The sequence below is a fragment of the Modestobacter lacusdianchii genome, assembly GCF_054177765.1.
In genome coordinates this window covers 111393-167981 of sequence record NZ_JBJJTJ010000007.1, presented here as the reverse complement: position 1 = coordinate 167981, position 56589 = coordinate 111393, and the positions used below count along the sequence as shown (strand labels likewise).

The 56589-nt window shown below is 73.5% G+C and carries 52 protein-coding genes and 1 pseudogene (2 of these 53 running past the window's edge); 37 read left to right on the top strand and 16 right to left on the bottom strand.

The window, feature by feature from the left end; all coding sequences use genetic code 11:
* The 3 genes from ACJTNH_RS07450 to ACJTNH_RS07440 form a co-directional block, all read left to right on the top strand.
* Nucleotides 1-619, top strand: the 3' end of a protein-coding gene (locus ACJTNH_RS07450; RefSeq protein ID WP_458174150.1) for an ABC transporter substrate-binding protein. 1085 nt of this gene lie to the left of the window's left edge; only the last 619 of its 1704 coding nucleotides appear in the window; its start codon lies beyond the left edge, outside the window; its stop codon occupies nucleotides 617-619.
* 113 nt (nucleotides 620-732) lie between these two features.
* Nucleotides 733-963 (top strand): preprotein translocase subunit SecG, encoded by a 231-nt coding sequence (gene secG / locus ACJTNH_RS07445; RefSeq protein WP_458174148.1) that lies wholly within the window; start codon nucleotides 733-735, stop codon nucleotides 961-963.
* A 285-nt stretch (nucleotides 964-1248) separates the two neighbouring features.
* Entirely contained in the window at nucleotides 1249-1638 is a 390-nt protein-coding gene (locus ACJTNH_RS07440) for an RNA polymerase-binding protein RbpA (RefSeq protein WP_458174146.1), read from the top strand.
* Nucleotides 1639-1732: 94 nt separating this feature from the next.
* Here ACJTNH_RS07440 and pgl read toward each other — a convergent pair whose 3' ends face one another.
* The 5 genes from pgl to tkt form a co-directional block, all read right to left on the bottom strand.
* Entirely contained in the window at nucleotides 1733-2545 is an 813-nt protein-coding gene (pgl, locus tag ACJTNH_RS07435) for a 6-phosphogluconolactonase (RefSeq protein WP_458174144.1), read from the bottom strand.
* Complete coding sequence (locus ACJTNH_RS07430; RefSeq protein WP_458174142.1) at nucleotides 2542-3762, bottom strand: glucose-6-phosphate dehydrogenase assembly protein OpcA; 1221 nt, start codon at nucleotides 3760-3762, stop codon at nucleotides 2542-2544. Before ACJTNH_RS07430 ends, pgl begins: the two co-directional genes overlap by 4 nt.
* 49 nt (nucleotides 3763-3811) lie before the next feature.
* Entirely contained in the window at nucleotides 3812-5335 is a 1524-nt protein-coding gene (gene zwf / locus ACJTNH_RS07425) for a glucose-6-phosphate dehydrogenase (RefSeq protein ID WP_458174140.1), read from the bottom strand.
* Nucleotides 5336-5496: 161 nt separating this feature from the next.
* Nucleotides 5497-6603 carry a transaldolase gene (gene tal / locus ACJTNH_RS07420; RefSeq protein ID WP_458174138.1) on the bottom strand — a complete coding sequence of 369 codons (1107 nt, stop codon included), beginning with the start codon at nucleotides 6601-6603 and terminating at the stop codon, nucleotides 5497-5499.
* A 94-nt stretch (nucleotides 6604-6697) separates the two neighbouring features.
* A complete protein-coding gene (tkt, locus tag ACJTNH_RS07415) occupies nucleotides 6698-8929 on the bottom strand; it encodes a transketolase (protein WP_458174136.1) in 2232 nt (743 codons plus the stop codon).
* A 320-nt stretch (nucleotides 8930-9249) separates the two neighbouring features.
* Here tkt and ACJTNH_RS07410 point away from each other — a divergent pair, with 320 nt between their 5' ends.
* Together ACJTNH_RS07410 and ACJTNH_RS07405 are read left to right on the top strand one after the other, a co-directional pair.
* Nucleotides 9250-10173: a heme o synthase gene (locus ACJTNH_RS07410; protein ID WP_458174134.1), complete on the top strand. Its 924-nt coding sequence runs from the start codon at nucleotides 9250-9252 to the stop codon at nucleotides 10171-10173.
* Between the two features lie 36 nt (nucleotides 10174-10209).
* Nucleotides 10210-10602, top strand: coding sequence for a DUF6188 family protein (locus tag ACJTNH_RS07405; protein WP_458174132.1), 393 nt, complete (start codon nucleotides 10210-10212; stop codon nucleotides 10600-10602).
* Nucleotides 10603-10789: 187 nt separating this feature from the next.
* On the opposite strand, the gene ACJTNH_RS07400 is transcribed toward ACJTNH_RS07405, so the two are convergent.
* Entirely contained in the window at nucleotides 10790-11725 is a 936-nt protein-coding gene (locus tag ACJTNH_RS07400) for a COX15/CtaA family protein (protein WP_458174130.1), read from the bottom strand.
* A 183-nt stretch (nucleotides 11726-11908) separates the two neighbouring features.
* Here ACJTNH_RS07400 and ACJTNH_RS07395 point away from each other — a divergent pair, with 183 nt between their 5' ends.
* The 10 genes from ACJTNH_RS07395 to ACJTNH_RS07350 all read left to right on the top strand — a co-directional run bounded on the left by ACJTNH_RS07395 (nucleotide 11909) and on the right by ACJTNH_RS07350 (nucleotide 22294).
* Complete coding sequence (locus ACJTNH_RS07395; RefSeq protein ID WP_458174128.1) at nucleotides 11909-14464, top strand: ATP-dependent Clp protease ATP-binding subunit; 2556 nt, start codon at nucleotides 11909-11911, stop codon at nucleotides 14462-14464.
* Nucleotides 14465-14547: 83 nt separating this feature from the next.
* The gene (locus ACJTNH_RS07390; RefSeq protein ID WP_458174126.1) at nucleotides 14548-15477 is read left to right on the top strand and encodes a helix-turn-helix transcriptional regulator; all 930 of its coding nucleotides are present in this window, start codon (nucleotides 14548-14550) and stop codon (nucleotides 15475-15477) included.
* Complete coding sequence (gene sufB, locus ACJTNH_RS07385) at nucleotides 15474-16916, top strand: Fe-S cluster assembly protein SufB (RefSeq protein ID WP_458174124.1); 1443 nt, start codon at nucleotides 15474-15476, stop codon at nucleotides 16914-16916. Before ACJTNH_RS07390 ends, sufB begins: the two co-directional genes overlap by 4 nt.
* Nucleotides 16916-18244, top strand: a complete 1329-nt coding sequence (gene sufD, locus ACJTNH_RS07380) for a Fe-S cluster assembly protein SufD (protein ID WP_458174122.1) — start codon at nucleotides 16916-16918, stop codon at nucleotides 18242-18244. Before sufB ends, sufD begins: the two co-directional genes overlap by 1 nt.
* Complete coding sequence (locus ACJTNH_RS07375; RefSeq protein WP_299951993.1) at nucleotides 18244-18588, top strand: non-heme iron oxygenase ferredoxin subunit; 345 nt, start codon at nucleotides 18244-18246, stop codon at nucleotides 18586-18588. The genes sufD and ACJTNH_RS07375 overlap by 1 nt, the downstream gene beginning before the upstream one ends.
* A gap of 11 nt (nucleotides 18589-18599) precedes the next feature.
* On the top strand, nucleotides 18600-19433 hold the full coding sequence (gene sufC, locus ACJTNH_RS07370) for a Fe-S cluster assembly ATPase SufC (protein ID WP_458174120.1): 834 nt from the start codon (nucleotides 18600-18602) through the stop codon (nucleotides 19431-19433).
* Complete coding sequence (locus ACJTNH_RS07365) at nucleotides 19430-20761, top strand: cysteine desulfurase (RefSeq protein ID WP_458174118.1); 1332 nt, start codon at nucleotides 19430-19432, stop codon at nucleotides 20759-20761. Before sufC ends, ACJTNH_RS07365 begins: the two co-directional genes overlap by 4 nt.
* Nucleotides 20761-21228, top strand: coding sequence for a Fe-S cluster assembly sulfur transfer protein SufU (gene sufU / locus ACJTNH_RS07360; RefSeq protein ID WP_458174116.1), 468 nt, complete (start codon nucleotides 20761-20763; stop codon nucleotides 21226-21228). Before ACJTNH_RS07365 ends, sufU begins: the two co-directional genes overlap by 1 nt.
* Entirely contained in the window at nucleotides 21225-21605 is a 381-nt protein-coding gene (locus ACJTNH_RS07355; protein WP_458174114.1) for a metal-sulfur cluster assembly factor, read from the top strand. Before sufU ends, ACJTNH_RS07355 begins: the two co-directional genes overlap by 4 nt.
* 119 nt (nucleotides 21606-21724) lie before the next feature.
* Nucleotides 21725-22294 (top strand): hypothetical protein, encoded by a 570-nt coding sequence (locus ACJTNH_RS07350; RefSeq protein ID WP_458174112.1) that lies wholly within the window; start codon nucleotides 21725-21727, stop codon nucleotides 22292-22294.
* Between the two features lie 7 nt (nucleotides 22295-22301).
* On the opposite strand, the gene ACJTNH_RS07345 is transcribed toward ACJTNH_RS07350, so the two are convergent.
* The gene (locus ACJTNH_RS07345) at nucleotides 22302-23015 is read right to left on the bottom strand and encodes a FadR/GntR family transcriptional regulator (RefSeq protein ID WP_458174110.1); all 714 of its coding nucleotides are present in this window, start codon (nucleotides 23013-23015) and stop codon (nucleotides 22302-22304) included.
* 99 nt (nucleotides 23016-23114) lie between these two features.
* Between ACJTNH_RS07345 and ACJTNH_RS07340 the strand changes: the two genes are divergently transcribed.
* From ACJTNH_RS07340 to ACJTNH_RS07315, 6 genes and pseudogenes are all read left to right on the top strand, one after another.
* Nucleotides 23115-23897, top strand: coding sequence for a (Fe-S)-binding protein (locus ACJTNH_RS07340; protein ID WP_458174108.1), 783 nt, complete (start codon nucleotides 23115-23117; stop codon nucleotides 23895-23897).
* The gene (locus tag ACJTNH_RS07335; RefSeq protein WP_458174105.1) at nucleotides 23894-25366 is read left to right on the top strand and encodes a lactate utilization protein B; all 1473 of its coding nucleotides are present in this window, start codon (nucleotides 23894-23896) and stop codon (nucleotides 25364-25366) included. The genes ACJTNH_RS07340 and ACJTNH_RS07335 overlap by 4 nt, the downstream gene beginning before the upstream one ends.
* Nucleotides 25363-25983, top strand: a complete 621-nt coding sequence (locus ACJTNH_RS07330) for a LutC/YkgG family protein (protein WP_458174103.1) — start codon at nucleotides 25363-25365, stop codon at nucleotides 25981-25983. The genes ACJTNH_RS07335 and ACJTNH_RS07330 overlap by 4 nt, the downstream gene beginning before the upstream one ends.
* A gap of 234 nt (nucleotides 25984-26217) precedes the next feature.
* Entirely contained in the window at nucleotides 26218-27570 is a 1353-nt protein-coding gene (locus ACJTNH_RS07325) for a GntP family permease (RefSeq protein WP_458174186.1), read from the top strand.
* A gap of 122 nt (nucleotides 27571-27692) precedes the next feature.
* Nucleotides 27693-28868: a CaiB/BaiF CoA transferase family protein gene (locus tag ACJTNH_RS07320; RefSeq protein ID WP_458174101.1), complete on the top strand. Its 1176-nt coding sequence runs from the start codon at nucleotides 27693-27695 to the stop codon at nucleotides 28866-28868.
* Nucleotides 28865-29614, top strand: a pseudogene (locus ACJTNH_RS07315) (enoyl-CoA hydratase); the annotation flags it as partial. The gene ACJTNH_RS07320 and the pseudogene ACJTNH_RS07315, both read left to right, overlap by 4 nt.
* Nucleotides 29615-29653: 39 nt before the next feature.
* Here the strand turns inward: ACJTNH_RS07315 and ACJTNH_RS07310 are convergent.
* A complete protein-coding gene (locus ACJTNH_RS07310) occupies nucleotides 29654-31483 on the bottom strand; it encodes an SCO7613 C-terminal domain-containing membrane protein (RefSeq protein WP_458174099.1) in 1830 nt (609 codons plus the stop codon).
* A 169-nt stretch (nucleotides 31484-31652) separates the two neighbouring features.
* On the opposite strand from ACJTNH_RS07310, the gene ACJTNH_RS07305 reads away from it, so the two are divergent.
* From ACJTNH_RS07305 to ACJTNH_RS07280, 6 genes are all read left to right on the top strand, one after another.
* Complete coding sequence (locus tag ACJTNH_RS07305) at nucleotides 31653-33254, top strand: ABC-F family ATP-binding cassette domain-containing protein (RefSeq protein ID WP_458174097.1); 1602 nt, start codon at nucleotides 31653-31655, stop codon at nucleotides 33252-33254.
* Between the two features lie 171 nt (nucleotides 33255-33425).
* Entirely contained in the window at nucleotides 33426-33656 is a 231-nt protein-coding gene (locus ACJTNH_RS07300; protein WP_222196066.1) for a helix-turn-helix domain-containing protein, read from the top strand.
* Nucleotides 33653-34423 carry an enoyl-CoA hydratase/isomerase family protein gene (locus ACJTNH_RS07295; RefSeq protein ID WP_458174095.1) on the top strand — a complete coding sequence of 257 codons (771 nt, stop codon included), beginning with the start codon at nucleotides 33653-33655 and terminating at the stop codon, nucleotides 34421-34423. Before ACJTNH_RS07300 ends, ACJTNH_RS07295 begins: the two co-directional genes overlap by 4 nt.
* Before the next feature lie 69 nt (nucleotides 34424-34492).
* A complete protein-coding gene (locus ACJTNH_RS07290) occupies nucleotides 34493-36388 on the top strand; it encodes an ABC transporter ATP-binding protein (protein ID WP_458174093.1) in 1896 nt (631 codons plus the stop codon).
* An 84-nt stretch (nucleotides 36389-36472) separates the two neighbouring features.
* Complete coding sequence (locus tag ACJTNH_RS07285; protein ID WP_458174091.1) at nucleotides 36473-36925, top strand: SgcJ/EcaC family oxidoreductase; 453 nt, start codon at nucleotides 36473-36475, stop codon at nucleotides 36923-36925.
* The gene (locus ACJTNH_RS07280; protein ID WP_458174089.1) at nucleotides 36922-37728 is read left to right on the top strand and encodes a sulfurtransferase; all 807 of its coding nucleotides are present in this window, start codon (nucleotides 36922-36924) and stop codon (nucleotides 37726-37728) included. The genes ACJTNH_RS07285 and ACJTNH_RS07280 overlap by 4 nt, the downstream gene beginning before the upstream one ends.
* Nucleotides 37729-37814: 86 nt before the next feature.
* Here the strand turns inward: ACJTNH_RS07280 and ACJTNH_RS07275 are convergent, their stop codons facing one another.
* The 5 genes from ACJTNH_RS07275 to ACJTNH_RS07255 form a co-directional block, all read right to left on the bottom strand.
* Nucleotides 37815-38321 carry an FBP domain-containing protein gene (locus ACJTNH_RS07275; protein ID WP_458174087.1) on the bottom strand — a complete coding sequence of 169 codons (507 nt, stop codon included), beginning with the start codon at nucleotides 38319-38321 and terminating at the stop codon, nucleotides 37815-37817.
* 407 nt (nucleotides 38322-38728) lie between these two features.
* Complete coding sequence (locus ACJTNH_RS07270; RefSeq protein WP_458174085.1) at nucleotides 38729-38893, bottom strand: hypothetical protein; 165 nt, start codon at nucleotides 38891-38893, stop codon at nucleotides 38729-38731.
* Nucleotides 38894-38904: 11 nt separating this feature from the next.
* Nucleotides 38905-39630, bottom strand: coding sequence for a sirohydrochlorin chelatase (locus ACJTNH_RS07265; protein WP_458174083.1), 726 nt, complete (start codon nucleotides 39628-39630; stop codon nucleotides 38905-38907).
* Between the two features lie 52 nt (nucleotides 39631-39682).
* Nucleotides 39683-40444 (bottom strand): SDR family oxidoreductase, encoded by a 762-nt coding sequence (locus ACJTNH_RS07260; RefSeq protein WP_458174081.1) that lies wholly within the window; start codon nucleotides 40442-40444, stop codon nucleotides 39683-39685.
* Nucleotides 40444-43272, bottom strand: coding sequence for an aconitate hydratase (locus ACJTNH_RS07255; RefSeq protein ID WP_458174079.1), 2829 nt, complete (start codon nucleotides 43270-43272; stop codon nucleotides 40444-40446). The genes ACJTNH_RS07260 and ACJTNH_RS07255 overlap by 1 nt, the downstream gene beginning before the upstream one ends.
* 366 nt (nucleotides 43273-43638) lie before the next feature.
* Between ACJTNH_RS07255 and ACJTNH_RS07250 the strand changes: the two genes are divergently transcribed.
* The 6 genes from ACJTNH_RS07250 to ACJTNH_RS07225 all read left to right on the top strand — a co-directional run bounded on the left by ACJTNH_RS07250 (nucleotide 43639) and on the right by ACJTNH_RS07225 (nucleotide 50996).
* A complete protein-coding gene (locus tag ACJTNH_RS07250; RefSeq protein ID WP_458174077.1) occupies nucleotides 43639-44376 on the top strand; it encodes an SIR2 family NAD-dependent protein deacylase in 738 nt (245 codons plus the stop codon).
* Nucleotides 44377-44442: 66 nt separating this feature from the next.
* Entirely contained in the window at nucleotides 44443-45975 is a 1533-nt protein-coding gene (locus ACJTNH_RS07245; protein WP_458174075.1) for an AMP-binding protein, read from the top strand.
* A 305-nt stretch (nucleotides 45976-46280) separates the two neighbouring features.
* Entirely contained in the window at nucleotides 46281-47651 is a 1371-nt protein-coding gene (locus ACJTNH_RS07240) for a C40 family peptidase (RefSeq protein WP_458174073.1), read from the top strand.
* A gap of 248 nt (nucleotides 47652-47899) precedes the next feature.
* Complete coding sequence (locus ACJTNH_RS07235) at nucleotides 47900-49087, top strand: AAA family ATPase (RefSeq protein WP_458174071.1); 1188 nt, start codon at nucleotides 47900-47902, stop codon at nucleotides 49085-49087.
* Nucleotides 49084-50043, top strand: coding sequence for a DUF58 domain-containing protein (locus tag ACJTNH_RS07230; RefSeq protein WP_458174069.1), 960 nt, complete (start codon nucleotides 49084-49086; stop codon nucleotides 50041-50043). The genes ACJTNH_RS07235 and ACJTNH_RS07230 overlap by 4 nt, the downstream gene beginning before the upstream one ends.
* Nucleotides 50040-50996, top strand: a complete 957-nt coding sequence (locus ACJTNH_RS07225) for a VWA domain-containing protein (RefSeq protein ID WP_458174067.1) — start codon at nucleotides 50040-50042, stop codon at nucleotides 50994-50996. The genes ACJTNH_RS07230 and ACJTNH_RS07225 overlap by 4 nt, the downstream gene beginning before the upstream one ends.
* Before the next feature lie 37 nt (nucleotides 50997-51033).
* On the opposite strand, the gene ACJTNH_RS07220 is transcribed toward ACJTNH_RS07225, so the two are convergent.
* The gene (locus tag ACJTNH_RS07220; protein ID WP_458174065.1) at nucleotides 51034-52005 is read right to left on the bottom strand and encodes a quinone oxidoreductase family protein; all 972 of its coding nucleotides are present in this window, start codon (nucleotides 52003-52005) and stop codon (nucleotides 51034-51036) included.
* 228 nt (nucleotides 52006-52233) lie between these two features.
* Between ACJTNH_RS07220 and ACJTNH_RS07215 the strand changes: the two genes are divergently transcribed.
* Entirely contained in the window at nucleotides 52234-53256 is a 1023-nt protein-coding gene (locus ACJTNH_RS07215; protein WP_458174063.1) for a competence protein CoiA family protein, read from the top strand.
* Nucleotides 53257-53359: 103 nt separating this feature from the next.
* On the opposite strand, the gene ACJTNH_RS07210 is transcribed toward ACJTNH_RS07215, so the two are convergent.
* Complete coding sequence (locus ACJTNH_RS07210; protein WP_458174061.1) at nucleotides 53360-53509, bottom strand: Zn-dependent oxidoreductase; 150 nt, start codon at nucleotides 53507-53509, stop codon at nucleotides 53360-53362.
* A gap of 238 nt (nucleotides 53510-53747) precedes the next feature.
* On the opposite strand from ACJTNH_RS07210, the gene ACJTNH_RS07205 reads away from it, so the two are divergent.
* Nucleotides 53748-54746, top strand: a complete 999-nt coding sequence (locus tag ACJTNH_RS07205; protein WP_458174059.1) for an IS481 family transposase — start codon at nucleotides 53748-53750, stop codon at nucleotides 54744-54746.
* Nucleotides 54747-55026: 280 nt separating this feature from the next.
* Here ACJTNH_RS07205 and ACJTNH_RS07200 read toward each other — a convergent pair whose 3' ends face one another.
* The gene (locus tag ACJTNH_RS07200; RefSeq protein ID WP_458174057.1) at nucleotides 55027-55188 is read right to left on the bottom strand and encodes a hypothetical protein; all 162 of its coding nucleotides are present in this window, start codon (nucleotides 55186-55188) and stop codon (nucleotides 55027-55029) included.
* A gap of 330 nt (nucleotides 55189-55518) precedes the next feature.
* Here ACJTNH_RS07200 and ACJTNH_RS07195 point away from each other — a divergent pair, with 330 nt between their 5' ends.
* Together ACJTNH_RS07195 and ACJTNH_RS07190 are read left to right on the top strand one after the other, a co-directional pair.
* On the top strand, nucleotides 55519-56553 hold the full coding sequence (locus ACJTNH_RS07195; protein WP_458174055.1) for a hypothetical protein: 1035 nt from the start codon (nucleotides 55519-55521) through the stop codon (nucleotides 56551-56553).
* A protein-coding gene (locus ACJTNH_RS07190) for a hypothetical protein (RefSeq protein WP_458174053.1) crosses the window boundary here: on the top strand, nucleotides 56550-56589 show its 5' portion. Its footprint extends 473 nt past the window's final position; 40 of the gene's 513 nt are visible here — the first part of the coding sequence; it begins with the start codon at nucleotides 56550-56552; its stop codon lies off the right edge, out of view. The genes ACJTNH_RS07195 and ACJTNH_RS07190 overlap by 4 nt, the downstream gene beginning before the upstream one ends.

The following is a 56589-nucleotide window of genomic DNA, read 5'->3' as shown; positions in this document are numbered from 1 at the left end:
CTCGGTGCTGTGGCCGCGCGCCGTCGCCGGTGCGCCGGAGGAGGCCGACCCGGACCCGGACCAGGCGGCGGCGACGGCGGCGCTGGCGGCCTGCGGACGGCCCGAGGGCTTCAGCACCACGCTGGCCGTCGCGAACGTGCCCGGCAGCGTCGACGTCGCGGAGGCACTCGCCGCGACGCTGGCCGAGGTGGGCATCCAGGTGGAGGTGCGGCCGCTGGACCCCACCACGTTCTACGCGTCCGACGTCGGCAACCCCGATGCGGTGACCGCGGCCGGCTACGGCATGGTGCTGGCCACCTGGACCGCGGACTTCCCGACGTCCGCGTCGTTCCTGGTGCCGCTGGTGGACGGCCGGTCGATCCGGCAGGTGGGCAACACCAACTACGCCCGCCTGGACGACGCGCAGGTCAACGCGGCGGTGGACGCCGCCCGGGCAGCCACCGACCCGGCGGTCGCCGCGGACGCCTGGCGCCAGGTCGTCTACGCGGTGCAGGAGACGGCGGCCTACGTGCCGCTGGTGGAGAACCGGGTGCAGCTGCTGGCCGGCCAGCGGTTGCGCAACGCCGTGGTGATGCAGCCCTACGGCAGCTACGACGTGGCGACCGCCGGGGTGCGCTGAACCGGCGAGGTGACCGGGGAGCCTCGCGGCGTCGGTTAGGCTGGACCGTCGAGAGCCCCCGGACCACGTGGGTGCACCCACCCCGTGGGCAGGCGGACAGGAGACTGACGAAGATGGAACTGGCGCTCAACGTGCTGCTGGTGCTCACCAGCCTGCTGCTGATCGTGCTCATCCTGCTGCACCGCGGCAAGGGCGGCGGCCTGTCGTCGATGTTCGGCGGCGCGGTCTCCTCGCAGCTGTCGGGCAGCTCGGTGGTGGAGAAGAACCTCAACCGGCTGACCGTCTTCGCCGGCGCCGTGTGGACCGTCTGCATCGTGGCCCTGGGCATCCTGATCAAGGCCTGACGAAGCCGAAGGGCCCCCACCACCGCGCTCAGCTCGCCAGCGGGCCCCTGCTGAAGGACCCGCTCTCCCTCCCACCCCGCGCTCTGCTCGGCGGCAGGTCCCTGCCGAAGGACCCCCTCTCCCCCCACCACCCCGCTCTGCTCGGCGGCGGGCCCCTGAGAGGGGGCCGGCATCGCGGCCCGGACACGTGGGCGGCAGCGGTTCCCCGGACGGTCGCGTGCCGGTACTGAGGGTGTCCGCATCGTGACCTGAGACCGGGGCCACAGGCCCTAGACTGCCCGAGCGGTGATCAACTCAGTCATCGCGACGTGGCGACGATCAGGGGGGCCGCTCGTGGCTGGTGGGAACGCGATCCGGGGGAGCCGGGTCGGTGCAGGTCCGATGGGTGAGGCCGAGCGGGGTGAGGCGGCGCCGCGGCGCCGGGTGGGCTTCTGGTGCGCGAACGGGCACGAGTCGAGGATCGCCTTCGCGACCGAGGCCGAGGTGCCCGAGACCTGGGACTGCCCGCGGTGCGGGCTCCCGGCCGGGATCGACCAGCGGAACCCGCCGCCGGCCCCGCGCACCGAGCCGTACAAGACGCACCTCGCCTACGTCCGGGAGCGCCGCTCCGACGCCGACGGCGACGCCCTCCTCGAGGAGGCGCTGGCCAAGCTCCGCGCCCGCCGCGGGGCCTGAGGGCACCGCCCGGCTGACGGCCGGGGCGAGACGACACCGGCCCGGTCACCCCAAGAGCAGCTGGGGTGACCGGGCCGGTGCCGTCCGCGCAGCCTCAGTCGCGAGGCAGCTTGCTCGCCGCGGCGGCGTCGAGCAGCCAGCGGGTGGCCCGCCGGCCCCGTGCGCCGGCCGCCGGCACCTCCAGCCGGGACGCGCCGCCCAGTGCCTGGGCCACCGCCTCGGCCTTGCCCTCGCCACTGACCAGCAGCCAGACCTCCTCCGCTGCGGTGAGCGCGGAGAAGCCCAGGCTCACCCGGGTCGGCGGCGGCTTCGGGCAGTCCCGGACGGCGACGACAGGCCGCTCGTCCCGGGCAGCGGGGGAGTCGGGGAAGATCGAGGCCACGTGCCCCTCCGGACCCATGCCGAGCAGCAGCACGTCGATCCGGGGCAGCGTCCCGCCCTCGCCGGCGGCCGCGGCCAGCTGCTCCGCGTACCAGGCCGCTGCCTCCTCGGGCTCGTCGAAGCCGGCGTCGGAGGAGGGCATCGGGTGCACCCGCTCCGGGTCCAGTGCCACCTTGCCCAGCAGCGCCTCCCGGGCGCCGAGCTCGTTGCGGTCGGGGTGGTCGACCGGCACGAACCGCTCGTCGCCCCACCAGACGTCCACCGACGCCCAGTCGACCACGGCGTGCTCGGGCTCGGCGGCCAGCTCGGCCACCCGCTCCAGCACCGCGGTCCCGATGCCGCCGCCGGTGACGACGACCGACGCCGTCCCGTGCACGGCCTGGGCGGCGGACAGCCGGGCGACCAGCGCCGAGGCGACCGACCGGGCGAGCCGGTCGGCGTCGGGCTCGATCACCACGTCGGGGGTCGGCAGTCCGGCGTCGGCCAACGCCTCGTCGACCCGGTCGCCGGGCGAGGTCTGGCTCATCGGGTGCCTGCCTTCCTGGTCGCGCCGCCCCGCTTGGCCGGGGCGGCTGCGGCCGGCTGCACGGCCGCCTGCTCGTCGGAGTCGTCGGCCGGGGAGTCGTGCTCACCGCTGAGGGCCACCTCGTCGGTGTCCCCCGGGACGTCGGGCACCGTTGGTGCCGAGTGCGCGGTCGCCGAGCCGCCGTCGGTCTCGCCGGCGACGTTCTGCGGCTCCACGGTCTGCTCCGGCCGCATCGGGTCGAACCAGACGTGGTCGCGGCAGGCCGGCCGGTCGGACAGACCCCGCGCGCCGGTGACGGCCTCCAGCGCCTCGCTGTAGGGCTCGTCCGGGTCCAGCCGCCGCAGCTCCTCACCGATCAGCTCGCCGAGGCTGCGGTCGGGGAGGGCGACGACCGACTCCGGCCGGAACGGCTGGTCGATGACCGCGCCGCCCTTGCGGTCGTCCTGCAGCCGCACCTCCTCGTCCTGGTCCAGCCGGAGGGTGACCGAGTCGATGCCACGGGGGCCGTTCTTCCGCGGGCTGCGCACGACCTCGATCGGGCACCCGCACCGGGAGGAGAGCCAGCCGGCGACCAGATGGGCGGTGGCGTTGTCCGGGTCGCCCTCCACCTGACCGCCCAGCACCCGCACCGGCTCACCCCGGCGACCGGACACCGAGTCCAGCGTCGAGGCCAGCGTGGCCCGCCACGGGGTGCTGCGGGTCCAGGTGATGTCGGTGTCACCCGGGTAGTAGTCGTGCGCCCGGTTGCGCAGCGCGGCCACCGGGTCGGGCGCCATCGACGAGTCGGTGATCCGCCGGTCGGCGATCACGCCGAGGGCGTCGCGGGCGATCTGCTCCGGGGGCGTCTCGTGCCACCAGGTGACCACCGGGGCGTCGGCGGCCAGCAGCGGCAGGACGACGGACTCGGCGTGCAGCCCCAGCCGGCCGTACATCCGCATGACCACGGACTCGCCGGGGCCCAGCCGGCCGCCGATCTGCACCTCGGCGTCCAGCCGGGGCACCGGGGCCTCGATCTGCCGCCGGACCACGATCAGCAACCGGCAGGGGTGCACCTCGGCGGCGGCGGTCGCGGCCTGCTCGGCCTCGGCGACCCGGCCCTCGTCGGCCACGACCACCAGGGTCAGCGCGACGCCGCTCATCACGGCGCCGCCGGTGCGGCGCTGGGCGGCCAGTTCCTTGACCACCGCGGAGCCGGTGGTGTCCCAGAGTGTCGTCATGACAGTCCCTCCTCGAGGGTGGGCAGAGCCGGTCGGGGGAGCGGTGCGGTCACGGTCGGCGCCACGCCCGACCCTCGGCCTCGAGCATCGCGTCGGCGGCGCGGGGCCCCCACTCACCGGACCGGTAGGGGTGCGGGGTGGTGTTCGCCCAGAACTCCTCGAGCGGGTCGATGACCGCCCAGGACGCCTCGACCTCCGCGTTGCGGGGGAACAGTGTGGCGTCGCCGAGCAGCACGTCGAGCAGTAGCCGCTCGTAGGCCTCGGGGCTGGCCTCGGTGAACTGCTCGCCGTAGAGGAAGTCCATCGCGACGTCGCGGACCTCCATGACGCTGCCGGGCACCTTCGAGCCGAACTTCAGCGTGACGCCCTCGTCGGGCTGCACCCGGATCACGAGCTGGTTGTGGCCCAGCTCCTCGGTGTCGGTGGGGGCGAAGGGCAGGTGGGGGGCGCGCTTGAACACCAGGGCGATCTCGGTGACCCGGCGGGGCAGCCGCTTGCCGGTGCGCAGGTAGAACGGGACGCCGGCCCAGCGGCGGGTCTCCACGCCCAGCCGGACGGCGGCGTAGGTCTCGGTGGTGGAGTCGGGGGAGACGCCCTCCTCCTGCCGGTAGCCGGTGGCGCGCTGCCCGGCCAGCCAGCCCTGCTCGTACTGGCCGCGGATGGCGAACCGGTGCATGTCGCCGACCTCGGGGACGGAGACGGCGCGCAGCACCTTCAGCTTCTCGGTGCGGATCTCCTCGGCGGAGAACTCCACCGGCTCCTCCATGGCGGTCAGCGCCAGCAGCTGGAGGAGGTGGTTCTGCAGCACGTCGCGGGCGGCGCCGGTCTTCTCGTAGAAGCCCGCGCGGCCACCGATGCCGACGTCCTCGGCCATGGTGATCTGCACCGAGTCGACGTGGTGGCCGTTCCACAGCGGCTCGAAGAGGGTGTTGGCGAACCGGAGGGCCAGCAGGTTCTGGACCGTCTCCTTGCCCAGGTAGTGGTCGATCCGGAAGACGTCGTCGGCGGTGAACACCGAGTCGACGAGTTCGTTGAGCTGCCGGCTGGAGGCCAGGTCGGTGCCGAAGGGCTTCTCCACGACCACCCGCCGCCATCGGTCGGGCGTGCTCTCGGCCATGCCGGTGCGCTGCATCTGCTTCAGCACGGTGGGGAACAGGGCCGGCGGGATCGACAGGTAGAACGCGGCGTTGCCGCCGATGCCGTGGCTGCCCTCGAGCTCGGCCAGGTTGCTGGCCAGCTCGTCGAAGGCGTCGTCGTCGTCGAAGGAGCCCTGGACGAAACGGACGCTGTTGGCCAGCCGCTCCCAGACCTCCTCACGCCACGGGGTGCGGGCGTGCTCACGGGCGGCCGAGCGGGCGAGCTCGGAGAACTCGACGTCGCCCCAGTCGCGGCGGGCGAAGCCCAGCAGCGCGAAGTTGGTGGGGAGCAGCCCGCGGTTTGCCAGGTCGTACACGGCCGGCAGCAGCTTCTTGCGCGAGAGGTCCCCGGTGATCCCGAAGACGACGAGCGCGCACGGCTCCGGTACTCGGGGCAGCCGCCGGTCCCGCGGGTCGCGCAACGGGTTGGTGGGCATCGTCAGATCCGTCCTCGATCAGCTCGCAGGGTGCCGCCGTCCGGTGCGGCGCCGGACCGGACGGCGGCGGTGTCCAGAGGGTGGTGCGGTGTTCAGGGTGGTGCGGTGGCGCCGCGGTGCGGGCCGGGGGACGACGCGGACGTCGCCCCCCAGCCCGTTCCTCAGGCCTTGTCCTGCAGCTGCTCCTGCACCGACGCGGTCAGCTCGTTCCAGGCGTCGACGAACTTCTGCACGGCCTCGTCCTCCAGCACGCGGAAGACGTCGTCCAGGTCGACACCGGCGTCGGCGACCGCCTGCATGACCTTCTCGGCGTCGGCGTAGGCCGACTGCACCGGGGTGCCGGCCTGGCCGTGGTCGGCGTAGGCCTGCATGGTCTTCTCCGGCATCGTGTTCACCGTGTCCGGGGCGATGAGCTCGGACAGGTAGAGGGTGTCGGAGTACTCCGGGTTCTTGACCCCGGTGGAGGCCCACAGCGCCCGCTGCTTGCTGGCGCCCTTGGCCTCCAGCGCCTTCCAGCGGTCGGAGGAGAACACCTCCTCGTAGGCCTGGTAGGCCAGCTGGGCGTTGGCCACACCGGCCTTGCCCTTGAGCGAGGCGTCCGCGCCGGCGGCGTCCAGGCGCTTGTCGATCTCGGTGTCGACCCGGGAGACGAAGAACGACGCGACCGACTCGATGCCCTCGAAGGAGGCGTTCGGGTCGTCGGCCAGCCGCTTCTCCAGGCCGGCGATGTAGGCCTCCATCACGGCCCGGTAGCGTTCGAGGCTGAAGATCAGCGTCACGTTCACGCTGATGCCGGCCGCGATCGTCTCGGTGATCGCGGGCAGGCCCTCGACGGTGGCCGGGATCTTGATGAACAGGTTCGGCCGGTCGACCAGCCACCACAGGTGCGCGGCCTCGGCGGCGGTCGCGTCGGTGTCGCGGGCCAGCCCCGGGGCCACCTCCAGCGACACGCGGCCGTCACGGCCGGTCCGCTCGGCGACCGGCGCGAGCAGGTCGCAGGCGTCCCGGACGTCGGCGGCGGTGATGGTGCGCAGCGCCTCCTCGACGCTCACCTTGCGCACCGCCATGGCGTGCAGCTGGTCGTCGTAGGACTTCGACCCGCTGATCGCCGCGGCGAAGATGCTCGGGTTGGTGGTGACGCCGACGACGCTGTGCTCGTCGACCAGCTGCTGCAGGTTGCCGCTGCGGATCCGGTCGCGGGAGAGGTCGTCGAGCCAGACGGCGACCCCCGCCTTCGACAGCTGTGCCAGGTTCTCGTTCTGGGCCATGGTCAGTTCCTTCCTGAAGAGCAGTGCGCCTGGTGGCCCCGGTGCAGGGGCCCGCCCCGAGCGTGCGAGGGGCGGGGGGCACCGGGGTCCTTCCTCAGTGGTCGGCGGTGGCGTCGGAGCCGTAGACCCCGCCGCGGGAGACGCCGGCACCCGACGGGGGAGTGGCCCCGTTGGCGGCGGCGTCGATGCTCTCGCGGGCGGCGGCCACGACGGCCTCCGCGGTCAGGCCGAACTCCTCGTACAGCTTCGAGTACGAGGCGCTGGCGCCGTAGTGGTTGAGGCCGACGATCCGGCCCGCGTCACCGACGAACTCGCGCCAGCCCATCGGCACCCCGGCCTCGACGCTCACGCGCGCCTTGACCGAGGGCGGGAGCACCTGCAGGCGGTAGGCCTCGTCCTGCTCGGCGAACCACTCCCAGCAGGGCAGGGACACGACGCGGGTGGGCACGCCGGCGGCCTCGAGCTGCTCGCGCGCGGCCACCGCGATCTGCACCTCCGAGCCGGTGCCCATGAGCACGACCTCGGGGGAGCCGTTGGACGCCTCGGCCAGCACGTAGCCGCCCTTGGCGACGCCCTCGGCGGAGGCGAACTCGGTGCGGTCGAACACCGGCAGGTTCTGCCGGGACAGCGCCAGGCCGGCCGGTCGGTCGTTGTGCTCCAGGATCGTGCGCCACGCGACCGCGGTCTCGTTGGCGTCGGCCGGGCGGACGAAGTCCAGACCCGGGATGGCGCGCAGCGCCGCGTAGTGCTCGATCGGCTGGTGCGTGGGGCCGTCCTCGCCCAGGCCGATGGAGTCGTGCGTCCACACGTAGGTCACCGGCAGCTGCATGAGGGCGGCCAGACGGACGGCGCCGCGCATGTAGTCGGAGAAGGTGAGGAACGTGCCGCCGTAGACCCGGGTGCCGCCGTGCAGGGCGATGCCGTTCATGACCGCGCCCATGGCGTGCTCACGGACACCGAAGTGCAGCGTGCGGCCGAACGGGCCACCGCTCCACATCTTGGTCTGGCGGTTCGCCGGCAGGAACGAGGGCTCGCCCTTGACCGCGGTGTTGTTGCTCTCGGCCAGGTCGGCCGAGCCGCCCCACAGCTCGGGGAGCTCGGGGTAGAGGGCGGCCAGCACCTCACCGGAGGCCTTGCGGGTGGCGACGCCCTTGGGGTCGGCGTCCCAGGTCGGCAGCTTCGCCGCCCAGCCCTCGGGGAGGGTGCGGGTGCTCATCCGCTCCAGCAGCGCCGCGCCCTCGGGGTTGGCCTGCTGCCAGGCGTCGAACTGCTGCTGCCAGGCGCGGTGCGCCTCCTGGCCGCGGGTGACGGCCTCGCGGGTGTGCTCGATGACCTCGGGGCGCACCTCGAAGGTCTGCTCCGGGTCGAAGCCCAGGACCTGCTTGGTCGCCTTGACCTCGTCCTCGCCGAGCGCCGAGCCGTGCACGGCACCGGTGTTCTGCTTGTTCGGCGACGGCCACCCGATGACCGTGCGCAGCACGATGATCGAGGGGCGGCTCGTCTCGGCCTTGGCAGCGGCGAAGGCGGCGTCCACGGCGGCGAGGTCCTCACCGTCGTCGACGTGCTGCACGTGCCAGCCGTAGGCGGCGTACCGGGCGCCGACGTCCTCGGTGAAGGCGACGGTCGTGTCGTCCTCGATCGAGATCCTGTTGTCGTCGTAGACCAGCACCAGGTTGCCCAGCTGCTGGGTGCCGGCCAGCGAGGAGGCCTCGCCGCTGACGCCCTCCTCCAGGTCACCGTCGGAGGCGAAGGCCCAGATGGTGTGGTCGAACAGGCTCTCGCCCTCGGCCGTCTCGGGGTCGAGCATGCCGCGCTCGCGGCGGGCGGCCATCGCCATGCCGACCGCGTTGCCGACGCCCTGGCCCAGCGGGCCGGTGGTGGTCTCGACGCCCGCGGTGTGGCCGACCTCGGGGTGGCCCGGGGTCTTCGAACCCCAGGTGCGCAGCGCCTGCAGGTCCTCCAGCTCCAGGCCGTAGCCGGCCAGGTAGAGCTGGACGTACAGGGTCAGGCTGGAGTGCCCCATGGAGAGCACGAAGCGGTCGCGTGCGGCCCAGTTCGGGTCGCTGGGGTCGTGCTTGAGCCACTTCTGGAAGAGCAGGTAGGCGACCGGCGCCATGCTCATCGCGGTGCCCGGGTGGCCGTTGCCGACCTTCTGGACGGCGTCCATGGCCAGCACGCGCGCCGTGTCGATGGCGGCGCGGTCGAGGTCACCGAAGCCCTCGGGGAGGGTCGGGCTCGGCTGGCGGGGGTCGCCGGTGGAGCTGTCGGAGGCGGCCTCGGCGGGGGCCTCGGCGGCGGTGCTCTTGGTTCCGTTGTCGCTGGTCATGTGGCGCTCGGAGCTCCCTCGGGGATCGGTCGATGTCGGACCCGCCCGGAGGGCCAGGGGGTCGACCCACCCCGGGCGGACGACGGTGCACACCACGGCCGCCCCGGTCGGCGCGGTCGGAGGTCGTGAGCGTGGGCGCGCCGTCGTCCTCGACGTCCGCCCTACCCGCATCACGCGCAGAGTCAACGTGATCAAACCCTAGTGGTACCGAGCTGTTCCCCGGGGGAGGGCGGCTACAGTGGTCGGGCAACCCCATCCCCGGCGGAGAAGGACCTCGTGGTGCTCTGCTGCCCGCGCGACGCCGCGCCCCTGGGCACCCGGTGACGGCGATCGCCGACCGCGCCGTCAGCCGGCCCCGGCCGACGAGATCGGCCCGCGCGACGGTGGGCGCCTACGTCTCGCTGACCAAGCCCAAGCTCGTCGAGCTGCTGCTGGTCACCACGCTGCCGGCGATGATGCTGGCCTCCGGCGGCTGGCCGGGCACCGGTCTGGTCGTGGCGACGCTCGTCGGCGGCATGCTCGCCGCGGGCGCGGCCAACACGATCAACTGCTGGTACGACCGGGACATCGACCGGCTCATGTCGCGCACCCGCGACCGGCCGATCCCCAGCGGGGTGATCCGGCCGCGCAACGCGCTGGTGTTCGGGGTGCTGCTGGCCTGGGTCGCGCTGGTGCTGCTCGGCCTGTTCACCACGCCGCTGGCCACGGCCCTCACGGCTGCCGCGGTGCTGGCCTACTCGGTCTTCTACACGATGGTGCTCAAGCGCCGTACGCACCACAACACCGTCTTCGGGGGGCTGCCGGGCGCGGCGCCGGTGCTGATCGGCTGGGCGGCGGTCACCGGGTCGCTGGACTGGCCGGCGCTGGTCTTCTTCGGCATCGTCTTCTGCTGGCAGATGCCGCACTTCTGGGCCCTGGCCAGTCGGTTCCGCTTCGACTACTTCCGGGCCGGCGTCCCCATGCTGTCGGTCGTCGCCGGGCCGGTCAGCGTGGGCCGCCAGTCGGTCGCGTGGGCGTGGGGCACGCTGGCCGTCTCGCTGCTGATGGCCCCGGTCACCCCGCAGCTCGGCTGGGGCACCGGCATCGCCACTCTCGCCCTGGGCGCCTGGTACGTCGCCGAGTCGCACGCCTGGCTGCGCCGGATCAAGGCCGGGGTGCCCGACCGGCCGATGAAGCTGTTCTCGGTGTCCATCACCTACATGACCCTGCTGTCGATCGCCCTGGTCGTCGACGTCCTCGTCTGACGCCGGACTCCACCGTCGGTGGAGGACGATGAGCCCGTGACGGCGGAAGGTGAACGCTCGGCGAGCGCGCAGCTGCAACCGCTGGTGGGGCAGTTCCTGGGCCAGCTGTGTGTCGGCCTCCACGACGCTCAGCTGCGCTTCTCCGGCGGCGTCACGGTGACCTTCGAGGCCCCGCTCACGGTGGCCCCCGCCCCGGGCGCGCCGGTGGTCCCGCACGAACTCGAGGGCCTGGCGTTGCTGCTGCCCCTCCTCAACGGCGACGTCGTCGCCGTCGCCGTCGGTGACGACGGGGCGTTGGGGCTCACCATCGGTGAGACGACCTTGCGCTGCGCTCCCGACCCGGACCACGAGGCATGGCAGGTCACCGGGTCCGATGTTGGCCTCGTCGTCTGCGGACCCGGCGGGGACCTGGCCGTCTGGCACTCGTAGCCGCCCCACGACGACGCCGGCGAGGTGGGCGATGTTCGTCGAGGGCGGGGTTTCCGGGCCGGATCCCGCCACGGACGCACATCGTCCTGCCGGGCGGGACGGCGGCAGCGGATGGCGACGGGGTGCGCGGACCGGTGGCTGCCGGGGTCGGCGCCGCCTCTCTGCGCACTCGGCCGCGGGCTGCGCCTCAGACGGCGGCGGCGCTGGTGAGCGGGGCGTCGACCGGGACGTCGGACGACGGGCCGCGGACCGACCAGACCAGCCGGGCGGTGTAGACGACGATCAGCACGGCGCCGGCCATGTGCAGCAGCACCAGCAGCTCCGGCAGGTCGGTGAAGTACTGGACGAAGCCGACCACTCCCTGGACCAGCTCCACGACCAGCAGGTCGCGGGCGGCGCGGCGGACCCGGCCGGGGGCGTCGGTGGCGTGCAGGCCCACCAGCAGGGCGATGGTCAGGCCGACCAGCAGGAAGACGAGGTCGGCGTGCAGCTGGCTCATCAGCTCCGGATCGAGGCCGGTGCGGCCGGCCTCCGGGTCGCCGCTGTGCGGGCCGCTGCCGGTCACCACCGTGCCGACCACCTGGACGGCGGCGACGGTGGCGGCGACGCCGGTGACCAGCAGCGCGAACGGCCGGCGCACCAGCAGCTGCCCCACCCCGGGCTCGCGCGAGCGCAGCCACAGCACGGTGGCGATCGCGACCAGCACCGAGGAGACGAGGAAGTGCGCGGCCACGGTCCACGGGTTGAGCCCGGTGAGCACCGTGACGCCGCCGAGCAGCGCCTGCGCGGGGATGCCCAGCAGGCTCAGCACGGCCAGCCGGCGCAGGTCGCGGCGCACCGAGGCGAAGACCGCCACCACGGTGGCGAAGGCGATGACGACGAGGACGAACGTCAGCAGCCGGTTGCCGAACTCGATCAGCCCGTGGCCGGCGAGCTCGGCCGTCGGTCGGATGCTGCCGTCGGTGCACTCGGGCCAGGTCGGGCAGCCCAACCCGGAACCGGTCAGGCGTACGGCGCCGCCGGTGACCACGATGACGCCGTTGGCGATCACGTTGGCCAGGGCGATCCGGGAGACCACCGACGGGTTCATCCGAGAGCGGAACGACGCGGGAAGAACCGACACGCCCCGGATGCTACTTACCTCGGCGCCCCCGCCCCCCGGTTCGAGCAGAGAGCCCGCTCACCCGGCCGGCGGCACCGCCCGACGCGCGACAGACCGCCGGACCAGCGACCCGGCGGGCGGTGCGCAGCGTCCGCGGTGGGCAGGTGAGCGCCGACCCGTTCCGACGAGAGGTCCCTTCCAGACATGACCAGCGGATTCCCGGGTGCGCCCTTCGGCGGCGGCCCGTTCGACGACTTCTTCCAGGCGTTCCTCGGCGGCCCCGGTGCCCGCCGCGGCATGCAGCGGGTGGACATCACCCAGCTGCTCACCTCGCACTCCCGGGAGGTGGTCGCCGCGGCAGCGCGGCAGGCCGCCGAGTGGGGGAGCCCGGACCTGGACACCGAGCACCTGCTGTGGGCCCTGGCAGGGCACGAGCCCACCCGCACCCTGCTGTCCCGCAGCGGTGTGGACGCCGAGCAGCTGCAGGCCGCCCTGGCCGGCCAGCTCGGCCGCGGCGAGCCCACCGGCCAGGCGCCGGCGCTGACCCCGGCCGCGAAGCGGGCACTGCTCGACGCCCACCAGGTCTCCCGGGCCAGCGGCTCGACCTACATCGGGCCCGAGCACCTGCTGTTCGCCCTGGCGCTGAACGGCGACTCGGGCGCCGGGCGGGTGCTGGGCGGTGCCCGGGTCACCCCAGAGGCGCTCCAGCAGGCCGCGGCGGGTGGCCCGGTGACCGCCGGGGGCGGTGGCGGTGGTGGTGAGCAGCCGCCGTCGAGCACCCCGACGCTGGACGAGTTCGGTCGCGACCTCACGGCGATGGCCCGCGACGGGAGGATCGACCCGGTCATCGGCCGGGCCCAGGAGATCGAGCAGACGATCGAGGTGCTGTCCCGGCGCAACAAGAACAACCCGGTGCTGATCGGCGAGGCCGGCGTCGGCAAGACGGCGATCGTGGAGGGCATCGCCCTGCAGATCGTGGACGGCGACGTCCCGGAGTCGCTGCGCGGCCGGCGGCTGGTCGAGCTCGACCTGACCGGGCTGGTCGCCGGCACCCGGTACCGCGGTGACTTCGAGGAGCGGCTCAAGAAGGTGATGGACGAGATCCGCGAGCACAGCGACGAGGTGATCGTCTTCATCGACGAGCTGCACACCGTCGTCACCGCGGGTGGCTCGGAGGGCTCGGCCGGGGCGGGCAACATGCTCAAGCCGGCGCTGGCCCGCGGCGAGCTGCACATCATCGGCGCCACCACGCTGGACGAGTACCGCCGCAACATCGAGAAGGACGCCGCCCTGGAGCGTCGGTTCCAGCCGGTGCTGGTGCCCGAGCCCAGCACGCTGGACACGATCGAGATCCTGCGCGGGCTGCGGGACCGCTACGAGGCGCACCACCAGGTGCGGTTCACCGACGAGGCGCTGGTCGCCGCGGCCGAGCTGTCCGAGCGGTACGTCACCGACCGGCACCTGCCGGACAAGGCCATCGACCTGATCGACCAGGCGGGCGCGCGCACCCGGCTGCGGGTGAAGCGGCCGACCACCGACCTGCGGGCGCTGGAGCAGCGGGTCCAGGAGCTGCAGCGGGAGAAGGACCAGGCGGTCGCCGCCGAGCAGTACGAGCGCGCGTCCACGCTGCGCGACGAGTGCCAGGCGGCGCAGGCCGAGCTCGACCGGGCACGGTCCGGTGGCGAGGCCGGCATCCCCGAGGTCGGGGTCGCGGAGATCGCCGAGGTGGTCTCCCGCGCCACCGGCGTCCCGGTGGCCCAGCTCACCGAGGAGGAGCGCGACCGGCTGCTGCGCCTGGAGGACGTCCTGCACGAGCGGGTCGTCGGCCAGGAGGAGGCGGTCGAGGTCGTCGCCGAGGCGATCCGCCGCTCGCGGGCGGGCCTGGGCGACCCGGACCGGCCGATCGGCAGCTTCCTGTTCCTGGGCCCGACCGGCGTCGGCAAGACCGAGCTGGCCCGGGCGCTGGCCGAGGCGCTGTTCGGCGACTCCGACCGGATGATCCGGCTGGACATGAGCGAGTTCCAGGAGCGGCACACGGTCAGCCGGCTGGTCGGCTCGCCCCCCGGCTACGTGGGCTACGAGGACGCCGGCCAGCTGACCGAGGCGGTGCGTCGCCGTCCGTACTCGGTGGTGCTGCTGGACGAGATCGAGAAGGCCCACCCGGACGTGTTCAACACGCTGCTCCAGCTGCTGGACGACGGCCGGCTGACCGACTCCCAGGGCCGCACGGTCGACTTCACCAACACCGTGGTGATCATGACCAGCAACCTGGGGTCCGAGGCGATCGTCAACGCCGGCCGGGGCCCGCTGGGCTTCACCGCGAACGGGGACGCCGGTGACGACCTGCGCGACCAGGTGATGCGGCGGCTGCGGGAGGCCTTCCGGCCGGAGTTCCTCAACCGGATCGACGAGATCGTGGTCTTCCGGCAGCTGGAGGCCGAGCAGCTGGCCCGGATCACCGACCTGCTGCTGGACGAGACCCGGCGCCGGCTGGCCGCCCAGGACATCGCGGTCGAGTTCACCCCGGCGGCGGTCTCCTGGCTGGCCGAGCGGGGCTTCGAGCGCCAGTTCGGTGCCCGCCCGCTGCGCCGGGCGATCCAGCGGGAGGTCGACAACCGGCTGTCCCGGCTGGTGCTGGGCGGCGACCTGCACGCCGGGCAGGGGGTCCGGGTGGACGTCGTGGACGGCGCCCTGGACCTGCGGGTCTCCGACCGGCAGCCGAACACCGTCGCGGAGGCCGAGGCGCCTGCCGCGGTGTGAGGTACGTCTCGGCTGAGCTCAGGGAGCCCGCAAGTAAGGTCCGCCTTGCTTGCGGGCTCCCTGATTAAGCACACAATCGTGTTGTGGAATCCGCCGCGGCCCGCGCCGCCGTCCCCGCCGCCGGTGCGCCGGCCGAGGACGGGCGCACCCGGGTCCGGGTGAGCGCGCTGCTGCTCGAGCACGGTCCGCAGTCCGCCGCCGAGCTGGCCGCCCGGCTGGGCATCTCCGCCGCGGCGGTGCGCCGGCACCTCGACGGTCTGGTCACCGCCGGCCGGGTCACCGAGCGCGAGGCCCCCGGCGGTCAGCGGGGGAGGGGCCGGCCCGCGCGCCGGTTCGCCCTCACCGACGCCGGCCGCTCGGCCTTCCCGCACGCCTACGACGACCTGGCGCTGACCGCGCTCCGGTTCGTGGCCGAGCACGGCGGGCCGGACGCCGTCCGGGCCGTCGCCGAGCGGCAGCTGTCCGGGCTGGAGCAGCGGTGCTCCACCGCGGTCGAGCAGGCGCAGGCGGCCTCGCCCGGGCCCGTCGACCGTGCCCAGGTGGTCGCGGCCGCGCTGACCACCGAGGGGTACGCGGCGATGGCCATGTCACTGGCCGGGCCGGGGAGCGGCAGCGGCGGCCAGCTCTGCCAGCACCACTGCCCGGTGGCCCACGTCGCCGCCGAGTTCCCCCAGTTGTGCGAGGCTGAGACCGCGGTGATCAGCCGACTGGTCGGCACCCACGTGCAGCGACTGGCCACCATCGCCCACGGCGACGGGATCTGCACCACGCACATCCCCGCCCAGCCCAGCCCCACGCACATCCCCGCCCAGCCCAGCCCCACCCACACACCGGCCCAGCCCGTGCCAGCGCAGCGCACACGGGATCGGGAAACGGCCCGCGGCGGGAACAAAGCCGATCTGCCCCACCCTGTACCTGCTGGTCGCGTCACGGTCCCGGAGCACCTCGACCGGGCCGCCGACGCCAGCACTCGCAGCACCCCCTCGATCGACCGGGAGAGGACCCCCGCATGACCAGCACCCAGCAGCCGGCGGCCAGCACGCCGATGACGCAGGACGAGACGATCGACGCGCTCGGCCGCTACAAGTACGGCTGGGCCGACGCCGACACCGCCGGCGCCTCGGCCACCCGTGGCCTCAACGAGGACGTCGTCCGCGACATCTCGCGCCGCAAGAACGAGCCCGAGTGGATGCTCGAGCGCCGGCTCAAGGCGCTGAAGATCTTCGGCAAGAAGCCCATGCCCGACTGGGGCTCGGACCTCTCCGGCATCGACTTCCAGAACATCAAGTACTTCGTGCGCTCGACCGAGGCCCAGGCCACCACCTGGGACGAGCTGCCCGACGACATCAAGAACACCTACGACAAGCTGGGCATCCCGGAGGCGGAGAAGCAGCGGCTGGTCGCCGGCGTCGCGGCCCAGTACGAGTCCGAGGTCGTCTACCACAAGATCCGTGAGGACCTCGAGGAGCAGGGCGTCCTGTTCCTGGACACCGACACGGCGCTGCGCGAGCACCCGGACCTGTTCCGCGAGTACTTCGGCTCGGTCATCCCCTCCGGGGACAACAAGTTCGCCGCGCTGAACACCGCCGTCTGGTCGGGTGGCTCGTTCATCTACGTGCCGCCGGGCGTGCACGTGGAGATCCCGCTGCAGGCCTACTTCCGGATCAACACCGAGAACATGGGCCAGTTCGAGCGGACCCTGATGATCATCGACGAGGGCGCCTACGTGCACTACGTCGAGGGCTGCACCGCGCCGATCTACAAGACCGACTCGCTGCACTCCGCGGTCGTCGAGATCATCGTGAAGAAGAACGCGCGCTGCCGGTACACGACCATCCAGAACTGGTCGAACAACGTCTACAACCTGGTCACCAAGCGGGCCGTGGCCCACGAGGGCGCGACCATGGAGTGGGTCGACGGCAACATCGGCTCCAAGGTGACGATGAAGTACCCGGCCGTGTGGATGACCGGTGAGCACGCCAAGGGCGAGGTCATGTCGATCGCCTTCGCCGGCGAGGGCCAGCACCAGGACGCCGGCGCCAAGATGGTGCACGCCGCGCCGCACACCTCCTCGACCATCGTGTCGAAGTCGGTGGCCCGGGGCGGTGGCCGCACCTCCTACCGCGGGCTGGTGCAGGTCGACGAGGGCGCCTACGGCTCGAAGTCGACGGTGAAGTGCGACGCGCTGCTGGTCGACACGATCAGCCGGTCGGACACCTACCCCTACGTCGACGTCCGCGAGGACGACGTCGCCATGGGCCACGAGGCCACGGTCTCCCGGGTCAGCGACGACCAGCTGTTCTACCTGATGAGCCGCGGGCTCTCCGAGGACGAGGCGATGGCGATGGTCGTGCGCGGCTTCGTCGAGCCGATCGCCCGGGAGCTGCCGATGGAGTACGCCCTCGAGCTCAACCGCCTGATCGAGCTGCAGATGGAAGGTGCCGTCGGCTGATGTCGGCTCCACAGAACACCGGTACTGACGACCAGACCACCCTGACCACGGACTCGGCCACCCTCGCCGGGGAGCTCTTCGCTCCCGGCGTGGGCGCCCAGGCCGGGCCGCCGACCACCCCGGCGGCCGGCACCGGCACCGCCGGCGAGGCCCCCCCGGGGTCGCACTCGCACGGCGGGCCGGCCCCGACCGGTTCGCCGGCCGAGCGGTTCACCTCGGTCGACCCCGACGCCTTCCCCGCGCCCACCGGCCGGGAGGAGGAGTGGCGGTTCACCCCGATGCGCCGCGTCCGCGCGCTGCTGGACGGCGCCCCGTCGGAGGCGTCCCTGCAGTGGGAGACCGACCTGCCCGAGGGCGTCGAGCTGACCTCGGTGCCCGCCGACGACCCGCTGCTCAAGGGCCTGCCCGAGCCGGTCGACCGGCTCGCCGCGCTCACCCGCCAGCGCAGCGGTGACGCCACCGTCGTCCGGATCGCCAAGGACGCGGTGCTCGACCGCCCGGTGCACCTGGGCCTGTCCGGCACCGGCAGCGAGGACGTCGTCTGGGGCCAGCTGGTCGTCGAGGTCGGGCAGTTCGCCCAGGCCACCGTGGTCCTGGACCACAGCGGGCTGGCCAAGTACTCCGGCGGGGTCGCCTTCCTGCTCGGCGACGGCGCGCAGCTGACCGTCGTCTCGGTGCAGGAGTGGGCCCCCGGTGCGGTGCACGGCGGGCAGTTCGACGCCGTCGTCGGCCGCGACGCCACCCTCAAGCAGGTCGTGGTCACCCTGGGCGGCGACCTCGTCCGGCTGGTCAGCAACGTGCAGTACGCCGGCCCCGGCGGCTCGGTCGACATGTTCGGCCTGTACTTCGCCGACGAGACCCAGCACCAGGAGCACCGGCTGTGGGTCGACCACGGCACGCCCAACTGCCGCAGCAACGTCGTCTACAAGGGCGCGCTGCAGGGCGAGCAGGCGCACAGCGTGTGGGTCGGTGACGTGCGCATCCGCCCGGCGGCCACCGGCACCGACACCTACGAGCTCAACCGCAACCTCGTCCTCACCGACGGGGCGCGGGCGGACTCGGTGCCCAACCTGGAGATCGAGACCGGCGAGATCGTCGGTGCCGGGCACGCCAGCGCCACCGGCCGGTTCGACGACGAGCAGCTGTTCTACCTCTGCTCCCGCGGCATCGACGCGGAGACCGCGCGGCGCCTGGTCGTCCGCGGGTTCTTCGCCGACGTCGTCCAGCACATCGGGATCCCCGAGCTGCAGGACCGGCTGATGGCCTCGATCGAGCGTCGGCTGGGTGCGCTGCCGGAGCTCGACGAGCAGCCGGTCGAGGTCGGCTGATGGCCTTCGAGCGCGTCTGCGCCCGCTCGGAGGTGCCCGAGGACGGTGCGCTGCGGGTCGAGCTCGCGGACGTGGACGTCGCGGTCGTGGACTTCGACGGCGAGCTCTACGCCCTCCAGGACGTCTGCTCGCACGCGGACTTCCCGCTCACCGATGGCGACGTCGACGAGGTCGACGGCGCCCCCACGATCGAGTGCGCACTGCACGGGTCCTGCTTCGACCTGCGCACCGGCGCCCCCACCAACCTGCCGGCCAACAAGCCGGTCCCCGTCTACCCGGTCCGGGTCGAGGGTGACGACGTCCTGGTCGACGTCGACGCCCCCCTCGCGGCCAGCACGAACTGAGGAGCGACATCGTGACCAGCCCCACCGCGACCCCGACCGCCACCGGCCTGCAGGCCGGCAGCGTGCTGGAGATCCGCGACCTGCACGTCACCGTCGGCGAGGGGGACGAGGCCAAGGAGATCCTCCGCGGCGTCGACCTCACCGTCCGTGGCGGCGAGACCCACGCGATCATGGGCCCCAACGGGTCGGGCAAGTCGACCCTGGCCTACTCGATCGCCGGGCACCCGAAGTACACGATCACCGGCGGCACCGTCACCCTCGACGGCGAGGACGTCCTCGCGATGACCGTCGACGAGCGCGCCCGCGCCGGCATGTTCCTGGCCATGCAGTACCCGGTCGAGGTGCCCGGTGTGTCGGTGTCGAACTTCCTGCGCACCGCCGCCACCGCGGTGACCGGCGAGGCGCCGAAGCTGCGTACCTGGGTCAAGGACGTGCGCACCGAGATGACGGCCCTGGAGATGGACGCCGCCTTCGCCGAGCGCAACGTCAACGAGGGCTTCTCCGGCGGTGAGAAGAAGCGCCACGAGATCCTGCAGATGCGCCTGCTCAAGCCCAAGGTCGCGATCCTCGACGAGACCGACTCCGGCCTGGACGTCGACGCGCTGCGGATCGTCTCCGAGGGCGTCAACCGGGCCAAGGCCGAGAGCCCGGTCGGCGTCCTGCTGATCACGCACTACACGCGGATCCTCAAGTACATCAAGCCCGACTTCGTGCACGTCTTCGTCGCCGGCCGGGTCGTCGACGAGGGTGGCCCCGAGCTCGCGCAGAAGCTCGAGGACGAGGGCTACGCCGCCTACGTCAAGGACTCGAACGAGCAGGCCGCAGCGGAGGCGCAGCAGGCATGACCGCGACCGCCTCGCGTCCGCACCGGTCGCGCTCGCTGCCGCTGGACGTCGAGGCGATCCGGGCGGACTTCCCGATCCTGTCCCGCACCGTGCGGGACGGGCGTCGACTGGTCTACCTCGACTCCGGCGCGACCTCGCAGAAGCCGACCAGCGTCCTGGACGCCGAACGGCACTTCTACGAGAACTACAACGCCGCTCCGCACCGCGGTGCCCACCAGCTCGCCGAGGAGGCCACCGCCGCCTACGAGGCGGCCCGGGCCACCATCGGCGCGTTCATCGGGGCGCCGGAGAACGAGGTCGTCTTCACCCGTAACAGCACCGAGGCGATCAACCTGGTCGCCTACGCGCTGAGCAACGCGGCGACGGCCAAGGAGCCGGAGTTCCGGCGGTACGCCGTCGGTCAGGGCGACGAGATCGTCGTGACCGAGATGGAGCACCACGCCAACCTGCTGCCCTGGCAGCAGCTGTGTGAGCGCACGGGGGCGACCCTGCGCTGGCTCGGGCTCACCGACGACGGCCGGCTGGACCTCTCCGACCTGGGCACCGTGGTCAACGAGCGCACCAAGCTCGTCGCGGTCACCCAGCAGTCGAACATCCTGGGCACGATCAACCCGCTGGGCGAGATCACCGCCCGGGCCCGGGAGGTCGGCGCCCTGGTGCTGGTCGACGGCGCCCAGTCGGTGCCGCACCAGCCGGTCGACGTCACCACGCTGGGCGCGGACTTCCTGGTGTTCTCCGGGCACAAGATGCTCGGCCCCACCGGCGTCGGCGTGCTCTGGGGCCGGTACGAGGTGCTCGACGCGCTGCCGCCGTTCCTCACCGGCGGCTCGATGATCGAGGTCGTGCGGATGGAGGGCAGCACCTTCATGCCCCCGCCGCAGCGCTTCGAGGCCGGCGTCCCGATGACCGCCCAGGTGATCGGGCTCGGCGCGGCCGTGGAGTACCTGCAGCGGCTGGGCATGGCCAACGTGCTGGCCCACGAGGAGGCGCTCACCGAGTACGCCCTCGAGCAGCTGCAGGCGGTCCCCGGCGTGACCGTGATCGGCCCGCCGGACACCGTCGCCCGTGGCGGGGCGATCAGCTTCACCGTCGAGGGCATCCACCCGCACGACGTCGGCCAGGTGCTCGACGACCTGGGCATCGCCGTCCGGGTGGGGCACCACTGCGCCTGGCCGGTGGTGCGGCGCTACGGCGTCCCGGCCACGACCCGGGCCACGTTCTACGTGCACACCGGCTACGACGACGTCGACGCGCTCGTCGACGGTGTGCGGGAAGCCCAGCGCTTCTTCGGCGTTGCACCCTCTGACAGCGAGGGAGCGACGAACTGATGCAGCTGCAGTCGATGTACCAGGACATCATCCTGGACCACTACCGGAACCCGCACGGGCGCGGCCTCCGCGACCCGTTCGAGGCCGAGGTGCACCACGTCAACCCGACGTGCGGCGACGAGGTGACCCTGCGGGTGCACCTGGACGGCGACACGATCGCCGACGTCTCCTACGAGGGGATGGGCTGCTCGATCAGCCAGGCCTCGGTGTCGGCGATGTACGACCTGGTGCTCGGCAGGAGCGTCAGCGACGCGCTGCAGACCGGCGAGCAGTTCATGACGCTGATGCAGAGCAAGGGCGACCCGGCCGTGGCCGAGCAGCTCGAGGACGAGCTGGAGGACGCCGTGGCGTTCGCCGGCGTGTCCAAGTACCCGGCACGGGTCAAGTGCGCACTGATGAGCTGGATGGCGTTGAAGGACGCGAGCGCCCGCGCGCTGTCCGCCACCCCGACGGGAGAGACCGCATGAGCGAGAGCACCCCTGAGACCACCGCGGACGCCGGCCTCTTCGGCGGCAAGTCCGCCCTCCTGGAGGACGTCGAGGAGGCCATGCGCGACGTCGTCGACCCCGAGCTGGGCGTCAACGTCGTCGACCTGGGCCTGGTCTACGGCCTGGACGTCGACACCGAGGCCAACGTCGCGATCATCGACATGACGCTGACCTCGGCCGCCTGCCCGCTGACCGACGTGATCGAGGACCAGGCCCGCCAGGCCCTCACCGGCGGCCCCGGCCCCGGTCTGGTCGACGACATCCGGATCAACTGGGTCTGGATGCCGCCGTGGGGCCCGGACAAGATCACTGACGACGGCCGCGAGCAGCTGCGGGCCCTCGGCTTCCGGGTGTAGTGGCCTCGTCGCAGGGGCCCGCGCCGAGCTTGCGAGGCGTGGGGGGCGATGAGGTCCTCCGACTCCTGAGCCGGTTGGCCGCGGGGGAGACCCCGCCGGCCGACGCCAGCGTGCCCACGGTGCCCGCACCTGCCCTCCTCGACGGACGGCGGGTGCGGGCACTCGTCGTCGGTGGCACCGGCTGGCACGTGGTCGCCGCCGACGTCGACCCGGCCTGGGTGGCCGCGCAGGTGGCGCACGAGCCGATCGAGGCGCCCCTCGGAGCGCGCTTCCTGTCCGCGCTCGCCGACCGGGTCGGTGGTGAGCCCGGCGTGCTCGACGCCCTGCTGGTCGCCCTGCCCGCGCCGGCCGCCCCGGGGCTGGAGCTGGTCGAGACCGGGCCGGGGGAGCACCCGCGGGTGCGGCGGGCGCTGGCCCACCGCACCGACGTCCGGGTCTGGACGACGCCCGACGGCACCGCCCTGCTCGCCCTCGGGCGGGGCGTCTGCGGCCGCTGGGAGACCGGTGTGGAGGTCCAGCCGGCTGTCCGTGGCCGGGGTCTGGGCACCGCGCTGGCGGCGGCCGCCCCGGCGCTGGTGCCCGGCGGCGAGCCGCTGTGGGCGCAGGTCGCGCCGGCCAACACCGCCTCGCTGCGGTCGTTCCTGGCTGCCGGCTGGCGCCCGGTGGGCGCCGAGGTCGTCGTCGGCTGACCGGGGCTCAGGCCGCCCGGTCCGGTGGCGGGTCGTCCAGGTGCAGGCCGGAGACGACGTAGAAGTCCCGGATGTGCTGGGACACCCGGTCCGAGGCGAGCGCCGGGTCGCCGGCCGCGATGGCGGCCACCACGGCACGGTGCTCGGCACGGAGGGTGTCCAGCAGTGCCGGCCAGTCCGCGACGTGGGGCACCGACCCCTGCACGTAGGTCTCGATCGACGACCGCAGCGACGCCATGATGGCGCCGACCAGTGCGTTGCCGGACAGCTCGGCCATGGCGACGTGCAGCTGGGCGTCGAGCCGGAGGAAGTCGCGGACGTCCAGCGAGGGGTCGTCCATCTGGTCGAGCAGCGCAACGAGCCCGTCGAGGGGGCGGCCGGCGCGAGCTGCCCCCGCGACGGCCCAGGACTCGAGCAGCACGCGGGTCTCCACGACCTCGCTCACCGGGAACGCCTGGGTGGCCACGTGCAGGCGCAGCGCGGAGCTCAGCGGGGCGAGCGGCTCGGCGATGAGCACCGCACCGGAGTCCGCGCCCGACCCGACGGCCCGCCGCACCACGCCCATCGCGGCCAGCACCTGCAGGGCCTCGCGCACCGAGCCACGCGAGACGCCCAGCTGCTCGGCCAGTGCCCGCTCTCCGGGCAGCCGCATGCCGACGGTGAGGGAGCGGCTCTGCAGTTGCGCCTCGATGTGCTGGAGCACGGTCTCGGTGGTGCGCATCACCGCAGCTTACGAGCGCCCGCCACGACCCGGGCTCCGCTGTGGTCGGACCACAACGGGGTACCGTGGTCGGACCACACCCGCTCGTTCGGAGGCCGGATGCGCATCGCCCTGTTCACCACCTGCCTGGCCGACGCCGTCGTCCCGCGCGTCGCCACCGCGACGGCCGGCCTGCTGACCCGGCTGGGCCACGAGGTGGTGGTGCCGCCGGAGCAGACCTGCTGCGGGCAGATGCACCTCAACACCGGCTACTGGCGGCTGGGCGCCCAGGTGGTCCGGCACCACGTCGACGCCTTCGAGCAGGTGCTCGAGGAGTGCGACGCGGTGGTCGCGCCGTCGGGCTCCTGTGTCGGCTCGGTCCGCCACCAGCACGCGGCCGCGGCGCGCCGGCAGGGCGACTCCGCCACGGCCGCCCGGGCAGAGCTGCTGGCCGCCCGCACCTACGAGCTGTCCGAGCTGCTGGTCGACGTCCTCGGGGTCACCGACGTCGGCGCCTGGTTCCCGCACCGGGTCACCTACCACCCGACCTGCCACTCGCTGCGCATGCTGCGGGTGGGCGACAAGCCCCTGCAGCTGCTGCGCGCGGTCGGCGGCATCGACCTGGTCGAGCTGCCGCAGGCCGACGTCTGCTGCGGCTTCGGCGGCACCTTCGCACTGAAGAACGAGGGCACCTCGGCCGCGATGCTCGCCGACAAGGTGGCCGCGGTCGCCAGCACGGGCGCGCAGGTGTGCGCGGCCGGCGATTCCTCCTGCCTGATGCACATCGGTGGCGGGCTGAGCCGGCTGCAGACCGGCATCGGCACCCGGCACCTGGCCGAGATCCTGGCCGCCACCCGCGAGGCGCCCCTCGCCCTCGACACCGTGGGGGCGGGTGCCCGATGAGCACGTTCCTCGGCATGCCGACCGCCACCGGCGCGGTGCGCGGCGACCGGCCCTTCCCGTCGGCGGCCGCCGACGGGCTGGCCGACGACCAGCTGCGGCGCAACCTCGCGCACGCGACCGGGACCATCCGCACCAAGCGGCTGGCCGCCGTCGCCGAGCTCGACGACTGGGAGCAGCTCCGGCTGGCCGGCTCGGCGCTCAAGGCAGACACCATGGCCCGCCTCCCGCAGCTGCTCGAACAGCTCGAGGCCGCGGTGACCGCGCGCGGGGGCGTCGTCCACTGGGCCCGGGACGGCGAGGAGGCCAACCGGATCGTCACCGACCTGGTGCGCGCCGCCGGCGCGACCGAGGTGGTCAAGGTCAAGTCGATGGCCACCCAGGAGATCGGCCTCAACGAGCACTTGGAGGCCGAGGGCATCGCGGCGCTGGAGACCGACCTGGCCGAGCTGATCGTGCAGCTGGCCGGCGACCGGCCCAGCCACATCCTGGTGCCGGCGATCCACAAGAACCGGGCGGAGATCCGGGACGTCTTCCGGGAGGCCATGCCCGGTGCCCCCGCCGACCTCGGGGACGACCCCCGGGAGCTGGCGATGGCCGCCCGCGCCTACCTGCGCCGGCGCTTCCTGGAGGCGGGCGTGGCGGTCAGCGGCGCCAACTTCGCCTGCGCGAACACCGGCACGCTCGCCGTGGTGGAGTCCGAGGGCAACGGCCGGATGTGCCTGACCCTGCCGCGGACGCTGATCACGGTGATGGGCATCGAGAAGGTGGTGCCGACGTTCGGCGACCTCGAGGTGTTCATGCAGCTGCTGCCGCGCAGCTCCACCGCCGAGCGGATGAACCCCTACACCTCGCTGTGGACCGGGGTGACCCCGGGCGACGGCCCCCAGGAGTTCCACCTGGTGCTGCTCGACAACGGCCGCAGTCGGGTGCTCGCCGACCCCGAGGGCAGGTCGGCGCTGCACTGCATCCGCTGCAGCGCCTGCCTCAACGTCTGCCCCGTGTACGAGCGGGTCGGCGGGCACGCCTACGGCTCGGTCTACCCCGGCCCCATCGGGGCGGTGCTCTCCCCGCAGCTCACCGGCATGACCGGGGGCAAGGACCCGAACTCGACCCTGCCGTTCGCCTCCACGCTGTGCGGTGCGTGCTTCGACGCCTGCCCGGTGCGGATCGACATCCCCACCATGCTGGTGAAGCTGCGGGCCGACGCGGTCGAGGCGGCCGAGGCGGAACGCACGGTGCCCAGCGGCCAGGACGTCGCCATGGCGGCGGCCGCGTGGGCGATGACCGACGCCCGGCGGTGGTCGCGGCTCATCAGCGGCGGCCGGCTGCTCGCCTGGCGCCGGCGGGGCTTCCGCCGGCTGCCCTGGCCGGGCTCGGTCTGGACCCGCAGCCGCGACCTGCCGGCGCTGCCGAGCCGCACGTTCCGGCAGCTGTGGCAGCGGCGGCCCGGCGCGGGGGAGGGGCGATGAGCGCCCGCGAGGAGGTGCTGGCCGCGGTCCGCCGCGCGGTGGGCCCGGACCCGGCGCCGGTCGCCGTCCCCCGGGACTACTCCCGCGCGCCGCTGACCGGGCCGGCCGACGCCGACCGGTTCGCCACCGCGGTCGAGGAGTACGCGGCCACCGTGCACCGGGTGGCGGCCGACGCGACCGAGGCCGAGCTGTCGGCGCTCGTCGACCGGCTGGTGGCCGGGCGGCCGGCGGTCGTGCCGCACGACCTGCCGGCGCACCTGCGGCCCTCCGGGGACGTCCGGGTCGACTCGCCCGACGCGCCGCTGGCGGTCGCCGAGCTCGACCGGGTGCACAGCGTGGTCACGCTCGGCCGGCTGGGCATCGCCGCGACCGGCTCGGTCGTGCTGGACGCCGGGCCGGGTCAGGGTCGCCGCGCGGTGACCCTGGTGCCCGACCACCACGTGTGCGTCCTGACGGTCGGCCAGCTCGTGGACACGGTGCCCCAGGCGTTCGCCGCGCTGGACCCGGTGCGTCCGCTGACGGTCATCAGCGGGCCGAGCGCGACCAGCGACATCGAGCTGGACCGGGTGGAGGGCGTGCACGGTCCGCGCACCCTGGACGTCGTCCTCGTGGGGTGACCGCCGGCACGTGACGGCGGACACGGCCTGGTTGTCACCTGGGTCACAACGTCCGCTACGGTGTGGTCGGACCACTGAGGTCCGACCACACCGCGTCCCTCGTCGACGAGGCGACGCGCTCGACAGAATGGTCCCTGTTCATGAGCGACGGCATCCTGCTGCTGCACACCGCGATCACGATCGTGGGCGTCATCGTCCTGATCGTCGCGCTGAAGGTGCACCCGGTGTACGCCCCTGCTGGGCGGCATCCTCTACCTCGGCATCGCCTCGGGCCTCGGGCTGGACGGCACGGTCACCACGCTGAGCTCCGGCTTCGGCGAGATCCTCGCCGAGATCGGTCTGCTCATCGCCTTCGGCATCACGCTGGGGACGACGATGTCCGAGCTCGGGGTGATCGACCGGATCGTCCGCGGCCTGCTGCGGGCGTTCGGCCCCCGCCGGTCGCCGTACGCGCTCGGCGTCACCGTGGGCACCGCGCTGCAGGCGATCTTCGCCGACGTGATGCTCGTGGTGACCGCGCCGATCGCCCGCGGCATGGCCCGGTCGATCGGCCCCAAGGGCATCCCGCGGATCGCCTCCGCGCTGGTCACCGGCATCCTCGTCGGGCTGACCATGATGATCCCCAGCGTCGGGTCGCTGGCCCTGGCCGGCGTCATCGACATCCCGCTGTGGCGCTACCTGCTCTTCGGCACGGTGGCCGGTGTGGTCACCATCGTCGTCACGATCGCCGTGGTCCACCTGCTCGTCGACCGGACCCGCTTCTGGGACCCGGCCACCGACGAGGACCGGGAGACCTTCGACCGGCTCGACGGCATCGAGGTCGCCGACGACGACGCGGCCACCGGCGGCGGCACCGGGGGCACCGTCGGCGCCGGGAGCGGGACGGCGCAGGGCGGCACCGCCGTCGCCACCGCGCCGGCCGGCACGGAGGCACCGCAGCGCCGCGCCCCGATCGCGCTGGCCGTGTCGCCGGTCGCCGTCTCGCTGGTGCTGATCGCCGCCGGGTCGCTCAGCGACGTGTTCGGTGTCGAGATCGCCCTGCTCGCCTTCCTCTCCGAGCCGACGATCGCGCTCCTGATCGGCTCCTTCGCCGCCGTCGTGCTCACCCAGGTCTACCGGGGCCAGGCCGGGGTCAAGCGCGCGCTGGACCGGTCCTTCAGCAACCTCGGTGAGGTGCTCCTGCTCACCGGGCTGGGTGGCTCGCTGGCCGGGCTGGTCCGGGCCACCGGGCTGGGTGACGTGCTCGGCGAGTTCTTCGAGAGCAGCGCCGGCCCGCCGATCCTGCTGGCGTGGCTGATCGCCGTCGTGCTGCACGTGGCGATCGGCTCGGTCAGCGTCGCGGCGATCACCGCCGCCGGCATCCTCGGCCCGGTGGCCGCGGGCGCCGGCATCGACCCGGTGCTCATCGCGCTGGCCGCGGCCTCCGGGTCGCTGTTCCTGATGACCGTGCACAGCAACTTCTTCTGGATGGCGAAGAACCTGCTGGGCCAGACGACGAAGGGTGCCGTCAAGGTGGTGGGCACCTCGACCTCGGTGGCCTCGGTGGTGGGCCTCGGCGTCGTGCTGTTGCTGAGCCTGGTCCTCTGATCTCTGGTCTGCTGGACCCGATCCGCCGTACCTGATCCGTCGCAGATGATCCGCTCAGCCCGTGCGCCGGGAACTGCCCGCCGGCCGAAGGGCGACCGACACGCACCACAGGAGGAGAGACGATGACCGAGCTCGCACCGGCTCCGACCGAGCCCGTTGAACCACCACTGGCAGGAGTCACCGTGGTGGAGGTGGGCGCGTTCATCGCCGCTCCCTGGGCGACCATGCACCTGGCCGACCTCGGCGCGCGGGTGATCAAGGTCGAGACGCCGGGCACCGGCGACTTCGTCCGCGGGAACGCACCGTTCGTGCAGGGGGAGAGCTCGCCGTTCCTGCGGCTGAACCGCAACAAGGAGTCCGTCGAGCTGGACCTCAAGTCCGAGCAGGGCCGGGCGGCCTTCCTCGAGCTGATCGGGCAGGCCGACGTCCTGGTGGAGAACCTGCGCCCCGGGGCCATGCGCCGGCTGGGCCTGGGCTACGAGGACCTGGCCGCCGACCACCCGCGGCTGGTCTACGCGTCGGCGTCCGGGTGGGGGCAGGACGGTCCGCTGGCCCAGCAGCCCGGGCTGGACATCATGGCCCAGGCCCGGTCGGGGCTGATGAGCATCACCGGCTTCCCGGACTCCGGCCCGGCGAAGGTGGGCGTGCCGGTCTGCGACCTGGTCAGCGCGCTGTACGTCGCGCTCGGGGTGACCGCGGCCCTGCGCGAGCGGGACCGCTCCGGGCGCGGCCAGCACCTGGACGTCTCGCTCTTCGAGTCCGGGGTGTCGCTGGCCGTCTGGGAGGCCGGCCGGTACTTCGGTGACGGCACGGTGCCCGAGCGGCAGGGCGCGGCGCACCAGTCGCAGGCGCCCTACCAGGCGGTGGTCACCGCCGACGGCTACGTCACGATCGGGGCCAACACCCCCAACCTGTGGCAGCGGTTCTGCGCCGCGCTCGGGCTCGACCAGCTCGTCGGGGACCCGCGGTTCGCCGACAACAGCGGCCGCATGCAGCACCGCACCGAGCTGATCGAGGCGATCGAGGCGGTGACCTCGACGCGTACCAGCGCCGAGGTGATCGCCGTCCTGCAGGAGGCGGGGGTGCCCTGTGCCCCCATCCAGACCTACGACGAGGTCTTCACCGACGAGGCGCTCACCGCCCGCGACTTCCTCTGGGACGCCGACCACCCGACCGTCGGCCCGGTGCGCCAGCTGGGCTCGCCGATGCGGTTCTCCCGGACGCCGACCCGGCGCGGCAACGCCGGGCCACCGCTGGGGTCGTCCCCGGCCCAGCCGGCGATCGGGGGCGCGCAGTGAGCGAGGACCTGCACATCGACGTCGACGGCCCGGTGCTGTCGGTCACCTTCGACCGGCCGGCGCAGCGCAACGCGATGACCTTCGGGATGTACCAGGGGCTGGTCGAGGCCTGCGAGCGGGCCGACGCCGACGACGCCGTCCGGCTGGTGGTGCTGCGCGGCGCGGGCGGCAAGGCGTTCGTCGCGGGCACCGACATCGCGCAGTTCGCCGGGTTCGACGGGCCACGCGGGGTCGCCTACGAGGCCGAGATCGACGCGACGATCGGCCGCCTGCTGGCCGTGACCGTGCCGGTGGTCGCGGCGATCGACGGCTTCTGCATCGGCGGTGGCCTGGCGATCGCCGCGGCGGCCGACATCCGGGTCGCCTCGCCGACCGCCACGTTCGGGTACCCGATCGCCCGGACGCTGGGGAACACGCTGTCCGCGGCGAGCTTCGCGCTCACCGTGCGGCACTTCGGGCACGCCCGGACGGTGGACATGCTGATGTCCGCGCGGCTGCTGGACGTCGAGGAGGCGCGCGCCGCGGGCTTCGTGTCCCGGGTGGCCGAGGACGTCACCGGCGCCACGGCCGAGCTCGTCGAACGGCTGCTGGCGAACGCCCCGCTGACCCAGTGGGCGGCGAAGGAGACCCTGCGCCGGCTGCACGCGTCGGCCGGCGCGGTCGACGCCTCCGACGTGCTGGACCGGGTCTACGGCTCCGCGGACTTCGCCGCGGGGGTGGCGTCGTTCACCTCGCGCCAGCGGGCGGCCTGGACCGGCCGCTACAGCAACTGCAACGACCGCGGATCAGCGCAGGTCGGCGACCCGGGCGAAGGCGGCCCGGGCCCGCTCGCGCCGCTCCTCGTACGCCGCGCCGACCAGCAGCAGGACGACGCCGGCGGCGGCCACCGCGAGCAGGCCGGGCAGCGGCAGGTGCACGGTCAGCCGGCCGACCGCGGCAGCGGCCAGTGCTCCGGCCCCGACGACCAGCGGTGCCTGCACCTCCCACCGGGCGCCGGCGGTGGCGACGGCCGTGGCGGCGACGAGCAGCAGCACCAGCCGGGTCAGCTCGGGCTCGGCGACGGCGAGCCAGGTCGACGGGGCGAAGGCGACGACCAGGCCCGGCCCCCAGGCCGGCCAGGACGCCCCGGTGGCCAGTCGCCGCCCTGAGTACAGCCACAGCACGATCGCGGTCGGCAGCGTGTAGGCCTCCGGGAGCCCGGCGCCGGCGGACCCGGCGGCCAGCCAGGCCGCCACCGCCAGCGCCAGGCAGCCACCGGCGCGGGAGGGCGCCCGGCCGGTGACGGTGCCGTGGCCCAGGGAGGCCGCGCCCACCACGGCCAGGCCCGCGGCCAGCCCGCCGGTGTCGCCGGCGTGCGCCAGGTGGGCCAGCCCCGCCACGGCGACGGCCGCCGCGGTCCAGGCCAGCGGCACCTCGGTGCGGTGCCGGCGCAGCACGGTGGCCCCGGCCAGGGCGAGCACGCAGAGCAGGAGCAGCAGCGGCCCGGCCCATCCGGACGACACGCTGCCGTCGGCCTCGGCGAACAACACGGCGGCGGCCAGGCAGGCCACCGCGACCGGCAGCGCGCCCGGCCGGTCGGCCGGCTGCCGGGCCGCCACGACGACGGCCGGGACGGCGGCCGCCGCGAGCAGCGCCGCCAGCGCCGACCAGTGCCCCGAGCCGACCAGCTGGACGACGGCCAGCCCGGTGAGCACCGCCGAGGTGGCCAGCCCGGCCGGGCGGAGCAGCGCGGTGGGGGCGGGGGAGGCCACCGCGCCCACCACCGCGGCGAGCACCAGCCCCAGGTAGCCGCTGGCCATCACGCCCACCGGCCCGGCGGCTTGCAGCACCCCGGACACCGCCGCGCCGGCCACGCAACCGGCCAGCACCGGGACCGCGGCCCGGGGCCCGAGCAACGGCCGCAGGTCCCGGCGGCGGCGCAGGGCGAGCAGCCCGGCGGCCGCGGCCAGCATGAGCGCCCCGGGCAGGAGCGCGTCGCCCACCGACTCCGTCGTCCACACCAGGGCCGAGCCCTCGACGACGCCGGTGGACCACCAGGCCGCCGTGGTCACCAGGGCCAGCACGGCCGCGGCCCGCCGGACGACGAGGGTGACCACCACCCCGGTGACCGCGGTGGCGAGCACGGCGGCGGCGTGCGGGGACAGCGACAGCCCGGAGCCGGTCAGCCCGCTGAGCACCGCGCACTGCACCGCCGACCAGGCGGCGACCGGCCAGGTGAGGGTGGTGCGCGCGATCAGGGCGAGCAGGGTGAAGACCGGTGCCAGCAGGGCGAGCAGCACCGCCGCTGCTCCGCCGTCGCCGGCCGACCACGCGCCGACGGCGGCCAGCACCACCGCGGCCGAGGCGAGCGCCTCCTCGCTGCTGCGCAGCCCGCGGCGCGCGGCCCGCAGCGACCCGGCGGTGGCGGCGACGGTCAGCAGGGTGACCACGAGCAGGCCGGCCGGCGAGCCCGCGTCGGTCAGCGATGCCGCGCCGGCGGCCACGACGGCCACCACGCCGGCGCCCAGCAGCACCTGCTGCGGCGCCACGTCGGCCGGGCCGGTCTCCGCGGGCGCCGGGGGTGGCCGCACCGGGCGGCCCAGCGGCGGCGGGTAGTCGACCTCCGGCGTCGGCACGGTGGACCTCCTCCCGGCTGCGGTTGCTCCTCGTCACGCTACGGGCGGCGCCGGTCGCCCGCGGGGTGGACGGCGATCACCCGGACGCTGGTGACCTGCCGGGAGGTGACGTGGAGGTCACCCGGGAAAGGGGTCGGAGGATCGCCGTCGAGCGCCTATCCTGGGACCAGTGATCACGACGACCGGCCTCGAACTGCGCGCCGGCGCCCGGATCCTCATCAGCGACGCCGATCTGCGGGTCCAGCCCGGTGACCGCATCGGGCTGGTCGGGCGCAACGGTGCCGGCAAGACCACCACCCTCACCACCCTCGCGGGCGAGCGCGTGCCGCACGCTGGCAAGGTCGAGGTGAGCGGCGAGCTCGGCTACCTGCCGCAGGACCCGCGCAGCGGCGACCTCGACATCACCGCCAGCGACCGGGTGCTCTCCGGCCGCGGGCTCGACGTCCTCAAGGCGCAGCTGACCAAGGCCCAGATCGCGATGGCCGAGCCGGCCGACGACGCCGAGCAGGACCGCGCCGTCCGGCTGTACGGGCGGCTCGAGGACCAGTTCGCCGCCCTCGGCGGGTACGCCGCGGAGAGCGACGCGGCCCGGATCTGCACCAACCTCGGTCTGCCCGACCGGGTGCTGCAGCAGCCGCTGCGCACCCTCTCCGGCGGCCAGCGCCGCCGCGTCGAGCTGGCCCGCATCCTCTTCTCCGACGCCGACACCCTGCTGCTCGACGAGCCGACCAACCACCTGGACGCCGACTCGATCGTCTGGCTCAAGGGCTTCCTGGCCAGCCACCGCGCCGGGCTGATCGTGATCAGCCACGACGTCGAGCTCCTGGAGGCCGTGGTCAACAAGGTGTGGCACCTGGACGCCAACCGGGCCACTGTCGACGTCTACAACCTCGGTTGGAAGCGGTACCTGGACGCCCGGGAGACCGACGAGCGCCGCCGCCGCTCCGAGCGGGCCAACGCCGAGAAGAAGATCGACGCGCTGACCGCCCAGGCGGACAAGATGCGCGCCAAGGCCACCAAGGCCAAGGCCGCGCAGAGCATGGACAAGCGGGCGCAGCGGCTGGCCGCGGGCCTGGCCGAGGTGCGGGTGCAGGACAAGGTCGCCAAGCTGCGCTTCCCGGTCCCGGCCCCGTGCGGCCGCACCCCGCTCACCGCGGAGGGGCTGTCCAAGAGCTACGGCTCGCTGGAGATCTTCACCGGCGTCGACCTGGCGATCGACAAGGGCACCCGGGTCGTCGTCCTCGGGTTCAACGGCGCGGGCAAGACGACGCTGCTGCGGATGCTGGCCGGCACCGAGACCCCCGACACCGGCGAGGTGAAGGCCGGTCACGGGCTGCGGGTGGGCTACTACGCCCAGGAGCACGAGACGCTGGACATGGACCGGACGCTGCTGGAGAACATGCGCTCGGCGGCCCCGGACTCCACCGACACCGAGCTGCGCCGCATCCTCGGCGCGTTCCTGTTCTCCGGGGAGACGGTCGACCAGCGCACGGGCACGCTCTCCGGTGGTGAGCGCACCCGGCTGGCGATGGCCACGCTGGTCATCTCCGGGGCGAACGTGCTGCTGCTCGACGAGCCGACCAACAACCTCGACCCGGCCAGCCGGGAGCAGGTGCTCGAGGCGCTGCGCACCTACCAGGGCGCGATCGTGCTGGTCACCCACGACGAGGGCGCGGTCACCGCGCTCGACCCGGACAAGGTGATCATCCTGCCCGACGGCACCGAGGACACCTGGAGCGCCGACTTCGCCGACCTGGTCTCGCTCGCCTAGTCGCACGCCGCGCCCCCGATCGGCTGCGCACGTCCGATCTGCGGTGGCCGACCCTCTCCAGCTGGGTGATCATGGCCAGTGGGACGCCGAGGTCACCGGGACCGCGGCGCCGGGGGATCAGCGGGCAACCGTCGGCAACAGTCGGTGGGACCCCTGACACGGAGGGGAGTCATGGCCGACTCGAGCACTGCGGACCTGAGCAAGGGCAAGCGGATCACCGGCGACGACCGGTCGTCGTTGGCAGACGAACTGCGGGAGCGGTACGACAACGGCGAGAGCATCCGCTCGCTGGCCACCTCCACCAACCGCTCCTACGGGTTCGTCCACCGTCTGCTGTCGGAGTCGGGGGCCACGCTGCGTGGGCGGGGCGGAGCGAACCGGAACGCCAAGAAGTCTGCGTGACCGACCAGGACGACGGATGGGTGAGGACGGCGCGCGACGGCGCCGTCCTCACCGTCACCCTCGACCGGGCCGACCAGCTCAACGCGCAGACGCCGGCGACCTGGGCGGCGCTGCGCGCGGTCGGTGAGTCGCTGGACGACGAGGTGCGGGTGGTCGTCGTCCGCGGCGAGGGCCGGGCGTTCTCCGCCGGGCTGGACCGCACGCTGTTCAGCGCCGAGCCCGGGGTCGCCGGCGGGCTCGGCGAGCTGGGCGCGCTGCCCGCCGAGCTCGCCCAGGAGCGGATCCGCGGCTACCAGGCCGGGTTCCGCTGGCTCCGCTCGCCGGGGATCGTGTCGATCGCCGCCGTCCAGGGTCATGCGATCGGCGCCGGGGCGCAGCTGGCGCTCGCCTGCGACCTGCGGGTGTTCACCGAGGACGCCCAGCTGCGGCTGCCCGAGACGACGCTGGGCCTGGTGCCCGACCTCACCGGCACCAGCACGCTGGTCGAGCTGGTCGGCTACAGCCGGGCCGTGGAGATCTGCCTGACCGGCCGGGCGGTGGGCGCCGCAGAGGCGGTGCAGACCGGGCTGGCCAACCTCGCCGTCCCGGCCGACCAGCTGGACGCGACGGTCGCCGACCTGACCGCGGCGCTGCTCGGCCCGGACCCCGACGCCAGCCGGGAGACCCTGGCGCTGCTGCGCTCGGCCGTGCGCAACGACCCGGCCGTGCAGGACGCCGCCGAACGCGCGGCCCAGGTGCGCCGGCTCGGCGCTCTCGCCGGCCGCTGAGGAACAACACCCCCCGCCGCCGGGTTCTGCACGCCGTGACGGCGCGGTCTGCGGGAAGGCGGTGAGCCGGTGGACGGCTCGATGACGTCGATGGCCGCGATGCGGTCGTTCAGCCGGGACTCCTCGGTCACCGCCCGGGAGATCCCCAAGGGGACGGTGCGCCGGATCCTCGGCATCGCCCGGCCCTACCGCCGCGAGCTGGCCGGCTTCCTGGCGCTGGTGGTCTTCTCCTCGGTGATCGGCGTGGTCACCCCGCTGCTGGCCGGCGACATCGTCAACCGGATCGCCGGCCTGGAGGGCACCGCCGGCGACATCGTGCGGATCGCGCTGTTCATCGCCGGCCTGGCCGTGCTGGACGCCGCCAGCTCCCTGGCCCAGCGGTGGTACTCGGCGAAGATCGGCGAGGGGGTCATCTACGACCTGCGCGCCCGGGTGTTCGGCCACGTGCAGCAGATGCCGGTCGCCTTCTTCACCCGCACCCAGACCGGCGCGCTGGTCAGCCGGCTGAACAACGACGTGATCGGCGCCCAGCGCGCGTTCACCTCCACGCTGTCCGGCGTCGTCTCCAACGTGATCGCGCTGGTGCTCACCGCCGGGGTGATGCTCACGCTGTCCTGGCAGATCACCCTGCTCTCGATGGCGATGGTGCCGCTGTTCGTGGTGCCCGCCCAGCGGGTCGGCAAGCGGCTGCAGGCGATCACCCGGGAGTCCTACGGGCTCAACGCGTCGATGAACGCCACGATGACCGAGCGGTTCAACGTGGCCGGCGCCCTGCTGGTGAAGCTGTTCGGCCGGCCCGAGGCCGAGGCGGAGTCCTTCCGCGGCCGGGCCGCCCGGGTGCGCGACATCGGCGTGCTGTCGGCGATGTACGGCCGGGCCTTCTTCACCGCGCTCACCCTGGTCGCGGCCCTGGCCACCGCACTGGTCTACGGCCTCGGTGGGTGGCTGGCGTTCACCGGGTCGCTGTCGGCCGGTGACGTGGTCGCCCTCGCGCTGCTGCTCACCCGGCTCTACGGGCCGCTGACCGCGCTGGCCAACGTGCGGGTCGACGTGATGAGCGCGCTGGTCAGCTTCGACCGGGTCTTCGAGGTGCTCGACCTGGCACCGATGATCGCCGAGGCGCCCGACGCCGTCCCGGTGCCGGCCGACGACCGGTCGATCGAGTTCGACGCGGTGTCCTTCGGCTACCCGGCCGCCGCAGACGTGTCGCTGGCCTCGCTGGAGGACGTCGCCGTCCCCGAGCACGGCGCACCGGCCGAGGTGCTGCACGAGGTCTCCTTCCGCGCCGAGCCCGGCCAGCTGGTCGCGCTGGTGGGCACCTCGGGGGCCGGCAAGTCGACCATCGCCGCGCTGGTGTCCCGGCTCTACGACGTCACCGGCGGCGCGGTGCGGGTCGGCGGCGTCGACGTCCGGCAGGCCACCAGCGCCTCGCTGCGCGACGCGATCGGCGTCGTCAGCCAGGACTCGCACCTGTTCCACGACACCATCGGGGCCAACCTGCGGTACGCCAAGCCCGACGCCACCGAGGACGAGGTGTGGGCGGCGCTCACCGGCGCGCGGATCGCGGCACTGGTGCACTCGCTGCCCGACGGGCTGGACACCGTGGTCGGCGACCGCGGCTACCGGATGTCAGGTGGGGAGAAGCAGCGGCTGGCGATCGCCCGGGTGCTGCTCAAGGCGCCGGGCATCGTGATCCTGGACGAGGCGACCGCGCACCTGGACAGCGAGTCGGAGGTCGCGGTGCAGCACGCGCTGGACGCCGCGCTGGCCGGCCGGACGTCGCTGGTCATCGCGCACCGGCTGTCGACCATCCGCGGGGCCGACCAGATCCTGGTCGTCGACGACGGACGGATCGTCGAGCGCGGCACCCACGAGGAGCTGCTGGCCGCCGGTGGCCACTACGCCGACCTGTACCGCACCCAGTTCGCCCCGGCGCCCGACGAACGCGCGGTCCAGGTCGGCTGACGACGGCGCGGGGGCGGCGGGCTGCCGGGCGGGCGCACTACCGTCACTCCTGACCCACTCGCACCACGCCGCAGGAGCAGTCCCTTGAGCGCAGGCCATCCGCAGGACACCCAGATCCGGGCCCTCTACGCCCGCTTCCTCGCCGGGTGGAACCAGCGCAGCGGTGTCTCGGTGTCCTCGGTGTTCGCCGACGACGGCGAGATCATCGACTTCGACGGCACGCTGCGCAGCGGCCGGCTGAGCATCGCCGCGGACATGCGCCGGATGTTCAGCGAGCACCAGACGCCCAGCTTCGTCGGTGTGGTGCGCTCGGTGCGCAAGCTCACCGACGGTGTCGCGGTGCTGCACGCGGTGGCCGGCATGGTGCCGCCGGGCGCGGACGCCGTCGACCCGGCGCTGCACACCGTGCACGTGCTCACCGCGGTCGAGGACGGCGGCCGATGGCGGGTCGCCGTGCTGCAGAGCACCCCGGCCCGGTACGGCGGCCGGAGCGACGCGCTCGCCGCCCTGACCGCCGAGCTGGAGGCCGCTCGGTGAGCGTGCTGACGGCGGCCGACCGGCTGACCGGGGACGAGGTCCTGCTCGACGTCCGCTGGCAGCTGGGGCGCACCGACGGCCGCGAGCAGTACCTGGCCGGCCACCTGCGGGGGGCGGTCTTCGTCGACCTGCCCACCGGGCTGTCGGGCGAGCCGTCCGCGGCCGAGGGGCGACACCCGCTCCCGTCGTTACAGGCACTGCAGTCAGCCGCGCGGCGGTGGGGCGTCTCGGCCGGGTCGCGCGTGGTGGTCTACGACGCCTCCGGTGGGCTGGCCGCCGCCCGGGCCTGGTGGTTGCTGCGCTGGGGCGGCCTCGCCGACGTCTCGATCCTGGACGGCGGGCTGGCCGCCTGGACCGGCCCGCTGGAGGCCGGCGACGTCGTGCCCGAGCCGGGCGACGTCACGCTGGCCGGCGGCAGCATGCCGGTGCTGACCGCGGACGAGGCGGCAGCCCTGCCGGCCGCCGGCGGGGTGCTGCTCGACGCCCGGGCCGGCGAGCGCTTCCGTGGCGAGGTGGAGCCGGTCGACCCGCGGGCCGGCCACGTGCCGGGCGCGGTCAGCGCGCCGACCACCGACAACCTGGGCAGCGACGGCCGGTTCGCTACAGCCGCTGTACTCACCGACCGGTTCGCCCGGCTGGGCGTCCAGCCCGGTCAGCCCGTCGGCGTCTACTGCGGCTCGGGCGTCACCGCAGCCCACGAGGTCGCCGCCCTCGCCGAAGCGGGCATCGAGGCGGCGCTGTGGCCCGGCTCCTGGTCCCAGTGGTCCGCCGACCCCGACCGTCCGGTGGCCACCGGCCCCTGACCCGCCCACCCCCTGCGGCCGTGTTCGCCACCATGGCCGCAGGGGGCGTCCGGGGGTGGCCGTGGTGGCGAACACGGCCGGTGGGGTCAGGCGGTGGCGGCGACGTCGCGGACGAACTGCGTGGACCGCTCGCGCAGTTCGGCGATCCGCTGGGCCACCACCTGGTCGGCGATCGCCTCGATGCCGTCGCCGGACTCCGCGCTGGTCGGCGGCCGCCGCACGTTGCGCGAGCAGGAGAAGTCCTCGCAGACGAGCGTGCCGATGGTGTTGCCGGCGCGCCCGGACCCGCCGCCGCGGCGGGCGACGTAGAGGGTGGCCCCGACCGAGGCGAGGTCGCGGCACCAGCTGCACATCGCCGAGCGTCGCCGTCCGCTGGCCGGGGCGGGGCTGGCGCGCAGCAGGACGCCGGCGGGCGCGCCGTCCAGCTCCACCACCACGTAGGCGGACAGCGGCGCCTTGCGGTCACGCCAGCCCAGGAGGTCCAGGCGGTCCCACCGCTGCTCGGCCAGGTCGGGGAGGACCGCCTGGGTCACCTCGCGGCGGGTGGCGTTGACGAAGGACGCGCGGATCTGCTTCTCGGTCAGGGGGTTCATCGGGTGCTCGGCTTCCAGTCGATCAGGAGCCGCCGGCCGGGCGCGGGTCAGGCGACGGCGCGCAGCGGTGCCCGGGTCGATCGGGTCACCGGCACGGCGGGCGGCGGGGTGGGGGAGGCGGTGCGCCCACCCGCCACCGGCCGCACGCCGGCACACGTCCCGCCGGAGGGCAGGACGGGAGATCAGGACGTGAGGTCAGCGGCGCCGGACGCAGGTCCGGCTCGCGGTCGAGCAGGCCGCGACGGCCACCCCGCAACCCGCGGCACCACTGCGCACCAGCCCGCTCCTCGCTCTTCGATCGCCGGCCCACCGACCGGCTCCCCACAGTAGGCCCGTGGGTCAACCGGTTTCCGGTCGCGCCGCCGGCGGGCTGGGAGGAGTGGCGCGGAGGCCCGGTCGCTGTCGGGTCAGTCCTGAGGAGGCGTCCCCGGCTTCGCCGACCGCGACCCTGCCGTCTCCTGGTGGTGGGTGCGCAGGGCGTTGAGCACGGCCCGGTTCACCACGGAGTAGAGCAGGAAGAAGAACGCGGCGACGAGCACCACCCAGAGGGCGAGGCCGGAGAACGACAGCATGCCCACCGACCCTAGCGGGCCTCGCCGGCTCCGGACCCGGAGGCGATGAGTGCTGCGTCGTAGCGGTCGAGCAGGACGGCGGCGATCCGGTCGTCGGGCAGCAGTGGTGTCGTGACCCGATCCGCGCCCGCACCCTGCAGCTTGTCGTGGAAGTGTCCCGGCGCCAGCAGGTAGGCCGCGACCACCACGCGCTCGGCGCCGGCCGCGCGGGCCGCAGCGACCGCGTCGGGCACGGTCGGCTTCGCGGCCGACCCGTAGCCGGTGGTGACCGGCCCGGCCCAGTCGCGCTGCAGCAGGTGGGCGGTGCTCTCGACGTCGGCCACCGAGCGGGCGTCGCTGGACCCGGCGGCCGCGAGCACGATCGCGGTCCGCGGGTCGCGCGGGTCGGTGCCGGCCTCCCGCAGCCGGTCGGTGAGCACCGCGGCCAGCCGCGGGTCCGGGCCCAGCGGCCGGGCGGCGACGGCGCCCGGGTGGGCACCGACCGCGCCGGCGATGTCGACGTGCACGTGGTACCCGCCCGACAGCAGCAGCGGGACGACGACGGCCGGGGTCTGCGAGGACGCCAGCCCGGCGACCACGTCGACCACGGTCGGCGGCTGCACGTCGACGAACGCAGCCGTGGTGCGGGTGCCCGGCCGCTGCGCGCGGGCCGCCAGCGCCAGCTCCGCGATCAGCCGCCGTCCGGTGGGGTTGCGGGTGCCGTGCGCGCAGGCGACTAGCACCGGTTGGTCGCTCATGGCTGCCTCCCGGCGGTGGAAGGGGCGCTGGGTGACCAACGGCGTGAGTGCATCAGAGGGCGCGGGTGATGCCGCCGTCGACCGTCAGCATCGTGCCGGTGACGTAGGAGGCGGCGGGGGAGAGGGCGAAGGCGGCCACCGCGCCGAACTCCGCGGGGCGGCCGACCCGGCGCAGCGGGATGGTGGCCTCGGTGCGGGCGCGCATCGCGGCGGCGTCACCGGAGGCGGCCTCGATCTCGGTGATCCGGTCGGTGGCGATGGTGCCGGGCAGCAGGCCGAACACCCGGATGCCGCGGGGGCCGAGCTCGTCGGCCAGCGCCTTGGTGGTCATCGCCAGCCCGGGCCGCAGCCCGTTGGAGATCGCCAGGTGGCCGATCGGCTGGCGCACCGAGGTGGAGAGCACCAGCCCGATCGCGGCGTCGGCGGACAGGTGCGGCACGAGCGCCCGGATCAGCCGCAGCGGCCCGAGCAGCACGTTCTCGACCCCGGCCCGCCAGGCGTCCTCGGACACCTCCAGCACGCTGCCCGGCGCCGGCCCGCCCACCGAGATCAGCGCACCGTCGACCCGGCCGAGCCGGTCGACGGCCGCGCCGACCAGCTCCGTCGCGGCGCGCTCGTCGGCCAGGTCGGCGGCCAGACCGGACGCCGCCGGCGCTCCACCGAGGGAGGCGACGGCGGCGTCCACGGACTCCGGGGACCGGGAGCTGATCAGCACCCGGGCCCCGTCGGCGACGAGGGCCTGGGCGGTCGCGAGCCCCAGCCCCCGGCTCGCGCCGGTGAGCAGGAGCCCGCGACCACCCAGGCCCAGGTCCATCAGGCGGAGGTGGAACCGCGGAGGGACCGCAGCACGTACTGCATGATCCCGCCGTTGCGGTAGTAGTTCGCCTCACCGGGGGTGTCGATCCGGACCCGGGCGTCGAACTCGACGTCCCCGGCCTTGACCTTCACCGTGCGCGGGATCGAGCCGTCGTTCAGCTCGGTGATCCCGGTGATGCTGAACTCCTCGTCGCCGGTCAGGCCGAGCGACTCCCGGTCCTGGCCCTCGGGGAACTGCAGCGGCAGCACGCCCATGCCGATCAGGTTCGACCGGTGGATGCGCTCGTAGCTCTCGGCGATGACCGCCTTGACGCCCAGGAGCGCCGTCCCCTTGGCCGCCCAGTCGCGGGAGGAGCCGGAGCCGTACTCCTTGCCGGCCAGCACGACGAGCGGGATGCCCTGCCCCTGGTAGGCCTGCGAGGCGTCGTAGATCGACGTGGTCTCGCCGGTCAGGTGGTTCTTGGTGACGCCACCCTCGGTGCCGGGCACCAGCTGGTTGCGCAGCCGGATGTTGGCGAAGGTGCCGCGGATCATCACCTCGTGGTTGCCGCGGCGGGACCCGTAGGAGTTGAAGTCGCGGCGCTCGATGCCGTGCTCCTGCAGGTACTTCCCGGCCGGGCTGTCGGCCTTGATCGAACCGGCCGGCGAGATGTGGTCGGTGGTCACCGAGTCACCCAGCACCGCCAGGGTGCGGGCACCGGAGATGTCCTGCACCGGGGCCGGCTCGGCCGGCATGCCGTCGAAGTACGGGGGCTTCCGGACGTAGGTGCTCTCCGCGTCCCAGGCGAAGGTCTCGCCCGAGGGCGTGGGCAGGTTCTGCCACTGCTCGGTGCCGGCGAAGACGTCGGCGTAGCTGCGGCCGAACTGCTCCGCCGAGACCGCCTGGTCGATGGTCCGCTGCACCTCCTGCGGGGAGGGCCAGATGTCGCGCAGGAAGACGTCGTTGCCGTCGGCGTCCTGCCCCAGCGGCTCGGTGGTGATGTCGATGTCCATCGAGCCGGCGAGGGCGTACGCGATGACCAGCGGCGGGGAGGCCAGGTAGTTCATCTTGACGTCGGGGTTGATCCGGCCCTCGAAGTTCCGGTTGCCCGAGAGCACCGAGACGACGGCGAGGTCGGCCTCGTTCACGGCCTTGCTGACCGGCTCCGGCAGCGGGCCGGAGTTGCCGATGCAGGTCGTGCAGCCGTACCCGACCAGGTAGAAGCCGAGCTTCTCCAGGTAGGGGGTGAGCCCGGCCTTCTCGTAGTAGTCGGTGACGACCTTGGACCCGGGCGCCATCGTCGTCTTGACCCACGGCTTGGCGGTGAGGCCCCGCTCCACGGCCTTCTTGGCCAGCAGCCCGGCGCCGATCATCACCTGCGGGTTCGAGGTGTTGGTGCAGGAGGTGATCGCGGCGATGACCACGTGACCGTGGTCGACCTCGGTCTCCCGGCCGTCCTCCAGCACGACGCGGGTGGGCTTGGACGTGCGGCGGGAGCCCGAGCCGGTGACGGCGGTGTGCGGCTTGCCGGCCTCGCCGTTGCCGCTGGCGAACGGGCTGGCCGGGTCGGAGGCCGGGAAGGTCTCCTCGACGGCCTCGTCGACGGTGGAGCCCTCGGCGGCGGCGTCGTCGGGCTCGCTGTCGCCGTCCGCCGCGTAGGTCGGGAGGGCCTCGCGGAAGGACTCCTTGGCGTCGGAGAGCGCGACCCGGTCCTGCGGGCGCTTCGGGCCGGCGATCGAGGGGACGACGGTGGCGAGGTCGAGCTCCAGGTACTCGGAGAAGACCGGCTCACGCTCGTCCTCGTGCCACAGGCCCTGCGTCTTGGCGTAGGCCTCGACCAGGGCGATCTGCTCGGCGCTGCGGCCGGTCAGGCGCAGGTACTCGATGGTCTCGCCGTCGATCGGGAACATGGCCGCGGTGGACCCGAACTCCGGGCTCATGTTGCCGATCGTGGCGCGGTTGGCCAGCGGGACGGCGGAGACGCCCTTGCCGTAGAACTCCACGAACTTCCCGACCACGCCGTGCTGGCGCAGCATCTCGGTGATCGTGAGCACCAGGTCGGTGGCGGTGGCGCCGTCGGGCAGCTCGCCGCTCAGCTTGAAGCCGACCACGCGGGGGATGAGCATCGAGACCGGCTGGCCGAGCAGGGCCGCCTCGGCCTCGATGCCGCCGACGCCCCAGCCCAGCACGCCCAGGCCGTTGACCATGGTCGTGTGGCTGTCGGTGCCCACGCAGGTGTCGGGGTAGGCGAGCGTGCGGTCACCCTCCTGCCGCGGGAAGACCACGCGGGCCAGGTGCTCGATGTTGACCTGGTGCACGATGCCCATGCCCGGGGGGACGACGGTGAAGTCGTCGAAGGCGCCCTGGCCCCAGCGGAGGAACTGGTACCGCTCGCCGTTGCGCTGGAACTCGATGTCGACGTTGCGCTCGAAGGAGTCCGGCGTGCCGAAGACGTCGGCGATGACGGAGTGGTCGATCACCATCTCCGCCGGCGCGAGCGGGTTGATCTTGTTGGGGTCGCCGCCGATCTCGGCCATCGCCTCGCGCATGGTGGCGAGGTCGACGATGCACGGGACGCCGGTGAAGTCCTGCATGACCACGCGGGCCGGGGTGAACTGGATCTCCTGGTCGGGCTCCGCGGACGGGTCCCAGTTGGCCAGGGCACGGATGTGGTCGGCGGTGATGTTCGCGCCGTCCTCGGTGCGGAGGAGGTTCTCCAGCAGGACCTTCAGGCTGAAGGGGAGCTTCTCGCTGCCCTCCACCGCGTCGAGCCGGAAGATGTCGTACTCGGTGCCGTCGACGTCGAGCGTCTGCCGGGCTCCGAAGCTGTCCTTGCTGGCTGCCACTGCTTGCGCCTCACCCTCGCTGGTCCTGCGCGCGTCCTGCGCCTCGATGTGCCACCCCCGATCATCCCAGCTCCGATCGGGTCCTGCGGAGCAAGGCTCCCCTTCCCTCACCCTCAGTGAGCAGTCTCACCGGCGGCGGCGGACCCGGACGTCGCGACCACCCCACCACCCTGGCCCCGGGTGACCCGGCCGCGCCCGGGAAGCACCCGGTCAGGCCGGTGGTCGCCGTCCTCGCCCGCCGTGACGAGGACGGCGACGGGCGTCCCGCGCAGGCTCCGGACCCCCGCCGGCCGACGTCCCCGACACGCTCCGCAGCCGCCCGGCACGGGCGGCTGCCCCAGGGCCGCTGCTGCCTAGCCTGGCGGTGTGCTGCCCCCCGACTGGCTGACCGGCGCCCACCGCATCTGCGTGCTCACCGGCGCGGGCGTCTCCACCGACAGCGGCGTCCCGGACTACCGGGGGCCGCAGGGGGTGTGGACCCGGGACCCGGACGCGGAGAAGCTGGTCACCCTCTCCTGGTACCTGCGCGACCCGGAGATCCGCCGGCGCTCGTGGCTGATGCGCCGCGACCTGGTGGCCGCCGCCCCGTCCCCGAACCCCGGCCACGCCGCGCTGGTCGACCTGCAGCGGCAGGGCCGGCTGCGCGCCCTGCTGACCCAGAACGTCGACGGGCTGCACCAGGCGGCCGGGTCCACGGACGTGCTGGAGCTGCACGGCACGGTGCACACCGTCGAGTGCACCGGCTGCGGTGCCCGGTTCCCGACCGCCGACGTGCTCGCCCGGGTGGACGCCGGCGAGCCCGACCCCGCCTGCCCCGTCTGCGGTGGGGTGCTGAAGACGGCGACGGTCTACTTCGAGCAGGCGCTGGACGCCGACGTGCTGGACGCCGCCGCGCAGGCCGCCGCCGACTGCGAGGTGTTCCTGGCCGTCGGCACCTCCCTCGGCGTGCACCCGGCGGCCGGCCTGGTCGAGGTCGCCGCCGCGCACGGTGCGCGGGTGGTGATCGTGAACGCCGAGCCCACGCCCTACGACGGGCTGGCCGACCTGGTCGTGCGGGAGCCGATCAGCGCGGCGCTGCCCCGGCTGCTGACCGCAGGGAGCTGACGAGCCGTTCGCGGCCCGCGCCGGATAACGTGACGGCGACCACACCCCCCGGACCCGGGAGCCGGCATGCGCGTGCCCTTGACCACCCGTGACTTCCTCGACCGGGCGGAGCTGGTCTACGGCGACCGGGTCGGCATGGTCGACGAGCCCACCCAGCCCGCGCCGTCCCTGGGGGAGGTCAGCTACCGCGAGCTGGCCCGCCGGGCGCGGGCGGTGCAGGCGGGGCTGGACGCCCTGGGCGTCGGAGAGGGCGAGCGGGTGGCGGTGGTCAGCCACAACTCGGCCCGGCTGCTGGAGCTGCTCTACGCCGTCCCGTCGTCCGGGCGGGTGCTGGTGCCGGTGAACTTCCGGCTGCAGCCGGGCGAGGTGGGCTACATCGTCGAGCACTCCGGTGCGCGGGTGCTGCTGGTCGACCCCGAGCTCGAGCCGGCGCTGTCCGGGGTGACCGCCGAGCACCGGTTCACCCTCGGTGACGAGTACGAGTCCGGGCTGCTGCGCCCCGGCGCCGAGCCGCGGCCGTGGTCCGAGCCCGACGAGGACGCCACCGCCACGATCAACTACACCAGCGGGACGACGGCGCGGCCCAAGGGCGTGCAGCTGACCCACCGCAACGTCTGGCTGAACGCGGTCACCTTCGGCATGCACATGCAGGTCAGCGACCGCGACGTCTACCTGCACACGCTGCCGATGTTCCACTGCAACGGCTGGGGGCTGCTCTACACGGCGGCCGGGGTCGGGGCGACGCAGGTCGCGCTGCGCAAGGTCGACGGAGCCGAGATCCTGCGCCGGGTCGACCGGCACGGGGTGACGCTGATGGCCGGGGCGCCGGCGGTCTGGAACGCGGTGCTCGAGGCCGCCGCCGACTGGGACGGCCCGGTGCCCGGCCGCGACCGGGTGCGGATCGTCGTCGCCGGGGCGCCGCCGCCCTCCCGCACGATCGCCCGGGTCGAGGAGGAGCTGGGCTGGGAGTTCAACCAGATCTACGGCCTCACCGAGACCTCACCCCTGCTCACCGTCAACCGGCCGCGCGCCGAGTACGACGACCTCGACCCGCAGGCGCGGGCCAAGGCGCTGTCCCGGGCCGGGGTGCCGGCGCTGGGCACCCGGATCAGCACCAGCGAGTCCGGGGAGGTGCTGGCGCAGGGCAACACCGTGCTGGCCGGCTACTGGGACAACCCGCAGGCCTCGGCCGACGCGCTGGACGGCGGGTGGTTCCACACCGGGGACGGCGGCACGGTCGACGACGAGGGCTTCCTGACCATCTCCGACCGCAAGAAGGACGTGATCATCACCGGCGGGGAGAACGTCTCCTCGATCGAGGTGGAGGACGCCGTGTTCAGCCACCCCGCCGTCGCCGAGGTCGCGGTGATCGGCGTCCCGGACGACAGGTGGGGCGAGCTGGTCACCGCCCTGGTCGTGCTCGCCGAGGGCGCCTCCGCCACCGAGGCGGAGATCATCGCGCACTGCCGGACGACGCTGGCCGGCTACAAGGCGCCCAAGCGGGTCGAGTTCCGGGAGGGCATCCCGCGCACCGCCACCGGCAAGATCCAGAAGTTCAAGCTGCGCGAGGCGTTCTGGGCGGACTCCGAGCGCCGCTAGAAGGACCCCCCTTCCCCCCGACCCTCGCAAGCTCGGGCCGGGCCCCTGAAGGGGGGCCGAGGCTCGCTCACCGTGCGAACCCGCAGTCCTCACCCGGTGGGGGGAGGTGACTGCGCGTGCGCTCAGCCGTTCACCCGATCCGGTCGACGTCCCTCGTGAGAGCACACCCCGACGGGTGTGCCGGGACTGGTCGAGACCGGCGCCGCTGAACACCCTGGCGCCGGGCAACGGAGGAGCAGGCAGTGCGCGCACAGGTCGGTACGAGGCAGCAGGGCACGGGACGACCGGGTCCCGGACGGCGGACGGTGCGCCGCTGGACGGCCCGGGTGGTCGGCGTCGCCGCGGTCGCCACGCTCGGTCTGGGCGTCGCACCGGGCACCGCCTCGGCCGCGCCGGTCAACCCCAGCGACGGCCAGCTCACCGCCGCCCAGCAGGCCCAGCAGGCCGCGGCCGCGCAGGTCGGGCAGGTCACCGCCGCCCTGGCCCAGGCGCGGACCGCCGCCGAACGGGCGGCCGCGGACGCGAACACCGCGCTGCAGGACTACGAGGAGAAGCAGACCGCCCACGACGAGGCCCGGGTGGCCGCCGACGCCGCGGCCGCCGCCGCGGCGCAGGCCGAGGTCGAGCTGCAGGCCGGGCGGGACGAGGTCGTCGCCTTCGCCCGGGACAGCTACATGCAGGGCAGCACGTCGGCCGGCGCGCGGGCGTTCATGACCGCCGGCGGCCCGGCGCAGCTGCTCGAGCGGGCGGCGCTGCTGGAGACGGTGGGGGAGCACCGGGTCGACGTGGTCGCCCAGCTCACCGTGCTCGAGGAGCAGGCCACCGTCGCCGACCAAGCCGCGCAGCAGGCGGTGCAGCAGGCCGAGACCCTGCGGGCCGAGGCCGAGGTGCTGCTGGTCTCCGCGCAGCAGCAGGAGAGCGCGGCGCGCAGTCAGGCCGAGTCGCTGGCCGTGCAGCAGGAGCAGTACGCCGCCGGGCTCGCCTCGGCCGAGCAGACCCTCGTGGCGCTGCAGGGGCAGCGGGCCGAGGCCGAGACGTTCGCCGCCCAGCAGGCGGCGGCCCAGCAGCGCGCGGCCACCGCCGAGCGGGCGACCTCCCGCCCGAACAGCTCGTCGTCGGGCTCGGGGTCGTCGTCCGGGTCGGGGTCGGCGGGGTCTGGCTCGTCCGGTGGCTCGTCGTCCAGGCCGGCGCCGGCACCGGTGGTCGCCCCCACGCCGCCGCCGGTGACCACCGTCGGCGCCCCGTCGCGGTCGGCCGTGGAGACCGCCATCGCCGCGGCGATGAGCCAGCGCGGGGTGCCCTACTCCTGGGGTGGTGGCAACAGCAACGGGCCCAGCTACGGCATCGCCCCGGACACCCGGGTGTGGGGCTTCGACTGCTCGGGGCTGACCCAGTACGCCTACGCGCAGGCCGGCATCTCGATCGGCGGCACCAGCCGCGACCAGTACTGGCTCAACCGCGGCAAGACCGTGGCGAAGGGCGACCTGCAGCGGGGCGACCTGCTGTTCTGGGACAACGGCAGCAGCAACCCCACCTACCTGGACATCGTGCACGTGGCGATCTACCTGGGCGACGGTGAGATGATCGAGGCACCGACCAGCGGCTCGTACGTGAAGGTCTCCACCGCCCGGACGTCGAGCTCGACGTACTTCGGCGCCGTCCGGCCGGCCGGCTGAGCGAGGACCGCGCTCTGCGCCGGCCTCACGTGGGGCCCGGTGCCAGGTCGCGCGGGGATGGGGCGTCGGGCAGCCACGGGGGGAGCTGCCCGACGCGTCGCACACGCTAGCAGTCCCGATCCCCGCCCGGCAGTCCCCGGCCGGGCCCTGCGGCAGGTGTCGCGGCGGGTCGCGGAACGGGCGTGGCGGGGGTCCGTGACGCCTCCGGCACCGGTGGCCGGCACAGCCAGGTGTAGGACACTGGCGCCGTGACCGCTGCCGGCAGCTCGCCCGTATCCGCACAGCCCACCCCACCGTCGGCCGACGCGGCACGACTGGAGCGTGCGCTCTTCGAGGTCAAGCGCGTGATCGTCGGTCAGGACCGGCTGGTCGAGCGGATGCTGGTGGGCCTGCTCGCCCGCGGCCACGTGCTGCTGGAGGGTGTGCCGGGGGTGGCCAAGACCCTCGCCGTGGAGACGCTGGCCACGGTGGTCGGCGGCCGGTTCTCGCGCCTGCAGTTCACCCCCGACCTGGTGCCCGCGGACATCATCGGCACCCGCATCTACAAGGCCGGGCAGGACGCCTTCGACACCGAGCTCGGCCCGGTGTTCGCCAACTTCGTGCTCGCCGACGAGATCAACCGGGCGCCGGCGAAGGTGCAGTCGGCGCTGCTGGAGGTCATGGCCGAGCGGCAGGTCTCCATCGGCGGCGTCTCGCACAAGCTGCCCGACCCGTTCCTGGTGCTGGCCACCCAGAACCCGATCGAGAACGAGGGCGTCTACCCGCTGCCCGAGGCCCAGCGCGACCGCTTCCTGCTCAAGGTGCTCGTCGACTACCCGACGCCGGAGGAGGAGCGCGAGATCATCTACCGGATGGGCTCGACCCCGCCGAGCGCGGAGACGGTGCTCGGCCCGGACGACGTCCGCCGGCTGCAGCGCACCGCCTCGGAGGTGTTCGTGCACCACGCGCTGGTCGACTACGTCGTCCGGCTGGTGGTCGCCACCCGCGCGCCCCGCGAGCACGGCATGGACGACGTCGCCAGCTGGGTGTCCTACGGCGCCAGCCCGCGCGCCTCGCTGGGGCTGATCGCCGCCAGCCGGGCGCTGGCGCTGATCCGCGGCCGCGACTACGTGCTGCCCCAGGACGTGCTGGACGTGACCGCCGACGTGCTGCGGCACCGGCTGGTGCTCTCCTACGACGCGCTGGCCGACGGAGTGCCGGCCGACCACATCGTCCGGCGGGTGCTGGAGAGCGTGCCGCTCCCGCAGGTCACGCCGCGGCAGCGGGCCGGCGGCTACGGCCCGGGCAGCCCCGGCGGCCCGATGGTGCCCGGCTTCGGTGGCCCCGGCTACGGCCCGCCGCCCGGCCCGCCGCAGGGGATGCCGCACAACGGTGCGCCGCAGCAGCCCAACGGTGCGCCGCCGCAGAACGGCGCACCCGGGCCGCACGCGGGATGACCGAGGGCAGCGCGGCGGTGGACGCCGGCGGGAACGGGGCACCGCCGCACTTCGGTCCGGGCAGCAACGCCCCGGTGCTGCTGCGCCGCCTGGAGCTCACCGTGCGCCGCCGGCTGGACGGGCTGCTGCAGGGCGACCACCTCGGCCTGGTCCCCGGCTCCGGCAGCGAGGCCGGCGACGCCCGCAGCTACCACCCCGGGGACGACGTCCGGCGGATGGACTGGCCGGTGACCGCGCGCACCCAGGTGCCGCACGTCCGGGAGACGATCGCCGACCGGGAGCTGGAGACCTGGGTGGTGCTGGACCTGTCGGCCAGCCTGGACTTCGGCACCGCGAACTGCGAGAAGCGTGACCTGGCGATCGCCGGGCTGGCGGCGGTCAGCCACCTCACCGTGCGCGGCGGCAACCGGCTGGGCGCGGTCGTGACCACCGGTGAGCGGGTCGACCGCCACCCGGCCGCGCCGGGCCGGCTGGCCGCCGATCGGCTGCTGCGCCAGGTGGTCGCCACCCCCCGGGCCGGCAGCGGACGCCGGGGAGACCTGGCCGCCGCGCTGGAGTCGCTGCGCCGTCCGCCGCGCCGCCGGGGCCTGGTCGTGGTGATCTCCGACTTCCTGGGCGACGCCGACTGGGAGCGCCCGCTGCGTGGGCTGGGGCCGCGGCACGAGCTGCTCGCGATCGAGGTGGTCGACCCGCGTGAGCTGGAGCTGGCCGACGTCGGCCTGCTCACCGTGGTCGACCCGGAGAGCGGCCAGACCCTGGAGGTGCCCACCGGTGATGCCGAGGTGCGCCGCCGGTTCGCCGAGGGCGCCGCGGCCCAGCGCCGCGAGGTCGCCGCCGCCCTGCGCCGGGCCGGTGCCGGGCACCTGAGACTGCAGACCGACCGCGACTGGCTCACCGACGTCGTCGGCTACGTCGCGCACCGCCGGCGCGCCGGTAACGGAGGGGCTTCCCGATGACGTTCCAGTCGCCCTGGTGGCTGTTCGCGCTGCTGGCGGTGGTCGCCGTCGTCGCGCTGTACGTGGTGCTGCAGCTGCGGCGGGCCCGGTACGCCGCCCGGTTCACCAACGTCGCGCTGCTCGGCTCGCTGGTGCCCCGGCGGGCCGGCTGGCGCCGGCACGTCGCCTTCGGCCTGGTCGCCCTCGGCCTGGGCGTGCTGGTGGTCTCGCTGGCCCAGCCGAGCACCGAGGTGCGGGTGCCCCGCGAGCGGGCCACGGTGATCATGGCGGTGGACGTCTCGCTGTCGATGCGCGCCACCGACGTGGAGCCCGACCGGTTCGAGGCGATGCAGGTCGCCGCGCAGCAGTTCGTCGAGGTGCTGCCCGAGCGGATCAACCTGGGGCTGGTCTCCTTCGCCGGGACGGCGACCACGCTGGTCACCCCGACGACCGAACGCGAGGAGGTGGCCACCGCGATCCGGAACCTGGAGCTGGCGGAGGCGACCGCGATCGGGGACGCGGTGTTCACCTCGCTGACCGCGATCACCAACTTCCAGGCCAGCCTGGAGGCGCAGGGCGAGGAGCTGCCGCCGGCCCGGATCGTGCTGCTGTCCGACGGCTACAGCACGGTGGGCCGCGACGAGACCCAGGCGATCGACGCGGCCAACGCCGCCTCGGTGCCGGTGTCGACGATCGCCTTCGGCACCGACTACGGCACGCTGGACCTCAACGGCGAGCGGGTGCCGGTGCCGGTCGACCGGGCGACGCTGGAGCAGATCGCCGACGAGACCGGCGGCAGCTACAGCGAGGCGGCCACCGTCGCCGAGCTGGAGGCGGTCTACGAGGACCTCGGCAGCCAGATCGGCTACACGACCGAGCCGCAGGACATCAGCCCGTGGTTCGTCCGCGGTGGGCTGCTGTTCGCCTTCCTCGGTGTGGTCGCCTCGCTGCTCTGGACCAACCGGCTGCTGTGACGCCCCTCCCCGCGGCGGGGGAGGGGCGTCGTCGGCCTCAGCGGGTCGGGTCGAGGGTGAGCTTGCCGGTGGTGCGGCGGGCGAGCAGGTCCTGGTGGGCCTCGCGGACGGCGGTCAGCGGGTACCGGCCACCGGCCACCGGCCTCAGGGTCCCGTCCGCGACCAACGAGAGCAGGTCGGTCATCGCGGCGTCCATCATCTCCGGCCGGGTCATGCAGTGCGCCAGCCAGAAGCCGATGACGGCGCGGCTGGTGCCCATCAGCGCGGGCACGGCGACCGAGGCGGGGGCCTCGCGACCGGCCATGCCGTAGGCGGCCAGCCGGCCGAACGGGGCAAGTGCGGACAGCGAGCCGGTGAAGACGTTGCCGCCGGTCATCTCCAGCACGATGTCCACCTTCTTCCCGCCGTTGGCCTCGCGGAGGGCGGCGGTGAAGGCCTTCGGGTCGTCCTCGGCCAGCGCCGGGTCGACGGTGGCGTCCGCGCCCAGCGACTCGGCCAGCTGGCGCTTCTCCGGGCTGGAGGCGGTGGCGATGACCCGGCCGGCGCCCCAGTGCTTGGCCAGCTGGATCGCCAGCGTGCCCACGCCACCGGCGCCGGCGATGACGACGACGGACTCGCCGGGGGAGAGGTGGGTGGAGGTGCGCAGCAGGTGCCAGGCGGTGGCGCCCTGCAGGACGACGGCCAGCGCCTGCTCGTCGGTGACGCCGTCGGGCACCGGCCAGGTCAGCCGCGGGTGGGCGGCGACCTTCTCCGCGTACCCGCCGCCGGGCAGCAGGCCGACCACCCGCTGGCCGCCACCGGCCGGGGTGCCGACGAACTCCGCGCCCGGGACCAGCGGCAGCTCCTGCTTGGCCAGGTAGCTGTCCTCGGTCTGGTGGGTGTCGGCGAAGTTGACGCCTGCGGAGGAGATGTCGAACAACGTCTCGCCGTCCCCGGGGACCGGGTCGGGCAGGTCGACGACGTCCATGACCTCGGGGCCGCCGAAGCGGGTGATCTGCACAGCACGCATACCCGTGAGGCTATGGCTTCGCGCAATCACGCCCGCCATGTCCGTCACGCCCGGTCATCCGGCGAGTGGCCCCTGGGCGGCGGCACATGCGGCTTCGCAGGGAGCCAGGCAGGCTCGGAAAGTGTCGTACCTGTGGCGGAGGCTGCTCGCATGCGCGGGATCCAACCAAGCTCGAACCCGGGCCCCGCCCTGCGTATGACTCTCGCCCTTGGCCCCAACGACGAGCGGGTGGACATCCGCAGGCCGGGGGCCTACGAGCGTTGGCACAGCCGGGGTGGGCTGAGGTGCGTCAGCTGCGGCGAGCCGGTCCACCCCTTCCTGAGAGGCGATCGGGTCTGGCTGAGGCACAACGCTGCCGACGCCGAGCACCGACACAGGTCAACCGGTGCAGGGGGGCGGGAGAGCGAGGAGCACGTCGCTCTGACCTGGTGGATCCATGACTGGCTCGAGGCGCAGAGCCTTTCGCCGAAGTACAACAGGACCGCGGCTGAGCTGCGCCCGGACGTGCAGGTGGAGGTCCCGGGGCGGAAGGTCGCCTACGAGGTCCAGCTGTCGGCCATCCCCCTCCACGCGGCACGCCTGCGCACAGAGCTGCTGCAGCACCACGGCTACGAGGTCCTATGGGTGACGCGCAACGTCGATTGGGTGGATCAGCTTCCGGCGGTCGGACTCCGCGCGGAGACCGAGCAACCCGATCGCTACAGAACGACCGAGGTGCACGGCCTCCACTACTCCGTGATGGAGGGCTACCTGTCCTTGGACCGCAGGACCGGGAGATTGCAGCCAGGAGCGCGTCGTCCTGCGCTGGCGACCTTCTTGAGAGACCACCTGGCGCAGACCCTGGACTGGGGGCCGGTCCAGCAGAATTCCGACGGCATGCAGAACGGCTGGGCATCTATGGACGACTGGAAGCGGCACACAGAATGGCAGGCTCGCCGAATAGCCGAGCTCGAGACGATGCTGCACGAGGTGGCCGACGCACGGTCTGGTCTACAGCGTCAGCTCGGTGCGCTCGATGCAGCTGCGCGCGGCCGGCAGCGTGACCTCGTCGAAGCGCAGGAACAGCTCGATCAGCGGACGAGCGAACTGGATCGGGAGCGAGGGTACGTCGCTGAAGCGGAGCAGCGATGTCTCGCAGCAGGTCGAACGGCGGCACAGTGGCGGCACGCGTACGAGGCTCTCCGCGGCGAACTCAGTAGTACGGCCTTCCGTCGCTGGAAGTTCAGGGCGTTGCTGAAGCCACCGGAGTGACTCCACGGTCCGCCGGGGGCAGAGCGCGCCCACCGAACGACGGAGGAGCGTCAACGTGCTTAGCGTTTTGGCAGCCGGCCGTGCTGAGAGGACGAGGCGCGTCTCACGACTCCCGGTGGTGGGTGTCGGCGTAGTTCAGCCCGGATGAGCTGACGTCGTACAGCTGCTCGCCGTCCCCGGGGGCCGGGTCGGGGAGGTCGACGATGTCCATGACGTCGGGACCGCCGAAGCGGGTGATCTGAACAGCGCGCATGAGGCGAGGCTAGGGCCTCGAGCCGGTGTCAAGTTGTCGCCCCCTTGGCTCTCAGGGCGATGGCACCTTGCGCCGCATCGGCTGCCGTGGTGCAGAACCCGTTCCATCATCGTGTAGGTGTACTGCCCGGACAGGTTGGTGCACAGCGTGGTGAAGATCAGTTCTTGATGTGAGGAGGGACCTCCGGGTTCTGTGTGGGAGCCGCCAAGCAACCCATCCAGACCCCAGGAGGTCCCTCGTGGTCCACCGTAATGCGCCGCTGACCGAGACCGGACGCCTTCGACTGGCGCGCTGTGTGGTCGAGCAGGGCTGGCCGGTCGCCCGGGCCGCCGAGCGCTTCCAGGTCTCCCGTCCGACCGCGACCCGCTGGGCTCAGCGCTACCGCGAGCAGGGCCCAGCCGGCATGGCCGACCGCTCTTCCCGACCGGCCAGCTCACCGCGGCGCACGCCGCTGCCGGTGGTGCGCAGGATCGTGCACCTGCGGTGGAAGCAGCGGCTGGGACCGGTCGCCATCGCCGGCCGTGTCGGACTGGCGCCCTCGACCGTCCACCGGATCCTGGTCAGTTGCCGGATCAACCGCCTCTGGCACGTCGACCGAGCCACCGGCGAACCGATCCGCCGCTACGAGATGACCCGGCCCGGCGAACTGGTGCACGTCGACATCAAGAAGCTGGGCAACATCCCCGACGGCGGCGGCTGGCGCATCCACGGCCGCGCGGCTGGCCGACGCAACACCCAAGCCCACCGCGACCCGAGCCGGCCCCGCAAAATGCACGGCCGACCCAACCTGGGCTACTGCTACGTGCATTCGGCCGTCGACGGCTTCAGCCGGCTGGCCTACTCCGAGGTCCTCGACGACGAGACCGCCGCCACCGCGCTTGCCTTCTGGGCCAGAGCCCGCGTCTTCTTCGCCGGCCACGGAATCAGCGTCGAGCGGGTGCTCACCGACAACGGCAGCGCCTACAAGAGCCACGCCTGGCGTCAGGAACACGCCGCCCTCGGAATCAAGCATTCGCGAACCCGCGTCCGCAGGCCCCAGACCAACGGCAAAGTCGAACGACTCAATCGCACCCTGCTCGAGGAATGGGCCTACAAACGGCTCTACACCTCCGAGACCGCTCGCCGAGCTGCCCTGTCAGGCTGGCTGCACCACTACAACAACCACCGACCCCACACAGCAGTCGGCAACCTCCCGCCGATCACCCGCTGCACCAACGTCACCGAGCAGTACATGTAGGCGGTCAGCCCATGGGGCTCGGCTCAAGCACCCGCGCTTCGAGGCCCCCGACGGTCAATTGCCAGACGCGGGCAATCTCTTCTGTCGGGGTAACTTCGCATGCCGCAGCTTCGTCAGGCAGGCGGCGAACTCGCGCTCGTTCTGGACGCCAGGCCCGCCCTTGTACGCGCCGTAGCCGCCACCGACGTCGTACGTGCGCCGTATTTAGGTAGTACTTGAACTTGTTGATGGTGTTCGTCCCGCCGGCTTGGACAAGCAGATCGAACCTGTGTCATTCGGTCTAAAAGTCTGGTGCATTTAGTCGTTCAGCGGCGGTCATGAAGAAGGCGCGGAAAGTGAACTCTTCGGTATTGGGCGGCCGTACCTTCTTGGCATGGGACAGGATGCGGGTCATAGCCTCCTCGGTAGCGTTTACCACCCAGTCCTGTGCTGGCAGGTTCACGACCGCGACCATAGAAATTGAAGCACTGCTCGGGGACCACCCATGCGCCGCGGGTCCACCGCAGCGCAGCACGCAGTGTCCGCGAAGCGCACTCCTCCGCACCGGAAGTCGCGTGCCGCACTCGACGCCCTGTGACGGTTGGGACGCGTGGGGCGGTGTCGGCCCGAAACTGTCACCCCCTGCGGGGAGGCTGGGGCCTGGAGCGCAGAACACCCCGGTCGGCTGACCGAGGTCGCGTACCGGGGTGCCGTCTACATGGGTGTAGGGGCAGCGAGGTAGCACCGGCGTTCCGGGCGGCAGGGGAAGTACCTCGCCGCAGGAAGGACGATCGTGCCCCAGACTGCCTATCCGTCCCTGGAAGAGCTCCTTGAGCAGGCGCGACTCCGCATTCAGGTGACCGGAGACGAACTGGACGAGGCCAAACGTCGACGCGAGGCCATCGCCGCCGCGCTGTGCCGGGAGTTCCGCGGATCCCGGGCGTACTTCAACGGGAGCGTGGCGCACGGCGACGCACTCACGCCACTGACGGACATCGACCTCGGCATCGTCATCGCCGAGGCCCTGCCCACCCACGGGCCCGGCAAGGAGGGACCCCGGGACTTGATGGAACGGGCGGCGGACGCCATCCGCCGGGAGCTCAAGGACGACTACCCGAAGCTCACCGTCCAGGTGGAGGGCTGCAAGCGCGCGGTCCTAGTCCGCTTCGGGGATCCGGTGCACGCCGGCGAGAAGGATTTCACCGCCGACGTCATCTGCGCGGTCGACAACCTCGCTGCCCCGGGGCTGTTCATCCCGAAGATGCCCAGCTGGGACCGCTCACATCCCGAGGCGCACACCGGGATGGTGCTCCAGGCCATCGACGACACCGACGTCGCCTTCGCGCGCATCGTCCGACTGCTCAAGCACTGGAACCGCCGCAACGGCAAGCCGCTGTGCTCCTGGAACATCAAGGCGCTCGCGCTCGGCTGCATCACCGGGCCCACGACGCAGCTCGCCGGCCTCGCCACCTGGTTCCAGTACGCCGCCGACGAGCTGGACAAGGGCGAGACGCGCGACCCCGCCCACGTCGCCGAGAAGCCCATCAAGCTGAACAAGCCCCGGTCTGAGGTCGTCACGGCCCTGCGCCGGGCGGCGAAACGGATCGACGAGGCGACGCGCCTTGAGGAGGCCGGCTACTCCCAGCTAGCCCACGACGAGCTGGCCAAGCTGTTCAACGACGAGGCCATGCTGCCGCGGCCGAACCAGAAAGCCGTGGCCGCGGAAGCGCTGCGCTCCTGGGCTCAGGCCCGCAAGCGTGGCGTCGCCACCGGCACCGGCGCCGGGGCGCAGCGGGCCCGAACCCCGGTGAAGAGCTGGGCGCCGTGAGCGCCGGCCTCTCCGTCGCATCGACTATGGCGGCGA

Excerpts from the sequence above, each read along its gene's own strand:
- secG (WP_458174148.1), top strand. The coding sequence starts at position 733 with ATGGAACTGGCGCTCAACGTGCTGCTGGTGCTCACCAGCCTGCTGCTG.
- pgl (WP_458174144.1), bottom strand. The coding sequence starts at position 2,545 with ATGAGCCAGACCTCGCCCGGCGACCGGGTCGACGAGGCGTTGGCCGAC.
- ACJTNH_RS07430 (WP_458174142.1), bottom strand. The coding sequence starts at position 3,762 with ATGACGACACTCTGGGACACCACCGGCTCCGCGGTGGTCAAGGAACTG.
- zwf (WP_458174140.1), bottom strand. The coding sequence starts at position 5,335 with ATGCCCACCAACCCGTTGCGCGACCCGCGGGACCGGCGGCTGCCCCGA.
- tal (WP_458174138.1), bottom strand. The coding sequence starts at position 6,603 with ATGGCCCAGAACGAGAACCTGGCACAGCTGTCGAAGGCGGGGGTCGCC.
- tkt (WP_458174136.1), bottom strand. The coding sequence starts at position 8,929 with ATGACCAGCGACAACGGAACCAAGAGCACCGCCGCCGAGGCCCCCGCC.
- ACJTNH_RS07395 (WP_458174128.1), top strand. The coding sequence starts at position 11,909 with ATGACCAGCGGATTCCCGGGTGCGCCCTTCGGCGGCGGCCCGTTCGAC.
- sufB (WP_458174124.1), top strand. The coding sequence starts at position 15,474 with ATGACCAGCACCCAGCAGCCGGCGGCCAGCACGCCGATGACGCAGGAC.
- sufD (WP_458174122.1), top strand. The coding sequence starts at position 16,916 with ATGTCGGCTCCACAGAACACCGGTACTGACGACCAGACCACCCTGACC.
- ACJTNH_RS07375 (WP_299951993.1), top strand. The coding sequence starts at position 18,244 with ATGGCCTTCGAGCGCGTCTGCGCCCGCTCGGAGGTGCCCGAGGACGGT.
- ACJTNH_RS07365 (WP_458174118.1), top strand. The coding sequence starts at position 19,430 with ATGACCGCGACCGCCTCGCGTCCGCACCGGTCGCGCTCGCTGCCGCTG.
- sufU (WP_458174116.1), top strand. The coding sequence starts at position 20,761 with ATGCAGCTGCAGTCGATGTACCAGGACATCATCCTGGACCACTACCGG.
- ACJTNH_RS07355 (WP_458174114.1), top strand. The coding sequence starts at position 21,225 with ATGAGCGAGAGCACCCCTGAGACCACCGCGGACGCCGGCCTCTTCGGC.
- ACJTNH_RS07345 (WP_458174110.1), bottom strand. The coding sequence starts at position 23,015 with ATGCGCACCACCGAGACCGTGCTCCAGCACATCGAGGCGCAACTGCAG.
- ACJTNH_RS07340 (WP_458174108.1), top strand. The coding sequence starts at position 23,115 with ATGCGCATCGCCCTGTTCACCACCTGCCTGGCCGACGCCGTCGTCCCG.
- ACJTNH_RS07335 (WP_458174105.1), top strand. The coding sequence starts at position 23,894 with ATGAGCACGTTCCTCGGCATGCCGACCGCCACCGGCGCGGTGCGCGGC.
- ACJTNH_RS07330 (WP_458174103.1), top strand. The coding sequence starts at position 25,363 with ATGAGCGCCCGCGAGGAGGTGCTGGCCGCGGTCCGCCGCGCGGTGGGC.
- ACJTNH_RS07320 (WP_458174101.1), top strand. The coding sequence starts at position 27,693 with ATGACCGAGCTCGCACCGGCTCCGACCGAGCCCGTTGAACCACCACTG.
- ACJTNH_RS07300 (WP_222196066.1), top strand. The coding sequence starts at position 33,426 with ATGGCCGACTCGAGCACTGCGGACCTGAGCAAGGGCAAGCGGATCACC.
- ACJTNH_RS07275 (WP_458174087.1), bottom strand. The coding sequence starts at position 38,321 with ATGAACCCCCTGACCGAGAAGCAGATCCGCGCGTCCTTCGTCAACGCC.
- ACJTNH_RS07270 (WP_458174085.1), bottom strand. The coding sequence starts at position 38,893 with ATGCTGTCGTTCTCCGGCCTCGCCCTCTGGGTGGTGCTCGTCGCCGCG.
- ACJTNH_RS07265 (WP_458174083.1), bottom strand. The coding sequence starts at position 39,630 with ATGAGCGACCAACCGGTGCTAGTCGCCTGCGCGCACGGCACCCGCAAC.
- ACJTNH_RS07260 (WP_458174081.1), bottom strand. The coding sequence starts at position 40,444 with ATGGACCTGGGCCTGGGTGGTCGCGGGCTCCTGCTCACCGGCGCGAGC.
- ACJTNH_RS07245 (WP_458174075.1), top strand. The coding sequence starts at position 44,443 with ATGCGCGTGCCCTTGACCACCCGTGACTTCCTCGACCGGGCGGAGCTG.
- ACJTNH_RS07230 (WP_458174069.1), top strand. The coding sequence starts at position 49,084 with ATGACCGAGGGCAGCGCGGCGGTGGACGCCGGCGGGAACGGGGCACCG.
- ACJTNH_RS07225 (WP_458174067.1), top strand. The coding sequence starts at position 50,040 with ATGACGTTCCAGTCGCCCTGGTGGCTGTTCGCGCTGCTGGCGGTGGTC.
- ACJTNH_RS07220 (WP_458174065.1), bottom strand. The coding sequence starts at position 52,005 with ATGCGTGCTGTGCAGATCACCCGCTTCGGCGGCCCCGAGGTCATGGAC.
- ACJTNH_RS07210 (WP_458174061.1), bottom strand. The coding sequence starts at position 53,509 with ATGCGCGCTGTTCAGATCACCCGCTTCGGCGGTCCCGACGTCATGGAC.